Raw genomic sequence first — 57671 nt, 5'->3', positions numbered from 1 at the left:
TCCGCAAATATCATATTGATACAAACGAACACGTGAATAACTGCCAGTACGTCCAGATGGCGCTGGAGATACTGCCGGAGGATATGAAACTGCACCAGCTCCGTGTTGAGTATAAGAAGTCAGCCGTCCTTGGAGATGTCATTTACCCGAAAACGGCATATGAAGCGGACCGGACAGTCGTGGAACTTTGTGACGCAGACGGAAAGCTCTATGCAGTGATAGAATTCAAATAGTGAGAAAAAACCAGCAGCATAACCTGAAGGGGATAAAAAACCCGGAAAGGTTTTGCTGCTTTTTAGCTTATTAACCCGCACATTTGCCGGTTATGAAACGTTAATCATATTGTATGAATAGTTTGGAAATTGCCGTAGGGGTCAGACCCCTACGCAATTCCCGCACAATTCCTACAATTAGCAGAAAGGAGGATTTCCCGCGTGTATACAGGTCTGGAGGAGGATTACGACAAGGTTTACCGGTATTGTTATATGAAGCTTCGGCATCGTCAGACTGCAGAAGACATAACGCAGGAAACGTTTCTTCGCTTTCTGGAGGACTGCAATTATAAGGAAACAGGCAGGCGCCTGCCGTTTCTTTATACGATTGCAAGGAATAAGTGCATCGACTACTGCCGTTTGAGAAAAACGGCAGAGCTTACAGAAGATGCGGCATTATATGACTGCGGGAGCCAAAACACGGAGGTTAGGATTGACCTGCAGCGTGCGCTTGGGAAACTGGAGCAGGAGGAACAGGAGCTCATTTTCCTGCGTTATGTAAATGAAGTTTCTGTGAATGATATCAGCAAAATTATGAATATTTCCCGTTTTTCCGTGCGCAGGAAAACGCAGAATTGTCTGAAAAAATTAAAATCAATTATGGGAGAGTTTTATTAAACGGCTGTGAAAGGAGGAATCATTATGGACAGGAGATTCAGGGAAGAACTGAAACAAATATATCAGGCTCCGGACCCTGTGGGAAAGGATGCTTTCCTTCAGGAATTGGAGCAGAAGGCACAGAGAAGCCCGGAAATGTCAGGAATTTCGTTTCTTGGATTTCTGGGATATCAGGTTCCCTACATCAGTATCTGGAACTGGCTGCTTGGGGCATCTGTGTTCGCACTGACCCTTTTAAGTGTCCGGTATGCAGATGGGAAAGCCGTCTGGGCTGCGGCATCATTTGTACCGTTTCTGGCACTTGCGGCAGTATCCGAAAGCGGCCGTTCCATGCAGTACGGCATGGACGAACTGGAACTTTCGGCAAGATACTGCCTGAAAACAGTAGTTACTGCAAAGATCTTTATTATGGGGATCAGCAACCTTATTGTGCTGCTGGCGTGCATACTGGCAGTGGAGGCTGGTAACCGGACAGGAATCATTTTGAACGGGATCACGATCATGTTCCCTTATCTGGTAACCGCATTTTTAAATTTATGGATTGTCAGGAAAATACATGGAAAAGAAAGTATTTATGTCTGTCTCGGAGTCTCGGCCATTGTCAGCGGGGCAAATGTCATAAACGGGGTCATAGAACGGTTTGTGCTTTATGATTACCTGGGCACGGCAGGTATGCTGGTTCTGTTTCTGGCAGCAGTGCTGCTGACAGGAAGAGAATGCATCAAATTCATGAGACAATCGGAGGAGTATGTATGGAATTAGTAATCGACAGGCTTACAAAGCAATATTCAAATAAAATCGCCGTGGACCGGGTGTCCATGACCCTGTCGGCAGGCGTATATGGCCTGCTGGGGGCAAATGGGGCGGGAAAAACGACGCTGATGCGTATGATATGCGGGGTGTTAAAACCGACAGACGGGATGGTATCCTTTCAGGGAATGCCCGTATCCTGCGAGGAATACAGGTCGGCCCTGGGATATCTGCCGCAGGATTTCGGGTACTATCCCGACTTTACCGGACTGGATTTCCTCATGTATATGTCCCTTTTAAAAGGGCTGAACAGGCCGTCAGCCCGGAACAGGTGCAGAGAACTTCTGGTGCTGACGGGGCTGGAAGGAATGGAGAAGAAAAAAATCAAGACATATTCCGGCGGCATGAAACAGCGTCTCGGCATCGCCCAGGCACTGCTGAACCGTCCGAAGCTGCTCGTTTTAGACGAGCCGACCGCCGGCCTTGACCCGAAGGAACGGGTACGCTTCCGCAATCTGATTGCGGATCTGGGAAAAGAAAACATCGTCCTGCTTTCGACCCATATTGTATCAGACGTGGAAGAAATCGCCGACAGGATACTGATCATGAAAGAAGGACGGTTAATCTTTAACGGAACAGAGGACGCCATCGGGGAGAAACTGGAAGACTTTTATCTGGAACAATTTGAGGAGGATGGAGATGAGTCATTTTTGGGGACTGACAGGATATGAATATAAGAAACTGCTGAAGAAAAAGATGGTCTGGATTACACTGGCGATCCTGTGTGCAGGTGCCGTGTACGCTGTATTATACCCTTTCTTCAGTATGTCAGTATCCAGCGGAGGAACAACATACACATACGCTGAGATACAGGAAAATGACCGCAACACGGCGAAAGACTTTAACGGGAAAAAGATTGACGGCAGCATGATGAAGGAACTAGACAGAAGGGATCAGTCGGCAGACCGTGACGTGCCGGACGATATGAGGGGTTTCGCCATATCAATCGGGTCGAATGGAGCCATAAATTATCAGGAAGACAGAATTTTTGATTTCAAAGAGGATATTTACGGGATCAGAAACCAGGTACTTGAGAACCGCTGGGGGGCCGGACATTTATCCGAGGGGGAAATCAAAGAGCTGAGGAAGAAAAATGAGAACCTTAAAACGCCTTTCACCTATCATTATGCGGCGGGCTATAAGAATATCATCAATCTCGCGGATATCATCGCTATCATGCAGACACTGTTCATTGCCATATGTATACCGTTGATTTTTTCGGAAGAACACAACAGGAAAACGGCACAGATTTCACTGTGTACAAAATACGGGAAAGATGTATTGTTCGGGGCGAAGATATTTACTGGGGTTTCATTTTCAGTCATAACAACAATAGCCTTGTTTCTCTGTATACTAATACCGGCAGCGGCGTGTTATGGGACAGAAGGAATCCATACACAGGTACAGGTGTTTTACCCCTTCCTTTCATGGGATTTAAACATGGGGGAAATGCTGCTGGTCCTGCTTGGATTATGGATTGCGGCGGCGGTTCTGCAGAGTGCCTTTGTTATGTTTCTTGCTGAGAAATGCAGGAACAACACGGTGCCGATGGCGGTCATGGTGGGGATACTGATATTTACGTCATTCTTCAATATACCTGCACAGCATAAAATATTAGCCCAGATATGGGCATATGTTCCCGTAAACATGATGAGACTGCCGGATGCATTCGGGGACATGATGATATCCGCATTCGGAAAATATTACGGCGTATGGCAGTCCGCACCTTTATTTTACCTTATTCTCAGTGCGACTGCAGTTTTTGCAGGCGGCAGAATCTACCGCGGATTTCAGGTAAAAGAAAAATAGGGGCTACCTTCTGCGGATAATCTGGATCATAAAATACGCCATCGGACCAAACACCATAAGCAGTGATACGGCTGTAAACCAGACGGGCAGCGGCCTGGCGAAGGAACTGTTTATCGTAATGAATGAAAAAGTAAGCACTATAACGAATCTTAATGTGACAATCATATTTTTCAGGAGGGCGTAAATCCGGTACTTGTTTTCGGATGTGATCGTCACCCCGGTATTCCATACTTCGGGATGCTGTTCTAAAGCACCGATAAAAAGATACAGTAAGACAGACGCGACAGGGCAGAATAGAAGTTCATATTTGCCGCCCCAGCGGTCGATTTCGCCGGCACCGTTGAAGTGTGCCGGTATCCGGTCCGGGAACTGCCCCCATCTGATGATGAGATATACAAATGTTCCGATCAGTATAATCCGGGACAGAATAGTCAGGAGTCTGTGGTATCTGGTTGTGGGAACTTCGATGTTTTTTTTCATAAAGAATACCACCTTTCGAATAAAATGCTTAAAAATTGCAACAGATATAACTTCATTATATATTCAGGACCGGAATAGTCAATAAATCCGTGGAAAATAATTGCTAATTCCCCGGATTCACGTTATACTTACAGAGTATCGGACGAAGCGGTAACAAAAAGGAGATTTATGAATGAAGTTAGGTGAAAAGCAGATATTAACTGTTGTAAAAAAAGTAGATTTCGGAGTATATCTGGGGAGTGACGAAGAGCGTGTCCTGCTCCCGAAAAAACAGGTGCCGGAAGACATTGAGGCAGGTGACCCGATAGAGGTCTTTTTATACAGGGATTCAGACGACAGGATGATTGCGACAACACATGAGCCGAAGATTATGCTCGGACAGCTGGCGGTTCTGAATGTTGTGGATGTAGGAAAACTGGGGGCGTTTCTTGACTGGGGGCTGGAGAAGGATCTGTTCCTGCCGTTCAAGGAACAGACCGCGAAAGTGCAGAAAGGGGACAAGTGCCTTGTTTCTCTTTATATTGACAAGAGCAGCCGCCTTTGCGCGACGATGAAAGTATATCACATGCTTTCAACAGATTCCCCTTATAAAAAGGATGACAAAGTAAGTGGGATTATTTACGATACCAGCGATGAATTCGGCGTATTCGTAGCAGTTGACAGCCAGTACTCTGCGCTGATCCCAAAGAAGGAAGCGTACGGCAGCCTGAAGGTGGGAAGCATGGTTGAGGCGCGCGTGAGTGCGGTGAAGGAAGACGGAAAGCTGGACTTAAGTATCCGCGGCAAGATCCCGGAGCAGATGGACAAGGACGCACAGTATATCATGAACGTGATGAAAAGCTACGACGGAGAACTTCCGTTTACAGACAAAGCGGACCCGGAGCGGATCAAAGAAGAATTTGGCATGAGCAAGGCTGCATTCAAGCGTGCGGTAGGGCGTCTGCTGAAAGCCGGCAAGATTGAAATTCTGGAAAAAACCATCCGAATTCGTTAAAAATTCTTGCAATCCCCTTGAAATAAGATATAATAGGGGAGTAAGACGTAGTAGATTGAAAGGAGACTGAGTAAAATGAAAGTACAGAATATTACAGACATAGAGGCATTTTTCAAGGTAGTTGACGCTTGTAAAGGAAGAGTAGAATTAGTGACAGGTGAAGGAGACAGACTGAACCTGAAGTCAAAGCTTTCTCAGTATGTTTCTATGGCAAACATCTTCTCTAACGGCGAGATCCCGGAGCTGGAGATCATCGCATATGAAAAAGAAGATACAGACAAACTGATTGGTTTCATGATCAACGGCGGACAATAAGATCAGGTTGCACATAGGTAAAAGAAGCATATAAGGGCAGTCTCTGAGGGGACCGCCCTTTTTATCATTATAGATAGTTACTGTTCACACCCTTCGGGCGTGCACGGTAAGACTCCCGCCGCGGCAGACGGCGGCAGCAGAGGTGAACAATGGAATTTGCGCATTTACATGTCCATACAGAATATAGCCTTCTGGATGGTTCAAACAAGATAAAAGAATATGTGGCGAGAGTAAAAGAACTGGGGATGAACAGCGCCGCGATCACCGACCACGGTGTTATGTACGGTGTAATTGATTTTTACCGTGAAGCAAAGAGCCAGGGGATCAAGCCAATACTCGGCTGTGAGGTGTACGTTGCGCCGAACTCCCGGTTTGACAGGGAGATTACCGGGGGCGAGGACCGCTACTACCATCTGGTCCTGCTCGCGGAGAATAATACAGGGTATGCCAACCTGATGAAGATTGTTTCAAAAGGTTTTGTGGAGGGGTACTATTACAAACCCCGTGTCGACAAGGCGCTTCTTAAGGAGTACAGTGAGGGGATCATTGCTTTGAGTGCCTGCCTTGCAGGAGAGGTGCAGAGGTATCTCACGAAGGGACTTTATGAAGAGGCGAAGAATTCCGCGCTGGAGTATCAGGAGATCTTCGGAAAAGGAAATTATTTTCTGGAGCTTCAGGACCACGGAATCCCGGACCAGGCTCTGGTCAACCAGCAGCTTCTCAAGATGTCCCAGGAGCTGGGCATCGACCTGGTGGCGACGAATGACGTGCATTATACCTATGCGGAGGATGAAAAGCCGCACGACATCCTGCTCTGCATCCAGACTGGGAAAAAACTGGAAGATGAGAACCGGATGCGCTACGAGGGCGGGCAGTACTATGTGAAGTCCCCTGAGGAGATGGCACGTTTGTTCCCGTATGCGCTTCAGGCGCTGGATAATACGCAGCGTATCGCGGACCGCTGCGAGGTGGATATTGAGTTCGGCGTGACAAAGCTGCCGAAGTATGATGTGCCGGACGGCCTGACATCATGGGAATACCTGAACAAGCTCTGTTTTGAAGGTCTGGACAAGCATTACGGCAATCCGTCGGATGAACTGAAAGAACGCCTGAAATACGAGCTTGATGTCATCAAGAACATGGGATATGTGGATTATTTCCTGATCGTATGGGATTTCATTAAGTATGCGAAGGACAACGGGATTGCGGTAGGACCGGGGCGTGGGTCAGCCGCCGGAAGTATTGTTTCCTACTGTCTGGAAATCACGAACATCGACCCGATCCGCTACCAGCTGCTGTTTGAGCGATTCCTGAACCCGGAACGTGTATCCATGCCCGATATTGACGTGGATTTCTGTTATGAAAGACGACAGGAAGTCATAGACTATGTGGTACGCAAATACGGTAAGGACCGGGTGGTACAGATTGTTACATTCGGTACGCTGGCTGCCCGGGGCGTCATCCGGGATGTAGGGCGTGTCATGGACCTGCCGTATGCGTTTGTAGACACAATTGCGAAAATGATCCCGACAGAACTGAACATCACGATTGATAAAGCACTGAAAATGAACCCGGAGCTGCGTAAGACTTATGAGACGGATGAACAGGTGAAGTACCTGATCGATATGTCCAGACGTCTGGAGGGACTGCCCAGGCACAGCTCCATGCACGCGGCCGGAGTCGTGATCAGCCAGAAATCGGTCGATGAATATGTGCCGCTGTCCCGGGCGCAGGACGGTTCCATTACGACACAGTTTACGATGACGACCCTGGAAGAACTGGGACTATTGAAGATGGACTTCCTTGGGCTGCGTACGCTGACAGTAATCCAGAATGCCGTACTGATGGCGAAGGACAAATGCCCGGATCTGGATATGGATAAGATTGATTATAACGATAAGGATGTGCTGGATTACATCGGGACGGGGAAGACAGAAGGAATTTTCCAGATAGAAAGTGCCGGGATGAAGAGCTTCATGAAGGAACTGAAGCCCCACAGCCTTGAGGATATCATAGCCGGTATCTCACTGTACCGTCCGGGGCCGATGGATTTCATCCCGCAGTATATCCGCGGGAAGAATGACGCAGGTTCGATCACGTATGACTGCCCGCAGCTGGAGCCGATTCTGGCACCAACCTACGGCTGTATCGTGTATCAGGAACAGGTTATGCAGATCGTGCGTGATCTGGCGGGATATACGCTGGGACGGAGTGACCTGCTGCGACGTGCCATGTCCAAGAAAAAGGGCGATGTCATGCAGAAGGAGCGGCAGATATTTGTGCACGGAGATCCTGAAAATGGTGTTCCGGGCTGTATCGCGAACGGCATTGACGAAAAAACGGCGAACAAAATCTACGATGAAATGATCGATTTTGCAAAGTATGCATTTAACAAGTCCCATGCGGCGGCATATGCGGTAGTTGCCTACCAGACTGCGTTTTTGAAATATTACTATCCGGTTGAATTTATGGCCGCACTTATGACATCCGTGATTGAAAACCCTCCGAAAGTGGCAGAATATATCTATGCCTGCCGCCAGATGGACATTAAGATCCTGCCGCCGGATATTAACCGTGGTGTGGCGAATTTTTCAGTGGACGAGGGTAATATCCGTTATGGCCTTGCAGCCATTAAGGGTGTCGGGAAGCCGGTCATAGAAGCGATTGTCGCAGACAGGGATGAGTTCGGAGCGTTTAAGAATCTGGAAGATTTTATCAGCAGGCTTTCTGTAAAAGAAGTCCTGAACAAGCGTATTATTGAGAACTTTACTAAATCTGGGGCGCTGGACAGTCTGGGCGGCACAAGAAAACAGTTTATGAGTATTTATATTCAGATTGTGGACCATGTCAACCAGGAAAAGAAATACGCTATGACAGGGCAGATGACACTTTTCGACCTGGTAGATGATGAGCAGAAGAGTGAGTTTGAAATCAAGCTTCCGGATGTGGGAGAGTATTCTAAGGAAAACCTCCTGGCCTTTGAGAAGGAAGTACTCGGAATCTATATCAGCGGACACCCGCTGGAAGAGTACGAGGAGAAGTGGAGGAAGTCTATCTCTGCGACAACGGCGGATTTCCAGCCCGATGAGGAGACCGGAAAGACGAAGGTTCATGACGGGGCGCGGGAGATCATCGGCGGTATGATTACGGATAAGACTGTGAAGCATACGAGGACGAACCAGATGATGGCCTTCCTGACGATCGAGGACCTACTCGGTACCGTGGAAGTTGTAGTATTTCCGAGAGATTTCGAGAAAAACCGTGTTCTGCTGGAGGTAGATAATAAGGTATTTGTGAAGGGAAGAGTTTCCGAAGAGGATGAAAAACCAAGTAAGCTGATCTGTGAGAAGATTATCCCGTTTGAGCAGACAAAGAGGGAACTCTGGATACAATTTCCGAACAAGGCGCAATTTCAGGAGGGTGAGCAGATCATGTATGGATATCTGGCTGACTCTGAAGGCGACGATGAGGTGGTAGTGTACTGTCAGGAAGAGCGGGCAGTAAAACGGCTTCCGAGGAACCGGAATATCAGTATCAATTCCCAGATATTAGGCAGATTAATGAACCATTACGGTGAAAAGCGGGTAAAAGTGGTAGAAAAACCTATTGAAAACCATATATAAATAGGTTAGAATAATACCCGAAGTGTTAAAATTTAAGCAAACTGTAATGTGCAACTGTATTGCACATCGATCCACGACAGACAAAAGCAGAGTGCTTGAGTGTGAACTTTATGATTAGGTAGGTATTTTTTAAGAAAGGTGGATATGAACATGGCAGAAACAAAAGCAAAAAAGGAACTTATCCTGGACGAGATTGAAGATCAGATTCGCACAATCGGAGTTCTGACCAGTGGTGGAGATGCCCCTGGAATGAATGCGGCTATCCGTGCCGTTACGAGAACGGCTCTTTCCAAGGGATTGAAGGTTCGTGGAATCAGAAGAGGATATCATGGTCTTCTGAAAGAGGAAATTATAGATTTATCCGCCCGTGATGTATCTGATACAATTCAGCGCGGAGGTACCATCCTTCAGACAGCACGCTGCCAGGCAATGCGTACAGAAGAAGGACAGCAGAAAGCCGCTGCTATCTGTAAGAAATATGGAATCGACGGACTTGTCGTAATAGGTGGAGACGGTTCTTTCGCCGGTGCCCAGAAGCTGTCACATCTGGGAGTCAATACAATCGGCCTTCCGGGAACGATTGACCTGGATATTGCCTGTACAGACTATACAATCGGGTTTGACACGGCTGTGAATACTGCAATGGAAGCGATTGATAAAGTACGTGATACGTCTACATCTCATGAAAGATGCAGTATCATCGAGGTTATGGGACGTGACGCAGGTTATCTGGCACTGTGGTGCGGTATTGCAAACGGTGCGGAAAGAATCCTGATGCCGGAAGAAAAGGATTATGATGAGGATGCCCTGATTGCTGATATCATGGCGAACAAGAAGCGCGGCAAGAAGAACTATATCATCATCAATGCCGAGGGTGTCGGCGACTCTATCAACATGGCAAAGAGAATCGAGGAAGCAACAGGAATTGAGACAAGGGCAACGATTCTGGGACACATGCAGCGCGGAGGAAGCCCGACCTGCAAGGACAGAGTATATGCATCCACAATGGGGGCAATGGCAGTAGAGCTTCTCTGTGCAGGAAAGACAAACCGTGTTGTAGGATACAAGAACGGTAAGTTTGTAGATTATGATATGGAGGAAGCTCTGTCCATGAAGAAACAGATTCCTGCACATCAGTATGATATCGCAAAAATATTAGCAATCTAGGAGACGAGCGCATTGAGTATGGAATGTAAAAAGACGGCGCCCATCGGTGTATTCGATTCAGGCGTCGGCGGGCTTACAGTAGTACGTGAGATGACGAGGCAGCTGCCCAATGAGAATATCGTGTATTTCGGGGATACTGCCCGCGTTCCATACGGCAGTAAGTCCCAGAAGACGATCATCCGTTTCTCAGAACAGATCATCCGTTTTCTGAAGAAAAAGCAGGTGAAAGCCATCGTTATCGCCTGCAATACCGCCAGTGCGCTTGCGCTGGAGGCCGTCCGGGACGAATTCGACGTGCCGATTATGGGCGTTGTCATTCCGGGAGCACGTGCGGCAGTCGAGGCAACCCACAACCAGAAGGTAGGGGTTGTCGGCACAGACGCCACGGTCCAGAGCGGAATGTATACAAAGATCATCCACGGGATGAACCCTGACGTTACCGTAATAGAAAAAGCGTGCCCCCTATTCGTGCCTCTGGTGGAAGAGGGGTTCAAGGAGCACCATGTAACGCAGGAAATCATTGAACACTATCTGGAATCCATGAAGAATACAGATATCGATGCGATGATCTTAGGATGTACACATTACCCGCTTCTGCGCTCCAAGATCCGCGCCTATATGGGGGATAAGATCCAGATTGTGAATCCTGCCTATGAAACTGCGATGGATTTAAAGAAGCTTCTGGAAGAGCGGGACATGGTAAACGACGGCACAAAGGAACCGTACAGCCGGTACGAGTTTTATGTAAGCGATACGGCGGAAAAGTTCCGCAATTTTGCAAACACGGTGATGCCGTTTGATATATCAGAAACAAATGTAGTGAACATAGAGGAATATTGATGATCTATTTGTACTCATGAACAGATCAGGATATTAGGTGAAGCATATGACAAAGGATGTATTGGTCAGCATATCAGGGATGCACATGGATGTTATTTCAGGGATGACAGATGCGGAAAACGAACCGATAGAAGTCGTAACCCCTGCCAGCTACTATTTAAGAAACGGCAAGCACTACGTCATCTACGAAGAAGTGATGGAGGGTATGCCTGGTACAATCAAAAACAAAATAAAGATAAGTGGGACTGACAGTGTTGAGATCATGAAAACTGGTATATCCAATGCCCATATGATATTCGAGAGAAACAAGAAGAATCTCACTTACTATCAAACCCCTTACGGGCAGATGCTTGTGGGAGTGAATACCAGGAATATGGAAGTCAATGTCACAGACGATAACATCGGTGTCAGCGTTGACTATGAGCTGGATATCAATCATGAACCACTGGCAGACTGCAGTATAAAAATGGAGATATATTCAAAGGGGTCTGACCCCTTTGAGGTCCATTGAATAAAAACAGCCGCAGCTTCTGATTTTTGTCAGATTACCGCGGCTATTGTTTTCCTTTTTTGTCTTATTATTTGTCTTTTTTGAATCGTGCAAAGAATCCCTTCTTTTTCGGCGGAGCTTCAAGCGGACCACGGAGTCCTCTGACAGCAGTTATGTAGATTCCGCTGACTGTTGCTTTTACTTCCTTCTTTACCGGGATCAATGGAAATACCTCAGCATCACACATCAGGGTCATGATCTTTGGGCCGACTTTTGCTTTTACGACCGGTACCTTGGTACGTCTTAAATACTTCGGGGTATTCTCGATCACTACACTTGGGAATCCGGCTTCTTTCAGCTTCATCTTACCTTTATCAATGATGAGCATATTGACATTCTGTGCTGCTGCTTCCATCTGTTCTTTCTGTGCTGCCTGTTTTTTCTCTGCTCTTTTGCCGAAGAAATATAGTACGACTAATGCAATGATCAGAACAACCAGTACAACGAGCATTATCTTTAATCCTAAACTCACGACGAACCCTCCTAAAAATACTCTTTTTCCGCAATTATGCAAATAATATTGTACCATTGTTTGTAGGGAAGTGCAAGCAGTTTGATATCTTTCGGGCTTACAGAATCCCTACTTTCTTTAACAGATATTCCGCATTGGTAGTTTTAGAAACTCCGTTTTTTATTTTATAATCAAAGCAGATTTCCCCGTCTGTATAATGTTCGTTAAAACTGTAATTCACGATACGCCGGAAGGATGCCGAGAGTTTGCAGACCTCCAGATCATGCGTGGTAATCATGCCTGAGGTTCCAAGAGTACAGAGTGTCTTGATGACTTCCTCGGCGCCTCTGAGCCTGTCTGCAGAATTCGTCCCCCGGAAAATCTCGTCGATCAGGAATAACTGGCATGTGCCCGCCTTTGCTGCATCGATAATCTTTTTTATGCGTTTTAGTTCTGCATAAAAAGTTGAGATTCCTTCCGTCAGTTCATCGGCAATACGCATGGAGGTGATGACGTTCATGGGGGTAAAGGTCATCTGCTGTGCACACACGCAGCTTCCCGCATTTGCCAAAATCATGTTAATGCCTGCTGTCCTCATGAAAGTAGTTTTCCCGGACATGTTGGAACCGGAGATAATGAAGATGTGGTTATCGAGGTTCAGGTCATTGCACACCCTCTGCGTATTATTGAGCAGCGGGTGCCCCATGCCGCGGGCTTCGATGATATTTGGGCGTGCAGATATTACGGGGATACAGGAAGTACTTAAGCAGCGCGGCAGATTGGAAAAGCTGATCAGGCTTTCCAGTTCCCCTAACGCGGCAAACCATGATTCGGTGGAAGCGCCGTGTTCCTGTTTCCAGCGGTCAAGGTCAAAAGCATTTTTATAATCCCATAGGAAAAGAATATTCAGTATGGTCCTGACGATCCCGTTCTGACACTGGCTGATATTGCCGGATATTCTGGAGAGACTGTGGATGGCCTCCTGCGCGGAGAACACAACGGCCTGAATCTGTTTAAGTTTTTCGGAATGAAAATTGTATCCGGCAATCTCCTGAATCATATCATCATAACGTGCAATCTTATATGGAAGCTTCAGCATAATTCCGAGATACCGGTTGATTTTCGAGAAACCAACAGACCATATAAGCAGCTGAAAGATCATCATTACGCCTGCAGCAGCCGAAATAAGAGTGTCTCTGGTCAGCAGGGAGAGGAGAACGGCTGTAATGGTCAGTATGCGTGACAAAGAGACCAGCCATTTTACGGGCCTGCCTTCTATAAAATGTTTCTGGCCCTGTAGTTCGGAAATGAGTTCCGGAAAGGATGCATCGATGCCGATTTTAGAAGACAGGTATTCGATCTGGCTGGTCCATGCATAGTCGCTGCCAAGCTCCGAAACAGCCTCCTGCCGTTCCCGGATTTCCTCGTTTGAAAATCCGGGGTAGAGCAGGTCACTGGCGAGCCGCTGCCTTCCATAATAAGTGTTCGTACTATTCAGGTATTGGAAAAGAGAATTTCTTCCGACAATGTCCAGATCGGATGAATAGTCATGGTTATAATCGATAAATTCTTTGCCCGTATCCTCGAAGGAACACCAGCCGCCCGTAATCCGGCTGATATTCTTTTTCGCAATGCGAATAAGCCCGGCTTCATGCCCGGCACGCTCAAGTTCCCTGATATGATACAGGTGGGATAAAATAAAAACTATGATTTCAGCACATAACAAAAGAATCAGTTTAAGGGGGAAATGATTTGTCCATACCTGATAAACCGTGATACCGCACATCACGATCCAGATTACCTTGAAAATGCCGATGATATTTGCCGTTCTATTATATTCTGCCAGGGCGGCTTCTCTTCTCTTGATCTCGGTTTCTAAAAACTGCTGCATAAATGACTGCCTCCTGTAATTTTTGTAGTCCAAATTTATAATATGATACCCTTTTTGGGAGATATAATCAAGTTTAACCCTTAAGCTGATAATTTGGGGTTACTTTTCGCCTGAGAAAATAGTATAATCATATAAGTTACATACAGATAAAGAAGGAGTTTTAATTTTATGGCAGAAACATTATGGAATGGATTGGTTATATCTTATCATTTCGTCATGGACAATCTATTCATTATCAATATTTTTCTTTCTCTGATCATTATTTTCTTTCAGCGCCGGAATCCACAGACCGTGTGGACCTGGCTCCTTCTGCTCTACTTTATCCCGATTCTCGGATTCTTCCTCTATCTGGTGATTGGTCAGGATTTTCACAAGAGCAGGATGTTTAAGGCAAAGGAGATAGAAGGGGAGTTAAAATATGCCGTCAGGCGGCAGGAGGAGACAATATACCGGAAGAAGCTGAGGCTGGCGAATCCGGAGATGGCGAGATTTAAGGACCTGATCCTTTATAATCTGGAGGCGGGAGAAGCCGTTTTAACGGATAACAATGATGTGCGCATCTATACGGATGGCAAAGAAAAGTTCCGTGCGCTGATTGACGAGATGAAGCAGGCAAAACGCTACATCCATATGCAGTATTACATTATCCGCAACGACGAGCTGTGGAGGGAAATTGAACCTGTGCTGATCCAGAAAGCAAAAGAGGGTGTTGAGGTCAGGGTGCTGTTCGACAGTATGGGATGCCGCACCATGCATAATAAGGACTGGGAACGCCTTGAAAAAGGCGGTGTACAGGTTGCGGAGTTCTTTCCTGCGCTTTTAGGGCAGCTGCAGCTTCGCGTAAATTACCGCAACCACAGGAAAATTGTTGTCATTGACGGACGTGTTGGTTTTGTGGGCGGCTTTAATGTGGGAAGGGAATATCTGGGACTGGATAAAAAGTTTGGTTACTGGAGAGACACACACCTATGCATAGAGGGGGCGGCGGTTACATCTCTGGCCGTGCGTTTTGTTCTGGACTGGAATTATGCGGCAAAAGAGAACCTGTTTGTGCAGGACCATTTGTTTGAGATTCCCGATTATGTGAGAAACGGGCATGACCCGGTCCAGATCATTTCAAGCGGCCCTGACTCGCAGACGAAGACGATACACGATAATTACCTGCGCCTGATTCATAGTGCAAAGGACCATGTATATCTGCAGACCCCGTACCTGATTCCGGATGATTCGATACTGGATGCGCTGAAGATTGCAAGTCGTTCAGGAATCGACGTGAGGATCATGGTTCCCTGCAAGCCGGACCATCCATTCGTTTACTGGGCAACATATTCCTATCTCGGCGATATGGTAGCGGCTGGGGCGAAGTGTTATGTATACAATAACGGTTTTTTACATGCGAAGACATTGAGTGTAGACGGAATGGTGGCATGTGTGGGAACCGCAAACATGGATATCCGCAGCTTTGGACTGAATTTCGAAGTGAACGCGGTGGTTTACAGCGAAAGAACCGTGCAGCGCCTTGAGAGGGCTTTTGAAAATGATATGACAAAATGTACCCATGTTACACGCAAGGTATATGACCAGAGAGGACTTGTCATCCGGGTGAAGGAACAGTTCTCAAGACTGCTGTCTCCTCTACTGTAGAAATGGTTTATTTTGGACGTTTATTTTGGCCAAACGTGAAAAGTCTATGAAATCCCTTTCCATAAGGAGTGAAATGTGATATAATGCTCGCACTTAGCATGGTTCTTACACGCTTAGTAAGACATATATCTAAATACTTAGCGAGGTATTTCACGAGTTTAGTATTTATGGTACAACGGTAAAGTATGCAGAAATGGAAACTGCATGAATAAAGTGAAGATAATATGAGGTGAAAGAATGAAGAAAAGAATTTTGGCACTGACATTGAGCGTTCTGATGGCAGCGTCTCTCGCAGGATGCAGCAAGCAGCTCTCAAATGAATATATAACGGTGAAGCAGTATGACGGTCTTGAGGTTGCAAAAGTAGAGACTGCCGAGGTGACGGATGAGAATGTTGAAAGCGTGATCCAGACGAATCTGGGAAAATCCGCAGCAGACGGCGGAATCACGGACAGGGCGGCTGAGAACGGGGACAGGGTCAATATTGATTATGTCGGAAGCGTGGATGGAACAGAGTTTGAAGGCGGCAGTGATAAGGGATCAGTACTCGAACTCGGATCTGGCAGCTTTATCGGCGCGAATGGAGACTATAAAGGATTTGAAGAACAAATCGTCGGACACAAATCAGGGGATGAGTTTGATATCACTGTAAAGTTCCCGGCAGATTACCAGAATGCAGATATGGCTGACAAAGTAGCTGTATTTAAGGTTACCTTAAACGGAATCGTTCCGGAACTGACAGATGACTGGGTAAAGAAAAACAGTGAAACATCCAAGACTGTAGAAGAATATAAAAAAGAGATCAGAAAACAGCTGGAAGATAATAACAAAGAGAGCATGGAGAACACCCTGCAGAACAATGCACTGGAAGCGATTGCGGACCAGGTAGAAGTGAAGAAATACCCGGACGGGGCCCTCGATGAGCAGATCAATTCCATCAAAGAATATTATACGAATATGGCAGCAGCCTATGGTATGGAATTTAAAGACTTCGTTGAGCAGGCCATGCAGATGACCGAGGAAGATTTTGACAAGCAGGCAAAAGAAGCTGCGGAGACAGCATTAAAGAGAAAACTGGCCTGTGAATTGATTGCCGAGAAGAAGAACCTGGAGCCGTCTGACAAGGAATATGAGGAACAGATTGCCGAATATGCGGAAAACGGACAGTATGAAAGTGTAGAGGATTTTAAAGAACAGGTCGGAGAAGACACTGTGAAAAATGCAATCCGCCAGCAGAAGGTTGGAAAATATCTGGCAGACAACTGTGTTCAGGTGGAACAGAGCGACAGCAGCACCGAGACAGCGAAGTAAAGGTTAAGAAAATTTAAGTCAAAGACAAGGGGCCCGTTACGGAAGAAAAGACGTGAACGGGTCCTTTTTATGCTATTACAGCATGATTCGACATAATTCTGCAAATAGCGACATAGTAATTTACAAATAAAGTCCTTGCTTTTAGGGAATAAATCCCAGTATTATGGATAAAATAACCATATACACAAAGTAAAGGAGGAAAACAGGACATGCAGAAAGTTCAGATTTGTTTTCGCCAGCCAGAAGATATTACTGAGTTTGTGGATATTATGAATCAGTGTGAATACGATGTCGATCTTAAAAGCGGGAAAAATATAGTAGATGCAAAATCCATTTTAGGTGTAATAGCAATCAGCAAAGCCGACCATGTCGAGCTTGTTATCCACAGTGATGATTGTGGAGAACTGCTGGATAAGATTCAGGCGTATGTACGGAAAAGGAACGCTGCCTGAGAAAGACAGCGGGCCTGACGGTGAAAAATTCAGGGCGGACGAAAAGTAAAGGAAGAAAGCCGGTATTCTGGGAAGACCAGAAGCCGGCTTTCTTAGCATATTTACAAAGGGATCTGCTAAACTTACGCAGTTATCAGCATTTCGTGAAATACATGGAAATCCCCTGCCCGCCCCCGATGCACATGCTGATCATGGCATCTTTTTTATCGGTACGCATTAATTCATACAGCACCTTTACGGTCAGGACTGCTCCGGTGGCCCCGATTGGATGTCCGATAGAGATTCCGCCCCCGTATATATTGACTTTCTCCATATCAAGCCCCAGATCTCTGCTTACGGCGTATGCCTGACTTGCGAAGGCTTCGTTGATCTCAAACATGTCGATATCCTTCAGGCTGATGTGAAGCTTCTCTGCCAGCTGCTCACTTGAGAATTTCGGAGAATATCCCATCAGTTCGGCATCGAATCCGGCAACGGTATAGCCCTCGATCTTCAACTTCGGCACGACTCCCAGCTCCTCTGCTTTTTCCTTCGACATAACGACAACCGCGGCTGCACCGTCATTCAGGCTGGAAGAATTGCCGGCGGTTACGGTCCCGTCCTTTACAAAGCAAGGCCGCAGCTTTGCCAGCTTCTCGATAGTCTGACTGTCTCTTGGTCCTTCGTCCGTATCAAACACGGTTACATTCCCTTTCCGGTCTTTCAGTTCTACGGGCAGGATTTCATCCTTGAATTTGCCCTCTTTTATGGCGGCACATGCCCGTTGGTGGCTCTGGAGTGAGAAAGCATCCTGTTCTTCACGTGAAACGTGATACTCTGTGGCTACGTTTTCTGCGGTAACACCGTTGTGGTTACCGTCCATCGGCCATGTGAGGATGTCAATGACCCCGTCCTCGAAGGTTTTGTGTCCCATGCGGGCTCCCCAGCGGGCGTCTTTTACATAGTACGGCAGCTGGGATATGCTCTCTGCCCCGCCTGCAACAACGACATCGGCGAACCCGGTCTGGATTTCCATGACAGCGTCGGCGATAGCCTGCAGGCTGGAACCGCATTGTCTGTTGACTGAATAGGCAGTCGTTTCTTTCGGCATGCCTGCTTTCAGGCTGATGGCCCTTGCAACGAAGCCGTTTTCGGCTATCTGTCCGACCTGCCCGATAATTACTTCGTCGACATCGGATGGCTGGATGCCTGCACGGTTTACGGCCTCTTTTACAACCATTGCGCCCATATCGATAGCGGACAAATCCTTCAGGCTCCCTCCGAAACTTGCGACAGGAAGACGGACCCCGCTGACAATAACAACATCTTTAAACTGATTCATGGCAAAATCTCCTTTCTATGAGTGTCAGACGATCATACCGCCGCCGACATTGATGACTTCAGAAGTGATATATGCGGCATCATCAGATGCCAGAAAAGCGACCATATTTCCTACATCGGACGGTTTTCCCGCATAACCCATCGGGATCCTGCCCATCATGCTGTCCCATGCGGCTCCATCGTTGACTTCCTTTAATTTTACGGTCATATCTGTCTCGATAAAGCCGGGGCAGATAACATTGCAGGTAATTCCTTTTCTTGCATTTTCTCTTGCAGCAGTCTTTGTCAGGCCGACAACACCGGCTTTTGCTGCCGCGTAGTTAGCCTGGCCGATGTTGCCAAGCCAGCTGCCGGAGGAAATATTGATGATTCTTCCGGAACCTTTGCCACGCATGTATTTCACGGCCTCCTGAGTTCCGTAAAAGGTTCCGGTCAGGTCGACGGCGATAACCGTATCCCAGTTTTCGGCGGGCATTTTATGGAGCATTCCGTCACGGTTGATGCCCGCATTATTGACCATGATATCCAAAGTGCCATAAGTATCGATAGCAAACTGGACCAGGGCCCTGACTTCTTCCTGCTTTGCGACGTTTACGGGGAATGCGCAGGCCGTGCCTCCTGTGCTGCGGATCTCAGACACGGCATCATCGGCAGGTGCCATGTCGGCAACTACGACCTTTGCCCCTTCCTCCGCAAGTTTTACGGCAATCCCTTTTCCGAGACCGCGTCCTGCTCCTGTTACGATAGCAACTTTGTCTTTTAAGCGCATAGATAAATCCTCCTTTATGATTGATTGGTATGAATGAAATCCCTGAGTCCAAAAGGCCCGTTTTCACGGAAGATGGCAGGATTCATTTCCTTTAGGTCAGGGCTTATAATTGGTTTAAATTCCATGAGGTCAAGAATCTGCGTCTGCAGGTCTATGCCGGGAGCTGTCTCGGTCAGGACAAGTCCTTCCGGGCGCAGCTCAAAAACAGCCCTTTCTGTTATGTAATGCATTTTCTGGTGCTTGCCGCGTGCAATATTTCCGTTATATGAAATCTGCTGAATCTTGTTTACAAATTTGATGAGGGAGCCTTCCCTGTCAATATGGAGCCTGTCCCCCTTAAAAGAGCACTCCAGTCCTTTCCCGGTGAATGAGGAACAGAAGACGACATGCTTTGCATTCGTTGTGATGTCGATGAAGCCGCCGGCCCCGGTCGGGTTCGGCCCAAGTTTTGTGGCATTTACATTGCCGTTACTGTCCACTTCCCCGGCGCCCATGTAAGTCACGTCCACGCCGGCCCCGTTGTAGTAATCGAACTGGTCGTCATGTCTGAGGAGGGCAAAATTATTTTTGGCAATGCCAAAATCAATCCCTCCCATCGGGATTCCACCGTAGATACCGGATTCTACGGTGATTGTAACGTCATCATCAATCTGTTCTTCCGCGATAATCGGACCGACCACGTCGTTTGGTATTCCGGTCCCTACATTGAGGACATCGTTTTCGCGAAGCTCCATCAGTGCCCTCCGCCCGATTACTTTGCGGACCGTCAGCGGGAGTGCATCGGAGTTATCGGCCGGGACTTTGATATCACCGCAGTATGCCGGGTCAAAGGCAAAACTGTGTGTCTGCCGGTGGTCTTCCTCCGGGTTTGGGCACATGACGACGGCGTCGATAAAAATACCCGGGACCGTCACTCGTTTACAGTGGAGCGTTCCCGATTTTACTTTATACTTGGCCTGCGCGATTACCGTGCCGCCGAACTTCTTGCACGCCATCACGGCGGAGAAGACTTCCAGATTCATAGCTTCTTCATCTGTCGTTAAATTGCCGGCTTCGTCTACATATGTCCCCCGGATGATGCAATAGTCAAGCGGGATTGGTTTGTAACGCATATACTCTTCGCCGCCGATGGTAACGACATCTGTGATATCAGGGGCGGACCTCGTAATTTCGTTCATTTTCCCACCATCGATGCGCGGATCAATGAAGGTTCCCAGACCAACCTTTGTGATCTTGCCCGGTTCTCCTCCCGCCATGCTGCGGTACAACTGTGCGAACTGGCCCTGAGGGATGCAGTAGGCGAGGATTTTATTGCCGGCGATCAGTTCCATCATCTTCGGCTGCAGTCCCCAGTGCCCGCCAATGATGCGGTGCAGCATTTTTTCGTGGGCAAAATGCTGTATCCCACGGTCGCGGTCGCTCTGCCCGCAGGAATGGACGAGTGTAAGGTGGTTCGGGCTTCCTGTTTCGAGAAAGCGTTTTTCCACGGCTTTTAGGATTGTCTCGGATGCAGAGACGAGCGTCATGCCTATGGTGGCGATGGTACTGCCGTCCCGGATCATGGCAGCGGCTTCATCTCCGGTTACAAATACAGGTTTCCTCATAGTTTTAACCTCCTGGTTTAGATAAAAATAAAGTTTTAATAGTTCTTTTGTCTACCTTCCCGTTCGGGGTGACGGGGATTTCATCCAGAATAAGGACTCTGGCCGGAATCTTATACTTTGCAATTCTGCCGCCTAACTCTTTTTGAATGGATTCCTCCGTGAGAATCATACCGGGCAGTGATTTTACGACCGCTGCGGCAACTTCGCCGTAGATCTCATCCGGGATGCCGACAACTGCGGTGTCTTCGACTCCTTCTATTTTGTAGATTTCGTTTTCCACATCAAAACTCCAGATCTTTTCCCCGCCGCGGTTGATCATATCCTTTTTCCGGTCGACAACGAAGAGGTATCCTTCTTTGTTGAAATATCCGAGGTCTCCTGTCCCGAGCCAGCCATCCTTCAGGGAAGGGGTGTCCGTCTTATAGTAGGAATCCAGAACGACGGTTCCGGATATCCAGATCTCACCCACAGCGCCGGGCGGGAGTTCTGCTCCGGCATCGTTTAAGATTCGGAAGCAGGTGCCGGGAATCGGAAGACCTGAGGAACCGATAAAGCAGCTAGCCCCGGCGTCCCCGGGAAAAATGGATGCCGGGGAGGTTGTCTCTGTCAGCCCGTAAACGGTGTGGAACGTACTGTGCGGAAGCCATTCATGGATCTGGCGCAGTTTTTCTTTCGGCATATTACTGCTTCCGCAGGCGAATGTCTTTAAACTCGGCAGATGCGGGAAATGTCCGGATTCTGCAAGCAGCATGGAAAATACTGTCGGTGAGGCATGCAGAAAAGTGACATTATGCTCTTTCACGCAGGTTAGTACCCTGCCGGCATTGAAATACTTATGGAGGTACAGTGTTCCGCCGGCATATACAAAGAGGCCTAGCAGAGCGACCAGCCCTGTGATGTGGTAAATCGGGATAGGGATGATGGAAACATCCTTTTCTGTAATGTGTAAGACTTTCTTATAGGAGACAACCGCATGCATGATGTTATAATTTTTGATTACCACACCTTTGCTCTGGGATGTTGTCCCGGAAGTAAACATCAAAAGGGCGGTATCTTCCCTTGTATCTGCCGGCATTTCGGGAACAGCCTCTTTTGATGTGAATTCCGAAAAACCATACCCGGCCTCCTGGTTACCGGACTTCAGGACGAAGATACTGTTGTTTTCACAGCGGGAAAACCAGCTATAGAAATCCTCATCGCAGATGATATGGCTTACATCGGACTTTGATACCAGTGAATTCACTTCCTGCTCTTTATATTTCGTCGGCAGGGGGATAGTCACAGCCCCTATTCTGATCAAAGAAAGAAATGCGACGCAGAACTCAAGGCTGTTGTACAGCATCAGGGCGACCCGGTCTTTATAACCGACATGGCATTCGCTGACCAGATAAGAGGAAAAGCCGTCTACATACTTTTTTAAGCAGGAATAACTGCATGTGCGCCCGTAATGATCTATAATGGCTGTCTTATCCGGATATAACCCGGCGGTATCTGACAGAGCTTCGTATAGATTGTGTGGTATATCAGGGAAGGTTTCGATTTCCCGGCCACTTTTAAGTTTCTGTTGCGTTAACTGAAAGGAAATTAAATCTTTCCAGAGTTCAGTCCCACGGTACATAAATGAACCTCCTTTTAAAGAAAACGGTTGCGTTACAATCTAATCTTATTTCAGAATGTTTTCAAAGTCAATAGAGTAAAAATACACAAAAATATATGGCAAAAATATAATAAGTGCACAAAATAATCTGAATATTTCCAGCATTACAAAACAAAATACTTGTATATCTCGAATGTTCAGATAAATGCGAAGGAAAACAAAGAAACTAAATTAAAAATATGTGAATAGTGCACAAAAATGAAAGACTAAAATGAATTAATTTAACAAAACGAATACTGAAACACAAAAAAATGAAGAGAATCGGTTGATTTTAGAAAAAGTTGATGATATAGTAGAGCCAACACGAGAGAAAACGGTTTCTAAAAATGGATGGTGGTGTTGCAGGAAAATAATGAAAACGATATCTAACAGAAAAGGAGGATGCATTATGAAAAAGTGGATAGTAAAGGCTATCCAGGCAGGGAGTATCGTACTGGACCGTTCCGCGATGACTCACTACAAGGGAAAAGGGGAGCAGATTACAGTTCCTATCTGGTGTGCAGGTGCAACTGACGGAGAACATAAAGTATTGGTTGACACAGGGATACGCGATCTGGAAGAGTACCGCAAGGCGGAGCCGGGGGTTATCCAGACCCCGGAACAGGACACAGTCGCGGCTGTAAGGCGGATTATGGGATGGGAACCGGAGGAGGTTGATATCGTCATCAACACGCACCTCCATTGTGACCACTGCGGAAGCAACGCAAAGTTCCGCAAGTCGAAATTTTACATACAGAAAAAGGAATGGGAGGCAGCATTCGCACCTCTTGTTCCGGAAGTGCCGTTTTATGACAGCTTATGCTACGACAAAAATGCAGTCAACTATTTTCAGTGGGAGTTTTTAGACGGAGATGCGGAGATACTTCCGGGACTTCGGGTGATTACAACGCCGGGGCACACGAGGGGCCACCAGTCAGTACTGTTTCATACAGAAGCGGGCGTTGTGTGTGTATCCGGTGATATCTGTAACGTTGCAGAGAATGTAAATGGGAATCTGGAGCCCAATATTGTTGTAATGGTACCGGAGACGTATGAGAGTTTCCAGAGAATCCGGCAGTCATCACACTATATCCTGCCGGGCCATGAACCGGCGGTTAAGGACGGGGCGGAAACATTTATTCAGGTACTTTAAAACAAAAGAGAAGGAGATCATTTTATGAAGAAGAAAGTATTGGCAGTTTTGCTTGCAGGATTAATGGTATTCGGACTTGCTGCATGCAGCAGCCCGGAAAAGAAAACGGATGAACCAAAAGACGATGCGCAGAAGACAGAAGAACCAGCTGCAAAGTCAGACAAGGACAGCGGCTTCGTAGTAGGATTTTCAAACGGATACTGGGGCAATACGTGGCGTGCGCAGATGGTAGAAGACTTCGAGAACCGTGCCAAAGAGTATAAGGCAGATGGTGTTCTCTCAGATTATATGGTTTCTAATACAAACAGTGATGCAACGGAACAGTTAAACCAGATCAACGCAATGATCGATGCAGGTGTAGATGCGATTATGATCGATGCCGTTTCTCCTACAACGATTAAATCAGCAGTGGAAAAAGCGCAGAAGAAGGGTATCCTGGTAGTAATTGCAAACGATCCGGCCGCTTATGAAGGAACGATCTGTGTCTGCGGAAATAACTACAGCTGGCAGAAAATCCAGGCAGTCTGGATGGCAGAGCAGTTAAACGGAAAGGGCGATATTGTTGAAATCTCAGGTGTTTCAGGCAATGCTGCCGATACTTTACGTGTACAGGCAAACAAGGATGTACTTGCAGATTACCCGGATATCAAGATTCTCGGCTCCGCTCCCGGCAACTGGTCAGAGACAGATGCACAGTCTGTCATGACGACATTTTTATCAAGCTATGACAACATCGACGCCGTACTGGCACAGGATGTTATGGGGGAAGGTATAATCAAGGCATACGAAAATGCAGGAAAAGAACCTAAGATTATGACAGGTGACTATACAAAATCATTCTTTACAAAATGGAGCACTATGCCGGACCTTACAACAATCGGAGTTTCTTATGCACCGGGCAGTGCCGTAACAGCACTGGACGTTACGGTACGCCTGCTTCAGGGGAAGACTGTGAAGGAAGACCTTCTTGTAGCAAATCCGATGGACGAAAACATGGTCAATTCGATCATGCTTGACCCGCCGTATGTTGTTACAAAAGACGGAGACCAGAATGCGGCATGGATGGAAGGACTGAACGGAACAAAGGCAATCACTCTGGAAGAAGCAGTGGACCTGCTTAAGGATTCCGCCGATACAGCAGCACTGGACGGATGGCTTACCCAGGAAGAGGTTGACCAGTTCTTTGAATAATAAGTAAATATAGAAATGCTTATAAATGGACTGGCGGACAATGAGGTAAAGTCCGCCGGTCTTTTGTTCATTAAACATAAGGAGGAAATTCGATGGGACTTGCTTTTCGGGATATATCGAAACATTATGGGGCAGTAGTGGCAATAAAACAGGCACAGATGGAGATAGAAGAGGGGGAGGTCAGGGCAATATTGGGAGGAAACGGGTCCGGGAAATCGACTCTGGCGAAGGTGATAGGCGGCCTGATCGGACGTGACAGCGGAGAAATCCTGTTTCAGGGGAAACCTATTGACTTTAAGTCCCCGAAAGATGCGAAAAAGCATCATGTCATTATGACAAGCCAGGAACTGAGCCTTTTTGGAAATCTGACTGTAGAAGAAAATATCTGCATCTGTGATGTCCCGGTGAAGGGGAAATTTACAGACAGAATGAAACTGAAAGAAGAGGCTGTAACAATCCTGAAACGGATGCATCTGGAATCTCTGCTGGGGAAGAAAGTGGAGGAGCTGGCGGCTAACCAGCAGTATATGGTGGAACTGGCAAAGGCTCTGGTACAGAAACCAAAGATTCTGATTATCGATGAGATTACATCCGCGTTGTACCGGGAAGATGTGGAAATCGTAGATGATATTATCCGGGAACTTAAGAAAACAGGGTGTATTGTCCTGTTTATTTCTCATCGAATGGTGGAATTGTATGCCATGTGTGACAGTGTAACGATCATGAGGAACGGGGAGACTCTGGGGACTTACCCGATGCAGGAAAAGACTGAAGACGAGCTCCTTTCTCTGATGGTCGGAAGAAAGATCGAATCCTATCATGGTGAAGGAAAGCATCATCAGGGGACGAAGAGGGATGTATTTATACGGGCGAAGCATATTCCGATCCCGTCCTATGGAACGGTAGAAAGCCTTGAGATTGGAAAGGGAGAAATCATCGGTATCGCGGGTCTGCAGGGGCATGGCCAGACAGAACTGATCAGGGCACTGTATGGTGTTTCAGGGGAAATTCAACTGGAGATCGACGGCAAGGCCCACAAGCTGCATAATGCGAAGCAGGCCGTGGCACAGGGCTTTGCCTTCATTTCCGGTGACAGAGAAAGAGACGGGACATTCCAGGAACGGAATCTGTCTGAAAACATAGCGGCGGTCCAGGAACTGGTTAAACACAAAAAGATCGGTAATGCAAGAGAAATACTGGACAGTTTTCATGTCCGCTATGATAATCCGGGTGAGCTGATTACCTCACTCTCCGGAGGCAACCAGCAAAAAGTGGTGGTAGGCCGCTGGCTCTGTACAAAACCTCGGCTTTTGCTGGCTGACGACCCGACAAAAGGGATCGACGTCAAGGCAAGGGGGGACCTTCATGAGGTATTTGCAGAACTTGCAAAGGAAGGAAATGCCGTAATCATGATATCCAGCGATGACGATGAACTGGTCAGCATCACGTCTATGGCAGAAACATCCAGAGTCATTGTCATGTATGAAGGAAAAGTATCCGCAGTTCTGGAAGGGGATGCGATTAACAGAGAAAATATATCCGCTGCATCTATGCCTGTAAATACGATGCCGCAGGAAGGTGAAAAGAAGAGAGAGGCAGGTGCAGTAGAATGAATAAAGTAAAGAAAGTTGTAACATGGAGTGCGTTCCCCTCCCTGCTGCTTTTTATCGTATTTCTTGCCATTAATGGCGCGATCACGGGAGGGCTGAGCCTGTCCTTTTTCCAGTCATTTATTGCGACTAATGCGGCGGCCATCTGCGTGGCAATAGGAGTTACCGCGACCATACTTGTAGCAGGTACGGATATTTCACTTGGTTCGATCGTATCTCTTGTAAATGTAATTATTGTGACCTTGTGTGAAAAGGGTTACTCTGTTGTGGCCGCGGCTTTGATCGCCCTCGGCTGTGCGGTTCTCTGCGGTATGATCAACGGATTCATCATCGGGGTCATGCGCGTCAACCCGCTGCTGACGACTTTTGCGACTTCTACGGCTTTTGCAGGGATTGCTCTGTGGATACTGCCCTACCCCGGAGGCTCGATTGATTTCAGCTTCGCGGACTGGTACAGCAGTAATCTGTTTGGGTTTATCCCCACACCGATCGTCCTGATCCTGATTCTGGTACTCATTTGGGTCCTTGTGATGAAACTGCCGGCGGGATTACATCTGTTTGCGCTTGGAAAAGACGTAAAGAAAGCGTATGCGTCCGGCGTGAATGTAGTTGCGCTGAGGTTTTTCGTGCATACGTTTGCAGGGCTGGCCGCGGGTATTGCAGGAATCTGCATCAGCGCAAATACCTGTGCAGGCAGTCCGTCCATCGGGGCGAGCATGAGCATGAATTCCATCGCGGCTGCTGTTATCGGCGGTGTTTCACTGAACGGCGGGACCGGCAACATCTGGGGCGGCATTTTCGGGGCGGCGTTCTTAAGTATCCTGATTTCCATCGTGGTTTCCGCAAACTTAAGCTCCTTTGTCCAGAGTTTTATCCAGGGGCTGATACTTCTGATTGGTGTTGTGTTCTCTATTATTGCGGCGGATAAGGAACTGAAAGCAAAGATAACCGGCGTATTTAAAGGAGGTGCAAAGTAATGGAAAAGATAAAAAAGCTGAACAATCCATATCTTCCCGCGATTGTCGGGAGTATCCTGCTCATGATACTCGGTCAGGTACTGAGTTCCGGTTTTCTGTCCATGAATAATATTTCAAGTATCCTGATGACGACTTCTATCCTGACAATGGCATCTATCGGGCAGGCAGCAGTCATCATTTCAGGAGACAGCGGGCTGGATATGTCGATTGGTGCAATTATGTCGATGACGGCACTGTTCGGTCCGATGGTGGCTGTAGGAAGCGGTGCACTTTCCTTTGCACTGATGGTTCCGGCTACGATCCTGATGGGGGCGGTCGTGGGACTTTTAAATGGCATTGGTGTGCAGGTATTAAAAGTGGTGCCCCTTGTCATGACGCTGATCATGTCGAGCGTTGTAAACGGATTTTCAATCTTAGTTACGAAGGGTCAGCCGTCTGTCACGGTCAGCCCGGAGCTCCAGAGTATCTCGAGAACGCTTGTCGGCCCGTTGAGAATCCTGCCTACTGTAATTATTATCCTGCTGGTTGTGTTGGAAGTTCTTTTCCTGCGCAGGAGCAGATACGGGAGAAGCCTGTTTCTCGCAGGGAATAACCGGAATGCCGCAAATCTGTGCGGGATCAACAGCCGTCTGGTCATTATACTGGCTTATGTTTTTGCGGGGGCGACCGCAGGGCTGGCGGGGTTAATGCTCGTCGGATACGCGGGCACTGCCCAGATGAACATGGCGAGCAGTTACACAATGCTCTCTGTCGCAGCAGTCGTAATAGGCGGGACAAAACTGACAGGAGGAAAGGGAACATTTATCGGCGGCGCGCTTGGATCACTGGTGCTGATCCTGATTACAAATATCCTTCAGGCGCTCAACATGGCAGCAGGGTTAAGGTCTCTGATACAGGGGATTATCCTGATTGCAATTCTGATGGTTAACAGCAGGGCGCCGAAACTTCGTCAATAAAGTTGGAAAATGGAGCCATAAAGTAAGAAAATGGTTGATTTTGCGGGGATATTAGCATAAAATCTGTATATCAGAGGAAATATAAGGAAACCAACTTTATGAAGAATGGAAAATATAGCATTTCAGACGTTGCGGAAATGCTGGGTGTGTCAAAGTCGACTGTTTCCCGCGCAATCAACGGCAACAGTGGGGTGGGGGACGAGCTGCGGAAGAAAGTTCTGGATCTGGTGGACGAGATTGGTTACAAACCGAATACAATCGCCCAAAGCCTTAGCAGGGGCCGTGTCAATATTGTGGCTTTGATATTGGGAGATATAAGGAATCCTTTCTATGCGGATCTGGCTTTTAACATTCAGAGGATATTGAACAGTCATGGCTATATGGTCATGGTTTTTAACAGCGAATATGACGTCCAGCGTGAAATCGAATTTCTGAAATTAACAATACAATTTAATTTTGCCGGGCTGATATTGATTACGGCCCAGACCGAGATCGTGGAGGACATGCTTCATTCGATGGATGTCCCTATGGTGCTTGTCAACCGTATTCTGCCCTCATATACAGGCGACTCTGTCCTGACGGATAATTTCCAGGCAGGGTATATGGCAGTGATGCATCTTCTGGAACTCGGACATAAGCATATCGGATTTGTCCGGGGGCCGGGAGTCTCTTCTGCATCCTCACAGCGTTTCGAAGGATACAGGCAGGCACTGCGTAACTTCAGCCTTCCTTTCAATGAAGAATATGTCTATGAAAGCGACCTGAAGATGGAAACCGGCATTACGCTGGCCCGGAATTTCGTGAAAGACTTAAAGGTACGTCCGAGCGCGATGGTTGTTGTCAACGATATGACGGCGATCGGATTCATCGACGGGTGCAGGGAAAATGGGCTCAGTATTCCGGAGGACCTTTCTATAGTAAGTTTTGATGATATCGAGTTTTCGGCCATGAAAGGGATTGAACTGACGACGATCAGCCAGCATGTGGATAAGATGAGCGAACACGCCGCAAGGCTGATGCTGAAGCAGCTGGAGGAAAAGGACGCAAAACCGGAGCGGGTCATTCTGGAACCGACGCTGGTCATAAGGAAGACAACCGGTCCATGCAAAGAATAAATCATTGTCTGCCGCAGTGTGCTGTCAAATGCATGCTGCGGCAGTTTTTTTGTTCATCACATTTCTTGCACTTTCGTTCAGAATAGTGTACATTTGTAATATGTGAATCGGATAGATTCCGGTATGTTTTGGAAGGAGAAGTCAAATGAAAAAATCAGATGAAAGGTATAGTGCGTATGTACAGATTCTGAAAGAAGAACTGGTTCCTGCAATGGGGTGTACGGAGCCGATCGCGCTTGCATATGCTGCCGCAAAGGCGAGAGAAGTGCTGGGGTGCCTGCCGGAGAGGGTACATATCGGGGCAAGCGGGAGTATTATTAAGAACGTGAAGAGTGTCATCGTGCCGAATACGGACCATTTAAAAGGGATTCCGGCGGCAGCGGTTGCAGGCATCATTGCAGGGCGCCCGGAGAAGGAACTGGAAGTTATCTCAGAGGTTTCCCGGGAAGAGATCGAAGAGATGCAGGAGTTTCTGGCGGAGAAGGAGATTAAAGTAGAGCATATTGACCACGGTATTACGTTTGATATTATCGTGACGGTTTCTGCAGGCGAGTCCTATGCACAGGTACGGATTGCGAATTACCATACGAATATTGTACATATTGATAAGGACGGTGAGATCCTGCTGGATATCCCGGTGCGCGGGGAGTCGGAGGAAGGGCTGACGGACCGCAGCCTTTTGACCGTGGAAGGAATCTGGGATTTCGTCCAGACCGTGGATGTGGAGGATATCAGGGAAGTTCTCCAGCGCCAGATCGATTACAATACCGCAATTGCTGAGGAGGGTCTGCGCGGGAATTACGGGGCGAATATTGGAAACGTGATTCTGGAGGCGTATGGGGACGACGTTAGAAACCGTGCGAAAGCGATGGCGGCTGCCGGTTCGGATGCGAGAATGAACGGCTGTGAGCTTCCGGTTATCATTAATTCCGGAAGCGGCAATCAGGGGATGACCTGTTCCCTTCCGGTTCTGGAATATGCAAAGGAATTAAAAGCAGACCGGGAAAAAATGTTCCGTGCACTGGCATTATCGAATCTGGTGGCGATCCATCAGAAGACGGGCATCGGACGCTTGTCCGCGTACTGCGGTGCGGTAAGCGCCGGAGCGGCAGCGGGCGCCGGGATTGCGTATCTGTGCGGCGGAGGATATGAGGAGATCGCCCATACAGTCGTGAATGCGCTTGCAATCGTTTCCGGTATGGTCTGCGACGGTGCAAAGGCATCCTGTGCTGCTAAGATTGCAGCGTCAGTCGATGCGGGAATCCTTGGATATAACATGTATATCCGCGGGCAGCAGTTCTACGGAGGCGACGGGATCATCACAAAGGGCGTGGAGAAGACGATCCAGAATGTCGGCCGGCTCGGCAAGGAAGGAATGCGCGAGACAAACGAAGAGATTATTAAGATCATGGTAGAGTAGTCAGGCAGAGTCGCCATGATGAAATGAATGAGAATGGAGGAACTGGATATGAAACTGGAAAATGAATATCTTTGTGTAGAGATTTCGGAGGAAGGCGCCGAACTCACAAGAATTTATGACAAACAAAAGGAGACGGACGTGCTGTGGGAGGGTAATCCCGTTTACTGGAAACGGCATTCACCTGTCTTATTTCCAAATGTAGGAAAGACTTACCATAATACCGTACGTATCCAGGGAACCCAGTATCCGACTTCTCAGCACGGGTTTGCAAGAGATAATACTTTCACATGTACGGTCTGTAAGAAAGACAGGGCCGAATTTCTCCTGCATTCGAATGAGGAGACGATGGAAGTGTACCCGTTTGACTTTGAACTTTATATTTCCTATACTCTGACGGAAAAGACAGTCGAAGTAAAATGGAAGGTAAGAAATCCTTCCGATGAGACGATCTATTTCACCATTGGCGGACACCCGGCATTTCGTTTTGCAGAACAGGAGGGGAAGAAGGACGGTTACTGTCTGCATTTTCCGGGAAAGGAAAGCCTGCAGTATATTCTGATCGATCCTAATTCAGGCACGGCGAATGTGGACGAGACATTCCAGATGGAGCTTCAGGATGCCAAATATCCGTTGTCTGAAAAACTGTTTGAGAATGATGCACTGATCTTCGATGACGGGCAGATAGAGGAAGTATGGATCTGCAGAAAGGACGGAACGCCTTATGTAGGCATGAAGTGTGAGGGATTCCCGAATTTTGGAATCTGGTCTGTCAAAGATGCTCCTTTCGTATGTCTGGAACCTTGGGCCGGAAGATGCGACAACCGTGGATTTGAGGGGGACATATCCGAAAAACCCGGAATTAACAAGTTAGAAGGAATGGGGACATTTACGAAAACGTATCAGATTGTAGTTGCATAGATGATATCCGGCGATTAGCTGAAACAGCAGAACTGCCGGAGGGAAAGAAGCTGACACTGTGTGTGGAGGCTTCTTTTTTCATGGGAATTGCACTTGCTTCTATCCCCCACCGGGGGTTGTGTCATAAAAATCACAATGATATACTGAAAAAAATGCGATACAGGGGGAAAATATGGGAAGAAAAGTGATCAGTATATTGTGTGCCGCCGGCCTTCTGGCGGGACTTTTGACGGGGTGTTCCGGAAAAAGCAGTGAAGAAAAACAGGCTGCGGATAAAGATAATAAAGATTCTGTCATTGTGACTATGCCGACGACTTCGGAGCCGGAATCCGGCTTTGACCCTGCGTATGGGTGGGGAGCCGGGGAGCATGTGCATGAGCCTTTGATCCAGAGCACTCTGACCACGACTACGAAAGATCTGAAGATAGAGAAAGATCTTGCAGTGGATTATTCTGTAAGCGAGGACGGCCTGACATGGACTGTCACCATACGGGATGATGTGAAGTTTACTGACGGAGAAAAGCTGACGGCAGAGGATGTTGCTTTTACATATAATAACTGTAAGGAGAAGAGTTCTGTGAACGACTTCACGATGCTGGACAAGGCTGTGGCTGTGGATGATACTACGGTAGAATTTAAAATGACAAAACCGTATTCCATCTGGCCTTATACAATGGCAATCGTGGGAATTGTGCCGGAACACGCCTATGATGAGAATTACGGACAGAATCCGGTTGGTTCCGGACGCTACATTATGAAGCAGTGGGACAAAGGGCAGCAGGTTATCTTTGAGGCAAACCCGGATTATTATGGGGAGGCCCCCGAGATGAAAAAGGTGACAGTCCTGTTCATGGAGGAGGATGCGGCACTTGCGGCAGCGATGGCGGGACAGGTGGATGTGGCCCACACGGCTGCTTCCTACAGTGACCAGTCAGTAGACGGCTATCATCTGCTTGCCGTGCAGACTGTGGATAACAGAGGTTTTAATCTTCCTGTTGCAGAACCACAGGAGAAAGACGGGATTGCTTATGGAAATGCATTTACGGCGGATGTAAATGTAAGGCGGGCAATTAATATTGGAATTGACCGCGATGAGATGATTGAAAATGTTCTGAATGGATACGGAACGAAAGCTTACAGTGTGTGCGACAAGATGCCGTGGTACAATGGTGACAGCGAAGTAACATATGATTCTGACAAAGCAAAAAGGCTTCTGGATGAAGCCGGCTGGAAGGAAGGGCATGACGGTATCCGGGAAAAGGACGGTATAAAGGCGGCCTTTACACTGATGTTTAGTAACGGGGACTCTGTCCGTCAGGCGCTGGCGGAAGACGTATCCAATCAGCTGAAGGAAATCGGGATCGAAGTTACGACCGAAGGTGTGGGATGGGACACGGCCTATGACCGTGCGCAGTCAGAACCTCTTGTATGGGGATGGGGCGCGCATACGCCGATGGAGCTTTACAATATTTACCACACACTCTCAGGTACAGGGATCGGTCAGGCGGAGTATTCCCCTTATGCAAACGAGACAGTTGACCGTTATATGGACGAGGCACTTGCGTCAGGGTCACTTGAGGAATCCTATGAGCTCTGGCAGAAGGCACAGTGGGACGGGACAACGGGGATTACACAGGACGGAGATATCCCGTGGATCTGGCTGTGCAATATCGACCACCTGTATTTCGTAAAGGACGGCCTTAAGGTGGCTGACCAGAAAATACATCCCCACGGGCACGGCTGGTCTATCGTGAATAATGTGGATCAGTGGTCATGGGAATAAGGGCGGACTATATAAGGCGCATTATCCGTAGGTGCAAAGATAAAACAGAAGGGACGCAGGCAGAAAAGCCGCGTCCTGTTTCTGGTTCATTAGGGGGAAAGAATGGAGAAACGACTGGGAATACAAATCAGAAATAAGGTCATTCGTATGGTCCTTCTGGTTCTTACGACGAGCATGCTTACTTTTATATTGATGAAAGCGTCTCCCATTGACCCTCTGCAGGCAAATGTGGGACAGGCGGCGCTGGGAAGCATGAGCCACGAACAGGTAGAAAAGCTGGAAGAATACTGGGGTGTAGGGGAATCACCTGTGAAACAATATGTTTCATGGGCAGCGGATTTCATCAGAGGAGACATGGGAACTTCCTTGCTGTACCGCCAGCCAGTGGCAGATGTGATTGCAGTAAAACTGGCGAATTCGCTGTTTCTTATGGTTACTGCTTGGATTCTGTCCGGGATTCTGGGCTTTTTCCTCGGAGTCATATCGGGGATGAACCGTGGAAGATGGATCGACAGGCTTGTGAAGGGATACTGCCTTCTCATATCCAGCACCCCCACATTCTGGCTGGCACTGCTGCTTTTGATGGTGTTTGGTGTCTGGCTGAAAATCCTGCCAGTCGGTTTAAGTGTTCCGATCGGGGTGGAAGCCGCGGGAGTCACATTTTTCGACCGGGTGTACCATGCAGTCCTTCCCGCACTGACACTCAGTATCACCGGAGTTTCTAACATTGCCCTGCACACAAGAGAAAAAATGATCGGGATCATGGAAAGTGAATATGTACTCTTTGCACGGGCGAGAGGGGAAAAGGGCCTGGTTTTGTTTTGGCATCATGGATTGCGCAATGCACTGCTCCCCGCAATTACACTTCATTTTGCAGCGGTCAGTGAAATCTTCGGGGGCTCGGTGCTGGTGGAACAGGTATTCTCCTATCCGGGACTGGGGCAGGCGGCGGTATCTGCGGGGCTCGGCAGTGATATGCCGCTTCTGATGGCGATCACGATCATCAGTGCACTGTTTGTATTCGGCGGAAATATGATTGCGGACATTCTTTACGGCATCGTTGACCCGAGGATCAGAAAAGGAGGGGCAGCATGATGAGACATCTAAACGGGAGACAGAGAGTCCTGCTCGGCCTGACAGTCAGCGCGGTCATCCTTCTGGCAGTCTGCATCGGCGGGGCATTCTGCGGCGATGCGGCGAGAGTGACGGATTTTTCCAGAAAGAATCTGGAACCGTGCCTTAGATATCCTTTCGGAACAGACTGGCTCGGAAGAGATATGCTTGTGCGGACATTAAAGGGGATTTCCTTAAGCGTTTTGCTGGGGATGGCAGCGGCGGCAGTGAGCGCTTTTATCGCTCTGGCTCTGGGAATTGCGGCTGCAACGCTGGGGAAAACGGTGGATGCTGTAATCTCCTTTGTCATTGACCTGTTGATGGGGATTCCCCATATTTTACTTTTGATCCTGATTTCCGTGGCGCTGGGAAAAGGCTTCCGCGGTGTGGCATGGGGCGTGGCACTGACCCACTGGCCGTCTCTTGCGCGTCTGATCAGGGCGGAAGTGATGCAGTTAAAGGAAAGTCCTTACATCCAGATTGCAGGAAAACTGGGAAAGAGCCGGTGGTATATTGCAGGAAAGCATATGCTCCCGCACCTGATGCCCCAGTTCCTGACCGGTCTGGTGCTACTTTTTCCACATGCTATCCTGCATGAGTCGAGCGTCACTTTTCTGGGATTCGGGCTCTCCTCAGAACAGCCTGCAATTGGCATCATTTTATCAGAATCTATGAAATATCTTGTAACCGGGAAATGGTGGCTTGCTTTATTTCCCGGGACTGCGCTTGTTCTTGTCGTTGTACTGTTCTATGTGGCAGGGGAAAACCTGCGGAAACTGACAGACCCGGGCAGTGTACATAAATAAGTTACTGTGCACCCCCTCCGGGCGTGCACGGTAACTTAAATTAAAGAAGAAAGGTGCAATCTTGTACCTAACGGAAGGAGGAAGGTTCATGGAGGAGCCGGTCCTGAAAATTGAACACCTGAACATCTCTTTTTTACAGTATACAAACGGTATGCGCCAGTCGCAGCTCGATGTAATCCGTGATCTGGATGTGGAAGTCAATGCAGGTGAGATGGTGGCCGTGGTCGGTTCGAGCGGTTCGGGAAAAAGTCTGCTGGCCCATGCGGTACTCGGCATTCTTCCTTACAACGCAGCCAGAGGTGGAAGGATGACTTACAGGGGCAGTGAACTGACGCAGGAGCGCATTGAAAAACTGCGCGGCAGTGAGATTGTGATGGTACCACAGAGCCTGTCCTATCTGGACCCGCTTGCTAAAATAGGAAAGCAGATCCGAAAAGGAAGAAACGATCAGAAGACGGTTGAAAAATTGAAGAACATTTTCCGCAGATATGATTTGAAAGAAGAAGTGGAGGACCTTTACCCGTTTGAACTATCAGGAGGCATGAACCGGAGAATCCTGATTTCGACGGCATTGATCGAGGAGCCGAAGCTTGTGATTGCAGATGAGCCGACGCCGGGACTGGATCTGAAAGTGGCAAAACGGGCGATGGGGCACTTCCGGGAACTTGCCGATTTGGGGGCGGGGGTTCTGGTGATTACCCACGATCTGGAGCTGGCACTGGAAACTGCGGACCGGGTGGTCGTATTTTATGCGGGCTGTACCGTGGAAGAAGCCGCGAGTAAAGATTTTATCAAGGAAGAGACCCTGCGGCATCCGTATACAAAGGCACTCTGGCGGGCGCTGCCGCAGTATGGCTTCCAGTTTATAGAAGGCGTGCAGCCGTATGTCAAGGAAATGCCGGAAGGATGTCCCTTCTCACCAAGGTGCAGTATGTGTACACAGGAGTGCCGGAGCGATATCCCGTACCGTCGTTTACGCGGCGGCCGGGTCAGATGCTTGCATGCGACATAGGAGTATGAGATGAAGTTAGAGCTAAAAAATGTATCTTATCAATATAAAAAAGATGGCAGAAAAATACTGGATAATTTCAGTATGACTGTGGAGGATTCGCAGAGAGTCGGGCTGATCGCCCCCAGCGGGTATGGAAAAACGACATTGTGCAAACTGCTTTCTGGGTATTTAACGCCCGATCAGGGAGAAATCCTGCTGGATGGCAGACCTGTTTCCTCCTATAAAGGATACTGCCCGGTACAGATGGTCTGGCAGCAGCCTGAGCTGGCGGTCAACCCGCGGCTTCGGATGAAGGAAGTAATCCGGGAGGGCGACGAGGTAGAGGAAAGAATCTTAGTGGAACTGGGGATAGAAAAGGACTGGATGAACCGCTTTCCGGCAGAGCTTTCCGGCGGGGAACTACAGCGGTTCTGTCTGGCGCGCGCGCTGGGGAGAAGGACAAAATTCCTGCTGGCAGATGAGATCAGCACGATGCTGGACCTGATCACCCAGAGCCAGATCTGGAATTTCCTGCTCAGGGAGGTGACAGAGAGAAAGATCGGCCTGATAGCGGTTAGCCATAACCAGCCGCTGTTAGAGAAAGTGTGCAGCAGTGAGATCAGGCTGGATGGCTGAGAACCGGCCCTGCGAATCGTAATGGCACAGGAACCGGAGATTAAAAAAAGTCGTAGTAATAGCCCCGAAAATTTGCTAAGATATAGTTAGTTGATTAGAGGAGGGCGCGGCGCATGGCAGTGATTGGAATTGATCTGGGGACAACGAACAGTCTGGCGGCTGTCTGGAGGAACGGGTGCAGTGAACTGATTCCAAATGCATTCGGGGAGGTGTTAACACCGAGTGTGGTGAGTGTCGATGAAGCAGGGACTGTGTTTGTCGGGAAGACTGCGAAGGAACGGCTGATCTCCCATCCTGAGTGCACGGCCTGTGTATTTAAGCGGTTTATGGGGACGGAGAAGGTTTACAAGCTGGGGCAAAAGAGCTATACCCCGGAAGAGCTTTCTTCTTTTGTGCTCAGAAAGTTAAGGGAAGACGCGGAGAATTATCTTAAGGAAACAGTAACGGAGGCGGTAGTAAGTGTGCCGGCTTATTTTAATAATGCCCAGAGGGATGCAACAAAGCGTGCAGGAGAACTGGCAGGTCTTGTCGTGAAGCGGATTATTAATGAACCGTCTGCCGCGGCGCTGGCCTGTCAGCATTTGTATCCAGAGGAAGAGACGGTTGAGCTTGTCTTTGATTTTGGCGGGGGGACTCTGGACGTATCTGTGGTAGACTGTTTTGACAATATTATAAATGTCGTTTCTGTCAGCGGGGATAACCATCTGGGGGGCTGTGATTTTGACCGGGCTATGGCTGAGTATTTCTGCAGAGAGCAGGGAATGGAGTTAAAAAAACTTTCTCTTTCAGAGCAGGCCGCAGTCCTGAAGAGTGCAGAAGCCTGTAAGATCGCGCTGTCAGATGCGGAACAGGCAGAGATGACTGTTCATTACGGCGGTGAGACACGTACATTATTTTTTGATACGGAGAAAATGATTCAGGCATCGGCGGGAATCTTCAAAAGGCTGATTGAACCCTTAAAACAGGCGGTTCTTGGGGCGGAATTGAAATGGGAAGATATAAACAGGATCATCCTTGTAGGCGGTTCCTGCAACATGCCGGCGGTAAGATTGTATCTGCAGCATTTCTTAAAGAAGGAGGCTGTTTTCTTAGGATCGCCGGACACCATTGTTGCACTGGGCACCGGTACATATGCAGGAATTAAGGAACGGAAAGCAGAGATCAGGGATATGCTTCTGACGGATGTGTGCCCGTTTACTCTGGGAGTGGAGATTAAGGACGGGGTGATGTCCCCGATTATTGAGCGGAACAGCGCACTGCCTGTCAGCAGGTCACGGCAGTATGTGACAATATCGGATTTCCAGAAATTCCTGAGATTTGCGATCTATCAGGGAGAGGCGCCTGTCGCGGAAGATAACATCCTGCTAGGTGAAATCGAGGTCCCGGTGCCTCCTGCACCTGCGGAGAAAGAAGCCGCAGAGGTCCGTTTTACATATGATATCAACGGAATTCTGGAGGTAGATGCGAGAGTCCTCAGTACAAATCAAACGAGGCACCTTGTCATTATAGATAAGAAGAACAGGATGAGTCAGGCACAGATTCAGGAGACCTTGGAAGAAATGCGGAAATTAAAGATTCATCCGAGGGAACGGGAGGAGAATGCCTATCTGCTTTCAAGATGTGAGTCATTGTATGCGCAGGCCGGTCCGAGACTGCGGGAATTCCTGCTGGACCAGATGCAGTATTTCCAGTTTCTTTTGGAAACGCAGAATGACCTGAAGATTAAGAAGGGCAGGGAATACTTTACCCGGGCACTGGATGCGGCAGAGGACAGCATGGCAATATTCCGTACGGAGGATGAGTTCCGGTCATTTTCAGACAGTTGGTACGAGGAGGCAAAACAGGAAGAAGTGGACGGCGAACTGGATGAGGACCTGGAGGCATGGCTGGGGAAAGGACATTTGACGAGTTAAGATGAGTGGACGATCAGGAATCTGGTCACGGCTGGAGATCGAACCAACCAGTGATATCAGAAAGATAAAAAGAGCTTACGCAAAGCAGGCAGCCAAATACCATCCGGAAGACTTCCCGGAGGAATTCCAACAGATCCGTCAGGCATATGAGGCAGCATTACAGATGGCGAAATCTGAAAGCAGCGCGCAAGATGAGTTTGTGATGGCTGATTTTACCGGGGATGCGGTGAAAGAGGAAGCGCCAGAGACAGACAATATTGTTCAGGTAGAAGATTCCGGCTATATATGGCAGGAGGCCGAAAGAATCGGTACATTGGCGGAAAAGTATGCGAAGGAAGAAAAGCGAGAGAATATCCGCAGCGCTTTATACGATGCTTTTCTCGTCGAGATTGCTCTGGATAAACTGGACTCATTTCTTAAAATGAGTGGACTGCAGTCCCACAAAGCATGGTGCAGTTATCTTCAAGAACCGGTATTTTTAGAAGCGGTCCATAATCCGTATTTCTTATCCAGGCTGACAGACAGAATCGGGACACTGAATTTCCAAAAGAAGACCAGAATGCGGATCATAGAAGTTCTGGAAAAGGAAGTACCGGATGAACTTGCGGTACAGAAAAGATTACAACTGGTCCTTAACGGGCAAAAGCTGTTGAGTGAAAAAGACAGGCGTAAACAAAGGGACAAGAGGACCGGGCTGATTATATTTGTCTGCATAGCGATTCTCGCGACTGCATACGGTTTCAGGGAGGATACAAAGCAGAACCGCATAAATGAGGTTCGTGCGCCTGAGAAGATAGAAGAGTATATTGAAGAAAAATATCAGATATCATGCACCGTAAGTGAATCCCATGCATCAGCGTTCAGAGGAAATGTTTTACAGCCCGTGGAGGATAAGGACACAGAATATTTTCTTGCAGAAACGGATGGAGAGCGTGGTGTGCCGGAGAGCTTTCACCTGTCGTGGGCTGTTTCAAGTATGGAATATGACGACATTCTGGATGATCTGGAGTATGAGACTGTAAGTATGTGTGCAAAAGAATGTGGTTTGATACTGAAGCTTTCTTCTTTTGGAAATACGAATGTCATCCAGCTTAAGGATGTCCCATTGGAGGAATTTAGCCCTCTGTTTCTGGAGTTTCTTCAGGCACTGAAAGACAGCCGGTTTGTGCAGAGCGGCAATACGGTGGAGATAGAAGTGCAGGCAGGTATTGTTGATTATGGGAAGGCTGATTTTACTGTAAGTAAGGAAAGCAGTATCAGTGAGGACGAGGTCCGTGCGAAATTGGAAGAATATGCGGACCAAAGCGTTATTTATAATTCGGTCAGGCAGTAGGTCGGTGCCGCAGAAAAATTGGGATGGAGAATATACGGCATGAAAGTGATAAAGAAAATATGCGGGGGGATATTGATTCTGGCAGGAGGCGCTGCAGCGCTGGCCGGGCTTTTAAGTGTGATTACGGAAGCCGTTGAGATCGCCAGTGTGGGGCTGAGCTGGGTTGAATTGATCGTGATGCTTATATTTCTCCTTTTTACAACCGCCGGAGGCGGTATGGTGTTTGCAGGAATCCGGCTGATTAAGGGCAGACGGCTGGTTAGAGTCAGGCATAAGAAGGTAAAAAAGGAAAAGGAAACAATAAATACTGTCGAAGTCAGACAGGAACCACCTGCGCGGAGATACACACTGCTCGTGGAGGATATTTTTTCGGTCCACGGTGAGGGCTGTATCATTACAGGAATTGTAAAGGGCGATACTATGTCTGTGGGTGATAAAGTATGGATTCTCGGGGCAGACGGGTCACAGAAAGCGGTCAGGACAGGGAAACTGAAAGTATTTTTGGGCGAAGAGGTCAAAAGGGCGTTTAGTGCAGAGGCAGGGACAAGGATCGGCTTCTGGACAAAGGATGCGTCTGAAGAAGATGTACTGCCGGGCAGCGTGATCAGCAGCGTGGCGCCGAATGTAACGGCCGGGAACGGACCGGTGGAAAATCCGAGGCTAAAGGGACTTTTGGCTGGGCGGTTTGATACGGATGTTTTGGATATAGCAGAGATGATTCGCAGGGAACTGGCAGGGAATGCCATGTTTTTAGTCATGGCAGAGTTAGAACTTACTGATGCTGAACGTGCCAGGGGAATAGTCCAACAGAACAGTGTCATGGAATTCCCATACTTAAACACCCCTGATGGTGAGGGATACCAGCCGGTTTTCACGGACTGGAATGAGCTAAAGGCATGGGAAAGAGAAGAGGGGAATGTGCCGTCCGCTGTTTTGATGGGGGCAGAAGAGGTACTCTCCCTGATAAAGAAGAATCATGTTCTTCATGGGCTTGTAGTGAACCCCTTCACAGATAACCTGATTATGGACAGAGACGAGTTGGAGATGCTGTAGACAGAAAATGTTACGGCATCTGGGGACAGAATGTGTTTTGTCCCCCGGAATTATATAAAAATAGAAAGAATGGGACAGATGGAAAAGAAAAACAACAAGGCAGAGCAGATCAAAGATGTACACGTCCATACACATGATGGAACAGAACACAGCCATACTCATGACGGCACTGAGGCAGAACATGTGCACAGCCATGCACATGGAACAGGGCACCACCATGTCCACAGCGCGTCTGAAAAAAAGGCTGTGATTAACAGGATTTCAAAGGCAATCGGACATATGGAAGCGGTAAAGAGGATGGTCGAGAAGGATGAGGACTGCAGCGAGGTGCTCATACAACTGGCTGCGGTGCGGTCCGCAATCAATAATACCGGAAAGGTTGTCCTGAAGAACCATATCAGTCACTGCATAGTGGAGGCTGTCGAAGAAAATGACGAAGAGGCAATCAGGATGCTGAATCAGGCGATCGATAAGTTTATGAAATAGTATAAGGAGTGTATTCAGATGAAAAAAAGAATCCAGATTTCATCCATGCTTATCGCTCTGGCGGCGATGCTTCTTGCATCCTGTGCCCCGGCCGGGAAGCAGGAGGCGAAAGGGGACTATGTGATCGGTGTGGTCACGAAGTCAAGAAACAGTGAATACTGGATGTCTGTGTGTGCCGGGATGGAAGAGGCTGCGGATGCGCTCGGGGCAAAAGTAGTCATTCTTTCACCTGATACGGAAACGGACAAGGACATCCAGAAAAAAATGATCCGTGATTTGATAAAAATGGATGTGGATGCACTCGCTGTTTCCCCCATAGATTCTTATGACAACAGGGACTATGTGCAGACAGCTTCTGAGAAGGGAATTCCTGTTTTTTCCTATGATACGCCGATAGAGGATATGGCGGTCCCGTATATAGGGATAGATAATAAAATGGTCGGATACGAACTGGCAAAGGTTCTTGCGGAAAAAATGGGGCACCAGGGGAATGTGGCAGTGATTGCAGGGAGCCAGGAACAGGCATCCCATAAACAGCGTGTTCTGGGATTCACGGATTATATGGAGACAGAGCCTGATATCCGGATTGAGGTAGTCAGGAGCGGGTACAGTAATCTCCGGGTATCGGAACAGGAGATGGAGGAGATTCTCGCGGAATATCCGGATTTGGACGGGATCATGACGACAAGTGCGGTGACTGCGCTGGGAATCACTGAGGCGACGAAAGGGACAGGAATTGTGATCGCGACAGTGGATGCCCAGGAGGATGCGCTGCGTGCCGTTGAGGATGGCAGGATCGCCGTGCTCGGGGCACAGTCAGGCAGTGATATCGGATACGAGGCGGTTTCCTATATCATGAGAGAAAAGGACGGAAAAGAACAGGACATGCAGGATATTCTGGATGTTAAGATACTGACGCGTAAAAATGTAAAAGAGTACTGACCGGAACCGGAGCAGTACTCTTTTTTTGAAAAATCTAAAAAAAAGAACCAAAATATAAAAAAATATCCATTTCTAAATCTGCCGGTTCAAAAAACTGTACCATAAATACAAAAAATATTTCCCCCTTCTAAAAAACAGCTTTAAAATAAACTAAAAAACTAAAATTTCGATTACTAGGATTTTCCTGTCAAAAAGGTAGAATAAAATCATCAAAGAGATGTGAGAGATCAATTTAAGAAAGGCAGGGAAATATAGTAATGGAAAATGGAACGGAACAAAAACTACCCGACGGAAAACTGTCAATGGGGATTAAGCTTTCTTATGCGAGCGGTGATGTGGCGTGCAACGTGGTATTCGGAATGGTCGGCACACTGCTGACCCTGTTTTATACGGACTATGTAGGAATCAACCCGGCTACGGTCGGAATGGTCATGCTCTTGTCAAGATTATTTGATGGTGTGTCTGACCTGATCATGGGTGTGATCGTGGAGCGGACAAATTCCAAATGGGGCAAGTCCAGACCGTGGATTCTCTGGATGAGTGTACCGTTTGCATTGTCGGCAGTTCTGCTTTTTACGGTGCCGAACACAACAGGTGTTTTACAGTTTGTTTATCTTTTTGTAACATATAACTTCTGTACAACCGTCTGCTATACCGCAATCAACCTTCCTTATGGAAGTCTTTCAGCGATGATGACCCGTGTATCATCCGAAAGAGATATGTTAAGTGTTGTGAGAATGGGACTTTCCCCGATCGGGAAAATCATAGCAGCAACCTGTACATTACCGATCGTAAAACTTTTCGGGGATGACCAGGCTGCATGGATCAAAACGATGTCCATATGGGCGGTACTTGCGTTGATCCTGCTGCTTGTCTGCTTCTTCAGATGTGAGGAAACCGTAAAAATCGAGGCAAAACAGAAAGCGCCGAAGGTTCCGCTTGGGAAATCCTTCTCTGCATTATTTAAAAACCAGTACTTCTGGGCAGTCCTTGTTTTGTGGATGGTACAGAGCGTATCATTCGGTATCTCAGGAACAATCCTGCCATATTACTGTAAATACATATTCGGCAATGACACATGGATGTACAGCGCATTGTTCCTGACAGAGACACTTACTCTGGTAGCCGGTATCTTTGCCTGCACACCGCTGATCAAAAAGTTCGGAAAACGAAATATTGCATTGGCAGGTTCCTTAATTGCCCTAGCAGGCCAGCTTATATTCTTCTTCAATCCATACAGTTTTGCATGGATGGTAATGAGCTGCCTGACACGTGCTATCGGGCTGGCGCCACTGAATGCCGTTGTGTTCGGAATGGTTGGCGATGTTGTTGAATTTGGACAGTGGAAGACACATATCAGACAGGAAAGCCTTGTATTTGCAGGCGGCTCTATTGGAACAAAGGTTGGGGCAGGACTCGCATCGGCAACGATGACCGGACTGTTATCCGCGGCAGGTTATATCAGCACATCCGCAGGAAGTGCGGCCCAGCCGGATTCCGCGCTGAATATGATCGTCAATATTTACAAATTCGGACCTGTATTGATTGCGCTGGTTGCATTTATTACACTTGCTCTCTACAAGCTGGATAAAGCATACCCGTCAATCATGAAAGAGTTAATTGAACGTGAATCAAGAGGGGAGCTGTAAAGATGAAAGATCATACATTGATTACGATTAGCCGCCAGTATGGAAGCGGCGGCAGGGAAGTGGCTGAACTGCTTGCAAAGAGAATGCAGGTCCGCTGTTATGACAGACAGATTCTGTATCTGGCGGCCGAGAAGATGGACGCAGGGGAAATGGATATAAGCGCCATACTGGATATGTCTTATAAAATGCCAGAGAGAACATTTATGGACAGTGTCACTTCGCTCGGATATGAGACGATACCTCCATACAATAAAATGTACCGCGAACAGGCTAAAGTCATCCGAAACATTGCTGAAAAAGAAAGCGCGGTATTTCTCGGGAGATGTGCCGATGTAGTGCTGAAAGATTTCCCGGAATGCTATAACTTCTTCATCTATGCAGACGAGGAATACCGGAAAAACAGAGCAAAAGAGCTGTACGGAAACAAGACTTTTAAGGAGCTGGAAAAAGAGAACCGCACCCGTGAACGTTATTACAATTACTATACAGGCCAGAAGTGGGGGGACCCGCAGAACTATCATCTAATGATCAATACGAGCCAGATCGGTCCTGAGAAGGCTGTGGATCTTATTATAAATTATGTGGAAAACTGCCGGAAATAAACCGGAAGGTGTTGAAAACACCCCCGGAGAATATCCGGGATCATGAAAGAGAAGAAATAAGAACTTTATAATTATATTTAAAAGAAAGAGGTAAAAAATCATGGAAAAAATAAAAGTAGGAATTGCAGGTTTAGGAAGACTGGGAAAAGTACATGCCAACAATATTGCATTTAAGATTCCAAATGCGGAACTGACAGCAGCATGTTCTATCGTTCCGGCGGAGCTTGAATATGCAAAAAGCGAGCTTGGTGTAACAGATGTATATACAGATTACCGGGAAATGCTGGAGAAAGCTGACATTGACGCGGTTGCAATCGTAACAACCAGCGGGGAGCACTGCTGGCAGATCGCTGCAGCGCTTGATGCAGGAAAACACGTATTTTCCGACAAGCCGCTTGGTGTAACCGTAGAAGAATGTAAACTGGCAGAGGCAGCAGTAGAGCGCCATCCGGAACTTTCTTTCTTCCTTGGCTTCATGCGCCGTTTTGACCCTTCCTATGCTTACGCAAAGAAGAAAATTGAAGAAGGTGCAATCGGCACACCTTATATGGTAAAAGCAACCGGAATCGATCCGGAGGCACTGGTAGAGGGGGCAATTAAGTTTGCGGCTACAAGCGGCGGAATCTTTATTGATATGGCGATCCACGATATTGACCTGATGAGATGGTTCTTAGGCTCTGACCCGGTTGAAGTTTACGCTGCAGGTGCGACATTCAAGCATCCTGAATTTAAAGAGGCAGGGGATGACGAGACCGGCGTTGCAATGTACCGCTGTGAAAACGGTGCGCTTGGATTCGTACATGTAGGCCGCACCGCGGCACATGGTTACCATGTAGAAACAGAAATTATTGGTACAGAAGGCTCTTTAAGAATCAGTCCGGTTCCGGAGAAGAACCTCTGCATGATCTATGACAAGAACGGGGCAGTTGTAGAATGCGTCAGCGGATTCCCGGAAAGATTTGCCGAGTCCTACCAGCTGGAGATGCAGGAGTTTATCGACTGCGTAGGGGAAGGAAGAAAACCGGAAGTAACCGTATATGATGGAACAAAATCCACACAGATCGGATTTGCAACAACAGAAGCCTGGAAAAACGGCGGAATTGTAAAGATTAACTATTAGAAAGTATCAAAAAGAATCAGTGGAGGTGTACCGCGTTACCGGCGGTACATCTTTTTATTTTACTTTATCGTATTTATGATATAATTAGTGTTAACGAAATGAAAACAGTGTACCTCTCTTGGGACGTACCTGAATTTATAATCCTGAAAAAGGAGATCTTATGCGGAAAAGTATTAAAACCAAAGTATTACTTGCAATTCTCGCTGTCACGATGGTAACGGCCATCCTCCTGACTCTTGTGTTCTATTTCCGGTCGGCGAAAATGATCGAGGAAAATTACGCCGAGACCCTTTATGGGCGGGTGGAGCAGACTGTAGCCTCAATGGATCATTCCATGCAGGAGGTATACTATGTAAGCGTTAAGGCGGCCAGAAATGAAGATCTGACTGCTGCCATACGCCGGTATAGGAAGGACAGGAATGCGGACACACTGGAGGAGATTGCGGAAATTCTAAGAAACTACCGTACCCAGTATAAGGATTTGAGTTCTCTGTATTATATTTTCCCGGAAGAAAATATGGCAGTCACATCGGAAGATTATCCGATTATAAAAAGGGATATTCCGTCCGCAGAAATTCAGAAAATAAAGGAAATTCAGGAAGAAGAGGCGGCTCCGCTCATGATGGAAGATCTGGTGCATGATTCCGGAAAACAGCTGACCGTCGTGCAGGATGTACCGGATGATGATGGCACGGTTCTGGGATATCTGCTTGCCAATACGGATGAGAGGAACCTTTACTATGCCTATCTGGAGCCGGTTTATGATAAAAAAGTTTCCGGTGCTGTCATTGTAGATAAATACAATATGATCGTGAGCAGCAAAGATTACGGGGAGGCAGGGACAACATATCAGCAGGCAGATCAGTTTCCGGTGCAGAATGGGATAGCGTCTGCAGGTTCGGACAAAGAAATCCGTATTTTTTATCGTGCCCCTTTTTCAAACTGTAGTTTTTATCTTGCGGTACAGAAGAGTGAAGTATTGAAGGACCTGCGCCAGATGCAGATTTTCCTTGCCGGGGTATGCATTCTCTTTCTGGCAGTCGCATGTGTACTCGCCTCCTACATTACAAGAGTTGTGTACAGGCCTATTAAAAAGGTGACAGACGCCGTGGAAAAAGTAGGCAGGGGGGACTTAAGCCTCCGGGTAGACGTGGAGACTGAGGATGAGATCGGTAAATTTTCGGAAGAATTCAACCATATGCTGGATTACATAGAAGACCTGATCGCCCAGGTGATCAAGGAAGAACAGTTGAAAAAGGATGCTGAACTGGAGGCACTTCAATACCAGATTACTCCGCATTTCATGTATAACACACTGAATTCCATCAAGTATGCAGCCCTCCTTAAGGGGGAAACAGAGCTCGGGGATCTGATCGGGGACTTTGTGGAGCTTTTGCAGGCGAGTATTAATAAAAAGGGGACATTCATTACTGTCGCCGATGAACTGCACATTTTAAATAACTATATCCATCTTCAGGAATTCCGCTATCAGGGAAGCTTTGACGTAACCTATGATGTAGAGCAGGAGGCATTCGGCTGTTACCTGCCGCGCCTGATCCTCCAGCCCCTTGTGGAAAATGCGATTCTGCACGGTATGGATACGAAAGAGAAAAAAGGTGACCTCCGCATTCAGGGCAGGATTCATGGGGAAACGCTGACCCTTTCTGTGATTGACAACGGAAGGGGAATGACACAGGAACAGATTGATACCCTGCTTAAGAGCAGGGCGAAGAAAACAAATGGGCTGAGCGCGATCGGGGTCCCGAATATCAAAGAACGTCTGGAATTATACTATGGGGAAAAAGGCGGTATCCGTTATGAAAGCGGGCCGGAAGGGACAACCGCTGCTATTTTTCTGCCGGTCAGCAGAGAAGGCGGCTGTTTATAGGAGAGCCTGTAAAAAGAATAGGACAGCAGTCATACGGGTGTTATATGTTGCATATTTTCCCGGTTAATTATATAATGGGAGAAATATGGCGTGTTTTGTATCATGGGGCATGACAGATGCTGCAGGGAGTACCGGGCACATAGAAAAAAGGTGAGAGTATGGGAGTTACAATCCGGCAGATTGCGGAGGCCGCAGGCGTATCGAGGGGAACTGTGGACCGTGCGCTTAACAACCGGGGGCGTATTAAACCGGAAGTGGCGGAAGAGATAAAGAGAATCGCGAAGGAAATGGGCTATCGGCCGAATCAGTTTGGCCGGGCTCTTTCTATGAGTAAACAGAATCTCAAGATTGGTGTGATCCTTCAGGGGGCGGAGACACCATTTATGCAGACCGTTCTACAGGGAATTGAACAGGCAAAGGCAGAGGTCGATAATCTGGGAGGGACCGTGCTGCTGACGAAGATCCCGCACATCAGCGCAAGAGGTGTTCTTGAGGCGATGGAGCAGATGCGTGAAGAAGGGGTGAGCGCCATCGCTCTTGCACCTGTGGAAGATGCAGACGTAAAGTCGAAGATCGATGAATATGTGGAGGAATACCAGATCCCCATTGTGACATTCAATTCCGATGTAAAGGATACGAAGCGGCTCTGTTTCGTGGGACAGAATGCGTTCCAGTGTGGACGTGCCGCGGCCGGGCTGATGGGAGAGCTGGTGTCGGGGGAAGGAAAGGTTGCCATGATTTCAGGATACAGTTCGAACCCGTCACTGAGCGACAGAGTCCGGGGATTTCAGTCGGAGATGGAAAAGAAGTATCCAAAAGTAGAGCTTCTGGGGCCGGAATACTGCTTTGAAGATAATACGATTGCCGGCCAGCTTACAGAAAAAGTCCTGACGGAGAATCCCGATTTAAAAGGAATCTTTATGAACTCCCACGGTGAAGAAGGCATGTGTAAGGTACTGGAGGATCTCGGAAAAGCCGGAGAAATCAAGGTTGTAGCCAATGATTTCATGGGCCGGAACTATGAATTCCTGAGGGACGGTGCCATCAGCCTGCTGATCGGGCAGGACGCCTATGTACAGGGCTACGAGCCTGTTATGATACTTTTCCGCCTGTTGTTTCATGGGGAGGAGCCTCAGGGAGAATTTAAGTATACAGAAATTATGATTCGTAACGCATATACGATACCCCAATAAAAGATGTGAACTGCACTCTGGCAGTTCACATCTTTTTTTGGTAAAAATCAATAAAATTTACTCCCTATTATTGTGTATTATTCCGTCTTGCGTTTCCGGGCACGCAATGGTATTATAAACACATAGAGGAGGCGTGTCCGGACACGCCAAGGCACATAAATCGAATAATCAGAAAAGAAAAAGGAGAAAAGATTATGTTAAAGGTCGGTATTATTGGAGCAGGAAGAATTGGAAGAGTACATATTACAAGCATCAGCACAAGAGTAAAGGATGCACAGATCAAGACGGTTGCAGACCCGTTTCTGAACGATGAGACAGCAGAGTGGGCAAAGAGCATGGGTGTTGAGCACACAACAAAAGATTACATGGAGATTATCAACGATCCTGAGATTGATGCAGTTCTGATCTGCTCATCTACAGATACACATTCACCGATTTCACTGGAAGCTATCAAAGCAGGAAAGCATGTTTTCTGTGAGAAACCAATCGACCATGATGTCGATAAGATCAAAGAAGTCATCGAAGCACTGGAAGGAACCAACCTGAAATACCAGGTAGGATTCAACCGCAGATTCGACCACAACTTCGAGGCAGTCCAGAGAGCAGTTGCAGCAGGAAAGGTTGGAAAACCAGAGATCATCAAGATCACATCCCGCGATCCTGAGCCGCCGAGCATCGACTATGTAAAAGTATCTGGTGGAATGTTCCTTGATATGACAATCCATGATTTTGACATGGTACGTTTCCTTGCAGGATGCGATGCAACAGAAGTATACGTACAGGGTGCGAACCTGGTTGATCCGGCAATCGGAGAAGCAGGAGATGTCGACACGGCAGTCATCACACTGCAGATGGAAAACGGTGCGATTGCAGTTATCGATAACTGCAGAAAAGCAGTTTACGGATACGATCAGAGAGCGGAAGTATTCGGTTCAGAAGGAATGGTTGCAGTAAGCAATGACAGCCAGTCCAGCGCAGTGATCAGCAATGCAGAAGGCGTAACAGGCGAGAAGCCGATGTTCTTCTTCCTCGAGAGATACATGGAAGCATACGGAAAAGAAATCTCAGATTTCATCGATGCAATTGTAAACGACAAAGAGACTCCGCTGAATGTAATAGATGGCCTGAAGCCGGTATTAATGGGACTCGCAGCTCAGAAGTCACTGGAAGAGCACAGACCAGTTAAGATTTCAGAAATTATGTAATCCAAAGTAATAAAATTAGTAATTGTTCATGGTCCTGAACAGTTACTAAAATCTAATAAATATATGATGGAATAAAGGAGAATATAAAATGTTTGATAAGAATAAAGTAAAATTAGGAATCGCACCAATCGCATGGACAAATGATGATCTTCCGGATCTGGGAAAAGAGAATACATTCGAGCAGTGTGTCAGCGAGATGGCACTGGCTGGCTTTACAGGTTCAGAAGTAGGAAATAAATATCCAAAAGACCCAGAGGTGCTCAGAAAAGCTCTGGAACTCCGTGGAATCGAAATCTGCAACCAGTGGTTTTCTTCATTCCTGATTACAAAGCCATTCGAAGAGGTAGAAAAAGACTTCCGCGCACAGCTTACCTTCCTTAAGGCTATGGGAGCAAAGGTAATCGGCGCTTCCGAGCAGAGCCACAGTGTACAGGGAATGCAGGATACTCCGATATTTGGACATAAATATGTAATGAATGACGAAGAGTGGGAAACTTTCTGCACAGGCATGAACAAACTTGGAAAGATCGCAAAAGAGGAATACGGCATTGCCCTTACGTTCCATCACCACATGGGAACCGTTGTTCAGAACCCGGATGAGGTAGAACGCATGATGGCTAATACAGATCCCGAATATGTAAGCCTGCTGTTTGATACAGGACATTTCACATACTGCGGGGCGGATCCTCTGGAGATGGTAACGAAATATGTAGACCGCATCAAACATGTACATCTGAAGGATATCCGTCCGGAAGTTGTAGAAAAGGTAAAGAACGAGAACTTAAGCTTCCTGGAAGGCGTACGCCTCGGCGCATTTACCGTTCCCGGAGACGGATGCATCGACTTCGATCCTATCTTCAAGGTGCTGGAGGATGCAGGATATGAAGGATATATGCTGGTAGAGGCAGAGCAGGACCCGGCTAAGGCAAATCCGCTTGAATATGCTATAAAAGCAAGAAAGTTTATTGCGGAGAAGACAGGGTTATAATAAATGAGGATATTGAAATGAAACTGGCAGCCGTGAAATCGGAGGAATCTGATTTAGCGGCTGCTTTTTATGTTCAATTGGATATGGAGATGGGTTACTTATAGCATGAAAATATGAAAGGTAAAGCGTATTAGTAAGTCATACTCTTTCTTCCCCCGGCATACATTGTAAAAACAATGATTGCAGGGGGATTTTTTTGAAAGATTATATTGAGGAGAGAGCCGTGGAAATCGCCAATTATATCATAGAAAACAGTGCTACGGTACGGCAGACGGCAAAAAGTTTCGGGATCAGCAAGAGTACCGTACATAAAGATGTAACAGAGCGGCTTCTTCAGATTAATCCTGCATTAGCGGGAGAGGCGCGCAAGATATTGGACATGAATAAGTCCGAACGGCATATACGCGGCGGACTTGCCACCAGAGAAAAGTATCTCCATCAGCATTAGGGAACTGCCGGTTTTGTGAGGTTGATGTTTATGCTATAATGATTATATGCATTAAAATCAACTTTCTGCAAAGAACAGTTTTTATGACAGGAGAGAGACTTGTGAAAAAATACAGAAGAATCTGCGCCGTCCTGATGGCAATTTTACTGACGGCAGGACTTGCCGCGGGGTGCACGAAGGAAGAAAGGCCTGTAGAAGTAAAGAGGGAAAAGGTGACGCTCTGGTATTACTGGAGCCAGAGCTATAGTAAAAAGGAGCTGGCATATCTGGTGGACAGCTTTAACCGGTCCCAGGACCGGATTGAAGTGACCACCCAGTATGTGCCGGATGAGGATTTTAAGAAACGGCTTGCACTCAGTATGGCGGACGGGAATATGCCGGACCTTGCGCTTGTAGATTCGTCCGATTTCAAATATTTTCACGCAATGGAGCCGTTTGTGGACCTGACGGATGAAATAGACGGGATTGAGGAATACCTGCCCGCAGTGAAGGAGGCATGCACGATAGACGGCCGGATGATGGGGCTGCCTTATGGAATGAACTGTACCGCCCTGTTTTATAACAAGGAGATTCTCAAGAACAGCGGGGAAGAGGTGCCAGAGACGTGGGATGAACTTTATGAGACTGCCGTCAGGCTTTCGACGGATACCCATTGCGGATTCGCCATGCCGGCTTTGCAGAGTGAGGAGAGTGTATACAGTTTCCTGCCCCTGCTGTGGTCTATGGGGGGATCGGTGGATCAGCTGGATTCGCCGCAAAGCAGGGAAGCGTTTCATTTTCTCAGAAAACTGACGCAGGCGGATGCGATGAGCAGACAGACGATCAACCTGACGTCGGGGGACCTGATCCGTCAGTTTGTGGAGGGCAATATTGCAATGATGGTCAACTCCACGACGATGATTGATTCTGTAAGGGCGATTAACCCGGCTCTGGAGTATGGCGTGACGGCTCTGCCGGCAGCAGGAGACGGCACAAGAATCTCGGTGCTGGGAGGAGAAGTGTTTGGAGTTACAAAAGGCGGACATCAGGAGGAAGCAATTGAATTTTTAAAATATATCAGTGATAAGGACAGAATGGAGGAATACATGGAACGGTCTTCCTATATGGCCCCTCGCGCCGATGTACTGGAAAACCAGTATAAGGAGGACTCCCTGAAGCGAAGTATGATAGAACTTACCAAATCTGCCAGAACGAGAGAATTTTCGGTGGAATGGCCTTACATTTCTATTGTCATTACAGATACAATGGAGGCAGAGATTATCGGTGAAAAGGACGAAGATGAAATCTTCCTTGATGCAGCAGAACGGATGAAGGACATCAGGGAGGGAGAACGATGAAGCGAGAAAGAACACTCAGGAAAAGACTGGCATTTGGGTTCCTGATGGCGGCGCTGATACCGGTGAGCATCTTTGCAGTCATATCACAGGTCCGTTTGAGGAGCAGTCTGGAAGACAATATGAACGGGCGTATTAGCAGCAATATTAATAATGCCGGACAGTGTCTGGATATGGTATTGGACAAGTATGCCACCATCCTGTATGATATGTGTACAGATGACACGATTATTGATACGGTGGAAGAGATCATACAGGACCAGGATGATCTGGATGTCAATACGAGTACTCTCAGACATGAACTCAGCCATATCTGCAACCGTAATGACGGAATAGAAGGGATTACCATTTTTCTGCGGAATGGGAATGTGATCTTCTATGACCGTCTGAATTCTTCGTCGACGAACAGTATCTGGGCGGATGAGATTGTATTTCCGGAAATCGAAAAAGGGGAAGTCTACCAGGGCGTAACGACGCCTGTTACGGCAAATGAAAAGAAGAACTATCTGTTTCAGATTGGAAGAAAACTGGTTGATTATAAAAATATCCATGAGCAGCTGGGTACTGTAGTCATAAGTATTAACGAGGAGCAGATCAGGGAGGCACTTGTGACGGGAATGGATAATGCAACGTATCTTCTGGACGGCGATACAGTCATCAGTTCTCCCAATTCATCTGATATCGGCAGAAAAATTTCCGCCATACAGGACACGGCGTCAAATAAATACACAGAAGCGTCAAATACAAAGAGCGGCTTTACCCTGTGCAATGAGCAGCCGTTAGAAGACTATCATATGGCGATATGGGAGCAGGTCCTTTTTCTATGCGTGATTGCCGTGGTTTCAGCGGTCACGATGCTGTTTCTGATTTACCGGTTTACTAAGCCGTATCTCTTTGCAGTGGATTCTCTGGTAGAGGCGATGAACGAGGCGGAAGAAGGGAACTTTGCTGTAAGCGTGGAGGTTCCTGACAACATGCCTGTAGAGATCAGGCGGATCAGCGGCGGATTTAATGAGATGGTGGTACATATAGACAGTCTGATCGGGCAGGTGAAGGAAGCTGTTGTAGAGCAGAAGAATGCCGAGCTGTCAGCACTGGAGGCGCAGATCGACCCACATTTCCTGTATAATACACTGGATACGATCAACTGGAAGGCGATTGAAAATGAACAGTATGATATCAGTGAAATGGTCGGGTCGCTGGCAGATATCCTGCGCTACACCGTAAAAAACGCCGGGGGGACGACGACGATCCGTCAGGAAATGGGGTGGCTGAGAGAGTATACAATGCTGCAGGCAGCGAAACTGGGGAAGAAGCTGCATATTGATGAGCAGGTACCGGAAGAAATCATGGGCTACCAGATACACAAGCTTATACTCCAGCCATTCGTGGAAAATGCAATCAAGCATGGTTTTCCAGAAAAAGAAGGGGAATGCTGTCTTCGAATTATAATCAGGGCTGCTGGGGAACAGCTCCACATTATTATAGAAGATAATGGACGGGGAATTGCACCTGAGATACTGAAAAAGCTGAATGATGATTCGGAAGAAATGGACGGGCATGTGGGAATCACGAATGTCCGGAAACGGCTGAAGCTATACTATGGAGAGGAAGCGGACATTTACTTCGAGAGCCTTCAGGGCAGCTATACGAAGGCACACCTATTCATACCCCACCAAACAGCACGGGGGAACGCTGTGCGTGAATGATGTCAGAGAAGGAGGTTCTATAAATGCGGATCGTGATAGTAGAAGATGAAGCGCCAATCCGGGAAGGGATTGCGAAAATACTTCATAAGATAAATCCCGATTATGAGCTGGCGGGGACAGCGGCGGACGGAAAGGAGGGGTATGAGCTAATCAACAGTACAGAGCCGGATCTGGTAATTATGGATATTGAGATGCCCAAAATGGACGGGCTTAAGATGCTTGGGAAACTGCGGGGCGAGGGGAACCAGTGTAAGGTACTGATTTTATCCGCATATTCTGATTTTAATTATGCGAAACAGGCCATTGAGCTGAACATCGAGAATTATCTGCTGAAACCAATAAAGATACCAGAACTGAAAAGGGCGCTCCAGCAGATCGAAAATGCACTTGAAAAGGAACAAAGCCGTGATATGGCATTTTCTGTGGAAGGGATATTTCTCGCATGTTTAAACGGACAGATCAAGCCGGATGCCCAGTTTCACAGCCTGACAAAAGAACGGTACGGGTTTACGGTAGAAGAACCGGCGGAGGTGTTTGTGCTCTGGCTTGGGAGCGGGTACGGGGAGCAGAAAAAGACGGCAAGAGAACTGTTGGAGGATGTTGGTGACCATACCGTAAAGTTTGCCTCCTGTGTGATAGAGTCAGACGCATGGCAGATGCTGATCATGATCCTTTACCGCCTGCCCCGGGAGGCCACACAATACCAGTATTTCCGGACATCGGTCGTACCCATGCTGTGCAGTAATCTGAAAAGTCCTGCTGTCTGCCTCTGGAGAAGTGTGGACAGCCTGCTGGAGCTTCCAAAAGTAATGGAGGAAATGCTTAGGGAACGGGAATGGAACCTTCTTCTGGAAAAAGGCAGCCTGATTCGGCAGGAGGATATCGAAGCCATAAAAACGGTTCCGTTAAAACACCCGACAGAACTGGAGGACAAGGCCTGTCAGGCGGCAAAACGCGGAGATAAAGAGAAGGTAATCGAATATTTTAAATTATTATTTGAGTATTACAAAAAGGCACTGCATACGCCGGATGAAATAAAGAAGTCTGTTATACGTTTCAGCTGGTCGGTATTCAATGCATACAAAGAAACGCAGGGGATAGAAGCCGATCTGAAGATCCAGAATATCCTGCAGGCCATTTCTGAAGCAGTCAGCTGGGACCAGATAGGCAGCAGCCTGAAAGAACTGTTTGAGATCATTGACCTGGAAATCCCGGAAGAGGAAGCGATGCCGGTCAGCGTACTCGTACAGAAAGCGCAGCAGCAGATCCGCAAATATTACGATCAGGGAATCACGCTTGAAGAAGTCGCGAACAAGCTGTTCGTGTCAGAGGAATACCTCAGTGCCCTGTTCAAAAAGGAGACCGGGACAACCTTCTCGGAGACAATCAGGAAGTACCGGATAGAGAAGGTAAAAGAGCTTCTGCTTGATACACACCTGAAGCTGAACCAGATTGCCGAACTTGCCGGTTATTCAGATCCGAAATACATGAGCAAAGTCTTCAAAGAAGAAATGGGAATGCTTCCAAACGAATTTCGCAAGTCAGTCCATTAAATATTTCTACCTTTTTCAAATATTTTTACCTTGTGATTGGAAAAAATTGTGATATGATGTCGATAACAAAAAAGCAGAGGCTAATCGAAGGTAAAATAGATATTCTGAAAAAGGAGAGAAAACAATGAGTGAAATGATGATTAAATTCAGCAACCCCGAAGAAGTATTAGAATTTGTAAACAAAGTGGCAAAATATCCGTATGATATGGACATGAAGAGAGGCAGATTCGTGGTTGACGCGAAGTCAATCCTCGGAATTATGAACCTTGGATTCAACAATCCGATCGAGCTGAAAATTTATGACGAGAACTGCTCAGAGCTTGAAGAAGAACTCTCTAAATATAAAGCTGCTTAAAAACGGGGTGTTCCACGTAAATGCTTTTTAACATTAGTACTAAAGCAGATATGGAATTTAACCTAATATTTACATTTATTACTGAAAAAATTGTTATTGCTTGTCTGTGAAAACTTCTCGGCGTATAATAAAATGCGTTGAGGAGTTTTTATCTTGTTTCATAGGAAGTACGTCCTATGAAACAAAAAGCCCTCCCGGCGGGATGCGCACTGCGGCGTAAGTGGTAGATGCCGCAATGCGACCGCCGCAGGCGCGAGTTTCGCAAGCGAAACTCTATTTTATTTAAAGGAATGAAGGAAGAAAGTTACTGAAAGAGGAAATAAGAAAACGTATGAAAGCAAAAGTAGACAGGAGTGCCTATTTATTCGATAATAAGGCACTGAGGGCATTGATTATCCCGCTGATCATCGAGCAGCTTCTGGCTGTCCTGGTCGGCATGGCAGATTCTATTATGATAGCGAGCGTAGGAGAGGCGGCAGTATCTGGTGTTTCACTGGTAGATAACATCATGGTACTGTTTATTAATGCATTTGCGGCTCTCGCCACAGGAGGCGCCGTTGTGTCCGGGCAGTACCTCGGACAGAGGAACGAAAAGTCCGCCTGCGAGGCATCCACACAGATTGTCTGGTTTATCACGATTATTGCAATCGGAATCATGGCAGTCATCTATTGCGG

The 57671-nt window shown here is 47.4% G+C and carries 52 protein-coding genes (2 of these 52 cut by a window edge); 45 read left to right on the top strand and 7 right to left on the bottom strand.

All coding sequences use genetic code 11. From position 1 onward, the window contains the following. From DWX43_RS15695 to DWX43_RS15675, 5 genes are all read left to right on the top strand, one after another. Positions 1-233, top strand: partial view of an acyl-ACP thioesterase domain-containing protein gene (locus tag DWX43_RS15695; RefSeq protein WP_109730002.1) — the 3' portion only. It extends 469 nt beyond the left edge of the window; the window shows 233 of its 702 coding nt (coding positions 470-702); its start codon lies off the left edge, out of view; the stop codon is at positions 231-233. Between the two features lie 201 nt (positions 234-434). Continuing rightward, positions 435-890: a sigma-70 family RNA polymerase sigma factor gene (locus DWX43_RS15690; protein WP_118620946.1), complete on the top strand. Its 456-nt coding sequence runs from the start codon at positions 435-437 to the stop codon at positions 888-890. A 24-nt stretch (positions 891-914) separates the two neighbouring features. Then, entirely contained in the window at positions 915-1652 is a 738-nt protein-coding gene (locus tag DWX43_RS15685) for a hypothetical protein (RefSeq protein ID WP_118620945.1), read from the top strand. Continuing rightward, the gene (locus DWX43_RS15680) at positions 1643-2371 is read left to right on the top strand and encodes an ABC transporter ATP-binding protein (protein WP_118620944.1); all 729 of its coding nucleotides are present in this window, start codon (positions 1643-1645) and stop codon (positions 2369-2371) included. Before DWX43_RS15685 ends, DWX43_RS15680 begins: the two co-directional genes overlap by 10 nt. After that, positions 2340-3509, top strand: coding sequence for an ABC transporter permease subunit (locus DWX43_RS15675; RefSeq protein WP_182440724.1), 1170 nt, complete (start codon positions 2340-2342; stop codon positions 3507-3509). The genes DWX43_RS15680 and DWX43_RS15675 overlap by 32 nt, the downstream gene beginning before the upstream one ends. Positions 3510-3512: 3 nt before the next feature. Here DWX43_RS15675 and DWX43_RS15670 read toward each other — a convergent pair whose 3' ends face one another. Further along, complete coding sequence (locus DWX43_RS15670; RefSeq protein ID WP_109730007.1) at positions 3513-3989, bottom strand: DUF1648 domain-containing protein; 477 nt, start codon at positions 3987-3989, stop codon at positions 3513-3515. Positions 3990-4161: 172 nt separating this feature from the next. Here DWX43_RS15670 and DWX43_RS15665 point away from each other — a divergent pair, with 172 nt between their 5' ends. From DWX43_RS15665 to DWX43_RS15640, 6 genes are all read left to right on the top strand, one after another. After that, positions 4162-4983, top strand: coding sequence for a S1-like domain-containing RNA-binding protein (locus DWX43_RS15665; protein ID WP_118620942.1), 822 nt, complete (start codon positions 4162-4164; stop codon positions 4981-4983). Positions 4984-5058: 75 nt separating this feature from the next. Next, positions 5059-5298: a polya polymerase gene (locus DWX43_RS15660; RefSeq protein ID WP_109730009.1), complete on the top strand. Its 240-nt coding sequence runs from the start codon at positions 5059-5061 to the stop codon at positions 5296-5298. 149 nt (positions 5299-5447) lie between these two features. Continuing rightward, positions 5448-8921 carry a DNA polymerase III subunit alpha gene (locus DWX43_RS15655; protein ID WP_118620941.1) on the top strand — a complete coding sequence of 1158 codons (3474 nt, stop codon included), beginning with the start codon at positions 5448-5450 and terminating at the stop codon, positions 8919-8921. Positions 8922-9113: 192 nt separating this feature from the next. Further along, complete coding sequence (gene pfkA, locus DWX43_RS15650; RefSeq protein ID WP_347559307.1) at positions 9114-10088, top strand: 6-phosphofructokinase; 975 nt, start codon at positions 9114-9116, stop codon at positions 10086-10088. Positions 10089-10106: 18 nt separating this feature from the next. Next, positions 10107-10928 carry a glutamate racemase gene (gene murI / locus DWX43_RS15645; RefSeq protein ID WP_181368584.1) on the top strand — a complete coding sequence of 274 codons (822 nt, stop codon included), beginning with the start codon at positions 10107-10109 and terminating at the stop codon, positions 10926-10928. A 46-nt stretch (positions 10929-10974) separates the two neighbouring features. Continuing rightward, complete coding sequence (locus DWX43_RS15640; RefSeq protein WP_109730013.1) at positions 10975-11439, top strand: DUF1934 domain-containing protein; 465 nt, start codon at positions 10975-10977, stop codon at positions 11437-11439. Between the two features lie 67 nt (positions 11440-11506). On the opposite strand, the gene DWX43_RS15635 is transcribed toward DWX43_RS15640, so the two are convergent. Beyond that, positions 11507-11950: a hypothetical protein gene (locus DWX43_RS15635; RefSeq protein ID WP_118620940.1), complete on the bottom strand. Its 444-nt coding sequence runs from the start codon at positions 11948-11950 to the stop codon at positions 11507-11509. Positions 11951-12047: 97 nt separating this feature from the next. Then, complete coding sequence (locus DWX43_RS15630) at positions 12048-13820, bottom strand: hypothetical protein (protein WP_118620939.1); 1773 nt, start codon at positions 13818-13820, stop codon at positions 12048-12050. 168 nt (positions 13821-13988) lie between these two features. Here DWX43_RS15630 and cls point away from each other — a divergent pair, with 168 nt between their 5' ends. From cls to DWX43_RS15615, 3 genes are all read left to right on the top strand, one after another. Continuing rightward, positions 13989-15464, top strand: coding sequence for a cardiolipin synthase (gene cls, locus DWX43_RS15625; protein WP_118620938.1), 1476 nt, complete (start codon positions 13989-13991; stop codon positions 15462-15464). Between the two features lie 237 nt (positions 15465-15701). Further along, positions 15702-16775, top strand: coding sequence for a trigger factor (gene tig, locus DWX43_RS15620; RefSeq protein ID WP_118620937.1), 1074 nt, complete (start codon positions 15702-15704; stop codon positions 16773-16775). Positions 16776-16984: 209 nt separating this feature from the next. Further along, complete coding sequence (locus DWX43_RS15615; protein WP_109730018.1) at positions 16985-17227, top strand: HPr family phosphocarrier protein; 243 nt, start codon at positions 16985-16987, stop codon at positions 17225-17227. Between the two features lie 133 nt (positions 17228-17360). On the opposite strand, the gene DWX43_RS15610 is transcribed toward DWX43_RS15615, so the two are convergent. From DWX43_RS15610 to DWX43_RS15595, 4 genes are read right to left on the bottom strand one after another with little or no spacing between them, the layout of a single operon-like run. Next, positions 17361-18548 (bottom strand): thiolase family protein, encoded by a 1188-nt coding sequence (locus tag DWX43_RS15610; protein ID WP_118620936.1) that lies wholly within the window; start codon positions 18546-18548, stop codon positions 17361-17363. A gap of 24 nt (positions 18549-18572) precedes the next feature. Further along, positions 18573-19316, bottom strand: a complete 744-nt coding sequence (fabG, locus tag DWX43_RS15605; protein WP_109730020.1) for a 3-oxoacyl-ACP reductase FabG — start codon at positions 19314-19316, stop codon at positions 18573-18575. 14 nt (positions 19317-19330) lie between these two features. Further along, positions 19331-20920 carry a CoA-transferase gene (locus DWX43_RS15600; RefSeq protein ID WP_118620935.1) on the bottom strand — a complete coding sequence of 530 codons (1590 nt, stop codon included), beginning with the start codon at positions 20918-20920 and terminating at the stop codon, positions 19331-19333. Between the two features lie 4 nt (positions 20921-20924). Then, positions 20925-22538 carry a class I adenylate-forming enzyme family protein gene (locus DWX43_RS15595; RefSeq protein WP_118620934.1) on the bottom strand — a complete coding sequence of 538 codons (1614 nt, stop codon included), beginning with the start codon at positions 22536-22538 and terminating at the stop codon, positions 20925-20927. 427 nt (positions 22539-22965) lie between these two features. Here DWX43_RS15595 and DWX43_RS15590 point away from each other — a divergent pair, with 427 nt between their 5' ends. The 31 genes from DWX43_RS15590 to DWX43_RS15440 form a co-directional block, all read left to right on the top strand. After that, positions 22966-23709 carry an N-acyl homoserine lactonase family protein gene (locus DWX43_RS15590; RefSeq protein WP_243099330.1) on the top strand — a complete coding sequence of 248 codons (744 nt, stop codon included), beginning with the start codon at positions 22966-22968 and terminating at the stop codon, positions 23707-23709. Positions 23710-23733: 24 nt separating this feature from the next. Further along, on the top strand, positions 23734-24900 hold the full coding sequence (locus DWX43_RS15585) for a substrate-binding domain-containing protein (protein WP_242995951.1): 1167 nt from the start codon (positions 23734-23736) through the stop codon (positions 24898-24900). Between the two features lie 92 nt (positions 24901-24992). Then, a complete protein-coding gene (locus tag DWX43_RS15580) occupies positions 24993-26513 on the top strand; it encodes a sugar ABC transporter ATP-binding protein (RefSeq protein ID WP_118620933.1) in 1521 nt (506 codons plus the stop codon). Continuing rightward, entirely contained in the window at positions 26510-27487 is a 978-nt protein-coding gene (locus tag DWX43_RS15575) for an ABC transporter permease (RefSeq protein ID WP_109730024.1), read from the top strand. The genes DWX43_RS15580 and DWX43_RS15575 overlap by 4 nt, the downstream gene beginning before the upstream one ends. Then, positions 27487-28443, top strand: coding sequence for an ABC transporter permease (locus DWX43_RS15570; RefSeq protein WP_118620932.1), 957 nt, complete (start codon positions 27487-27489; stop codon positions 28441-28443). The genes DWX43_RS15575 and DWX43_RS15570 overlap by 1 nt, the downstream gene beginning before the upstream one ends. Before the next feature lie 98 nt (positions 28444-28541). Then, on the top strand, positions 28542-29558 hold the full coding sequence (locus DWX43_RS15565) for a LacI family DNA-binding transcriptional regulator (protein ID WP_109730026.1): 1017 nt from the start codon (positions 28542-28544) through the stop codon (positions 29556-29558). 145 nt (positions 29559-29703) lie between these two features. Further along, a complete protein-coding gene (locus tag DWX43_RS15560) occupies positions 29704-30978 on the top strand; it encodes an L-serine ammonia-lyase, iron-sulfur-dependent, subunit alpha (RefSeq protein ID WP_109730027.1) in 1275 nt (424 codons plus the stop codon). A gap of 48 nt (positions 30979-31026) precedes the next feature. Then, the gene (locus DWX43_RS15555; protein ID WP_118620931.1) at positions 31027-31896 is read left to right on the top strand and encodes an aldose 1-epimerase family protein; all 870 of its coding nucleotides are present in this window, start codon (positions 31027-31029) and stop codon (positions 31894-31896) included. Positions 31897-32068: 172 nt separating this feature from the next. Beyond that, entirely contained in the window at positions 32069-33679 is a 1611-nt protein-coding gene (locus DWX43_RS15550) for an ABC transporter substrate-binding protein (RefSeq protein ID WP_118620930.1), read from the top strand. Between the two features lie 102 nt (positions 33680-33781). After that, on the top strand, positions 33782-34774 hold the full coding sequence (locus DWX43_RS15545) for an ABC transporter permease (RefSeq protein WP_109730030.1): 993 nt from the start codon (positions 33782-33784) through the stop codon (positions 34772-34774). Next, entirely contained in the window at positions 34774-35598 is an 825-nt protein-coding gene (locus DWX43_RS15540) for an ABC transporter permease (protein ID WP_118620983.1), read from the top strand. Before DWX43_RS15545 ends, DWX43_RS15540 begins: the two co-directional genes overlap by 1 nt. An 88-nt stretch (positions 35599-35686) precedes the next feature. Next, positions 35687-36610, top strand: coding sequence for an ABC transporter ATP-binding protein (locus DWX43_RS15535; RefSeq protein ID WP_118620929.1), 924 nt, complete (start codon positions 35687-35689; stop codon positions 36608-36610). Between the two features lie 9 nt (positions 36611-36619). Next, positions 36620-37225 carry an ATP-binding cassette domain-containing protein gene (locus tag DWX43_RS15530; RefSeq protein WP_118620928.1) on the top strand — a complete coding sequence of 202 codons (606 nt, stop codon included), beginning with the start codon at positions 36620-36622 and terminating at the stop codon, positions 37223-37225. 113 nt (positions 37226-37338) lie between these two features. Further along, positions 37339-39138, top strand: coding sequence for a molecular chaperone HscC (locus DWX43_RS15525; RefSeq protein WP_118620927.1), 1800 nt, complete (start codon positions 37339-37341; stop codon positions 39136-39138). 1 nt (position 39139) lies between these two features. Next, positions 39140-40471, top strand: coding sequence for a J domain-containing protein (locus DWX43_RS15520; protein ID WP_118620926.1), 1332 nt, complete (start codon positions 39140-39142; stop codon positions 40469-40471). 39 nt (positions 40472-40510) lie between these two features. Next, positions 40511-41524, top strand: a complete 1014-nt coding sequence (locus tag DWX43_RS15515) for an SseB family protein (protein WP_118620925.1) — start codon at positions 40511-40513, stop codon at positions 41522-41524. Between the two features lie 183 nt (positions 41525-41707). Beyond that, the gene (locus DWX43_RS15510; RefSeq protein WP_347559306.1) at positions 41708-42010 is read left to right on the top strand and encodes a metal-sensing transcriptional repressor; all 303 of its coding nucleotides are present in this window, start codon (positions 41708-41710) and stop codon (positions 42008-42010) included. 18 nt (positions 42011-42028) lie between these two features. Continuing rightward, positions 42029-42952 (top strand): substrate-binding domain-containing protein, encoded by a 924-nt coding sequence (locus DWX43_RS15505; RefSeq protein ID WP_243099329.1) that lies wholly within the window; start codon positions 42029-42031, stop codon positions 42950-42952. Positions 42953-43209: 257 nt separating this feature from the next. Then, positions 43210-44601 carry a glycoside-pentoside-hexuronide (GPH):cation symporter gene (locus DWX43_RS15500; RefSeq protein WP_109730037.1) on the top strand — a complete coding sequence of 464 codons (1392 nt, stop codon included), beginning with the start codon at positions 43210-43212 and terminating at the stop codon, positions 44599-44601. Between the two features lie 2 nt (positions 44602-44603). Beyond that, positions 44604-45203: a cytidylate kinase-like family protein gene (locus DWX43_RS15495; protein ID WP_118620924.1), complete on the top strand. Its 600-nt coding sequence runs from the start codon at positions 44604-44606 to the stop codon at positions 45201-45203. A 100-nt stretch (positions 45204-45303) separates the two neighbouring features. Then, positions 45304-46323 (top strand): Gfo/Idh/MocA family oxidoreductase, encoded by a 1020-nt coding sequence (locus DWX43_RS15490; RefSeq protein WP_109730039.1) that lies wholly within the window; start codon positions 45304-45306, stop codon positions 46321-46323. 160 nt (positions 46324-46483) lie between these two features. Continuing rightward, the gene (locus DWX43_RS15485) at positions 46484-48211 is read left to right on the top strand and encodes a sensor histidine kinase (protein ID WP_118620923.1); all 1728 of its coding nucleotides are present in this window, start codon (positions 46484-46486) and stop codon (positions 48209-48211) included. A 158-nt stretch (positions 48212-48369) separates the two neighbouring features. Further along, a complete protein-coding gene (locus tag DWX43_RS15480; protein WP_109730041.1) occupies positions 48370-49404 on the top strand; it encodes a LacI family DNA-binding transcriptional regulator in 1035 nt (344 codons plus the stop codon). A gap of 194 nt (positions 49405-49598) precedes the next feature. After that, positions 49599-50609 (top strand): inositol 2-dehydrogenase, encoded by a 1011-nt coding sequence (gene iolG / locus DWX43_RS15475; RefSeq protein WP_118620922.1) that lies wholly within the window; start codon positions 49599-49601, stop codon positions 50607-50609. Between the two features lie 88 nt (positions 50610-50697). Then, positions 50698-51597, top strand: a complete 900-nt coding sequence (gene iolE / locus DWX43_RS15470; RefSeq protein WP_118620921.1) for a myo-inosose-2 dehydratase — start codon at positions 50698-50700, stop codon at positions 51595-51597. Positions 51598-51793: 196 nt separating this feature from the next. Then, complete coding sequence (spoIIID, locus tag DWX43_RS15465; protein WP_109730054.1) at positions 51794-52045, top strand: sporulation transcriptional regulator SpoIIID; 252 nt, start codon at positions 51794-51796, stop codon at positions 52043-52045. 101 nt (positions 52046-52146) lie between these two features. Then, entirely contained in the window at positions 52147-53382 is a 1236-nt protein-coding gene (locus tag DWX43_RS15460; RefSeq protein WP_109730055.1) for an extracellular solute-binding protein, read from the top strand. Next, complete coding sequence (locus DWX43_RS15455) at positions 53379-55088, top strand: sensor histidine kinase (protein WP_118620920.1); 1710 nt, start codon at positions 53379-53381, stop codon at positions 55086-55088. Before DWX43_RS15460 ends, DWX43_RS15455 begins: the two co-directional genes overlap by 4 nt. A 23-nt stretch (positions 55089-55111) precedes the next feature. Further along, the gene (locus DWX43_RS15450; RefSeq protein ID WP_118620919.1) at positions 55112-56641 is read left to right on the top strand and encodes a response regulator; all 1530 of its coding nucleotides are present in this window, start codon (positions 55112-55114) and stop codon (positions 56639-56641) included. 124 nt (positions 56642-56765) lie between these two features. After that, a complete protein-coding gene (locus DWX43_RS15445; protein WP_109730058.1) occupies positions 56766-56996 on the top strand; it encodes an HPr family phosphocarrier protein in 231 nt (76 codons plus the stop codon). A 331-nt stretch (positions 56997-57327) separates the two neighbouring features. Beyond that, positions 57328-57671 carry the 5' portion of an MATE family efflux transporter gene (locus DWX43_RS15440; protein WP_118620918.1) on the top strand. The gene runs 1012 nt beyond the window's last position, so the window shows 344 of its 1356 coding nt (coding positions 1-344); it begins with the start codon at positions 57328-57330; its stop codon lies off the right edge, out of view.

The organism is Clostridium sp. AF19-22AC, assembly GCF_003479085.1.
GTDB classification, from domain to species: Bacteria; Bacillota; Clostridia; order Lachnospirales; family Lachnospiraceae; genus Faecalicatena_A; species Faecalicatena_A orotica.
The sequence above is the reverse complement of the archived record's forward strand: the minus strand, read 5'-3'. Positions and strand labels throughout refer to the sequence as shown.

Coding starts and splice junctions, on each gene's coding strand:
- DWX43_RS15520 (WP_118620926.1), top strand. CDS start 39,140: ATGAGTGGACGATCAGGAATCTGGTCACGGCTGGAGATCGAACCAACC.
- DWX43_RS15595 (WP_118620934.1), bottom strand. CDS start 22,538: ATGTACCGTGGGACTGAACTCTGGAAAGATTTAATTTCCTTTCAGTTA.
- DWX43_RS15575 (WP_109730024.1), top strand. CDS start 26,510: ATGAATAAAGTAAAGAAAGTTGTAACATGGAGTGCGTTCCCCTCCCTG.
- DWX43_RS15665 (WP_118620942.1), top strand. CDS start 4,162: ATGAAGTTAGGTGAAAAGCAGATATTAACTGTTGTAAAAAAAGTAGAT.
- DWX43_RS15490 (WP_109730039.1), top strand. CDS start 45,304: ATGGAAAAAATAAAAGTAGGAATTGCAGGTTTAGGAAGACTGGGAAAA.
- DWX43_RS15505 (WP_243099329.1), top strand. CDS start 42,029: ATGAAAAAAAGAATCCAGATTTCATCCATGCTTATCGCTCTGGCGGCG.
- DWX43_RS15550 (WP_118620930.1), top strand. CDS start 32,069: ATGGGAAGAAAAGTGATCAGTATATTGTGTGCCGCCGGCCTTCTGGCG.
- DWX43_RS15670 (WP_109730007.1), bottom strand. CDS start 3,989: ATGAAAAAAAACATCGAAGTTCCCACAACCAGATACCACAGACTCCTG.
- DWX43_RS15540 (WP_118620983.1), top strand. CDS start 34,774: ATGAGACATCTAAACGGGAGACAGAGAGTCCTGCTCGGCCTGACAGTC.
- DWX43_RS15500 (WP_109730037.1), top strand. CDS start 43,210: ATGGAAAATGGAACGGAACAAAAACTACCCGACGGAAAACTGTCAATG.
- DWX43_RS15445 (WP_109730058.1), top strand. CDS start 56,766: ATGAGTGAAATGATGATTAAATTCAGCAACCCCGAAGAAGTATTAGAA.
- DWX43_RS15570 (WP_118620932.1), top strand. CDS start 27,487: ATGGAAAAGATAAAAAAGCTGAACAATCCATATCTTCCCGCGATTGTC.
- DWX43_RS15615 (WP_109730018.1), top strand. CDS start 16,985: ATGCAGAAAGTTCAGATTTGTTTTCGCCAGCCAGAAGATATTACTGAG.
- DWX43_RS15585 (WP_242995951.1), top strand. CDS start 23,734: ATGAAGAAGAAAGTATTGGCAGTTTTGCTTGCAGGATTAATGGTATTC.
- DWX43_RS15600 (WP_118620935.1), bottom strand. CDS start 20,920: ATGAGGAAACCTGTATTTGTAACCGGAGATGAAGCCGCTGCCATGATC.
- DWX43_RS15485 (WP_118620923.1), top strand. CDS start 46,484: ATGCGGAAAAGTATTAAAACCAAAGTATTACTTGCAATTCTCGCTGTC.
- DWX43_RS15545 (WP_109730030.1), top strand. CDS start 33,782: ATGGAGAAACGACTGGGAATACAAATCAGAAATAAGGTCATTCGTATG.
- DWX43_RS15495 (WP_118620924.1), top strand. CDS start 44,604: ATGAAAGATCATACATTGATTACGATTAGCCGCCAGTATGGAAGCGGC.
- DWX43_RS15530 (WP_118620928.1), top strand. CDS start 36,620: ATGAAGTTAGAGCTAAAAAATGTATCTTATCAATATAAAAAAGATGGC.
- DWX43_RS15560 (WP_109730027.1), top strand. CDS start 29,704: ATGAAAAAATCAGATGAAAGGTATAGTGCGTATGTACAGATTCTGAAA.
- cls (WP_118620938.1), top strand. CDS start 13,989: ATGGCAGAAACATTATGGAATGGATTGGTTATATCTTATCATTTCGTC.
- iolG (WP_118620922.1), top strand. CDS start 49,599: ATGTTAAAGGTCGGTATTATTGGAGCAGGAAGAATTGGAAGAGTACAT.
- DWX43_RS15630 (WP_118620939.1), bottom strand. CDS start 13,820: ATGCAGCAGTTTTTAGAAACCGAGATCAAGAGAAGAGAAGCCGCCCTG.
- DWX43_RS15525 (WP_118620927.1), top strand. CDS start 37,339: ATGGCAGTGATTGGAATTGATCTGGGGACAACGAACAGTCTGGCGGCT.
- DWX43_RS15675 (WP_182440724.1), top strand. CDS start 2,340: ATGAGTCATTTTTGGGGACTGACAGGATATGAATATAAGAAACTGCTG.
- fabG (WP_109730020.1), bottom strand. CDS start 19,316: ATGCGCTTAAAAGACAAAGTTGCTATCGTAACAGGAGCAGGACGCGGT.
- DWX43_RS15660 (WP_109730009.1), top strand. CDS start 5,059: ATGAAAGTACAGAATATTACAGACATAGAGGCATTTTTCAAGGTAGTT.
- DWX43_RS15655 (WP_118620941.1), top strand. CDS start 5,448: ATGGAATTTGCGCATTTACATGTCCATACAGAATATAGCCTTCTGGAT.
- DWX43_RS15480 (WP_109730041.1), top strand. CDS start 48,370: ATGGGAGTTACAATCCGGCAGATTGCGGAGGCCGCAGGCGTATCGAGG.
- DWX43_RS15515 (WP_118620925.1), top strand. CDS start 40,511: ATGAAAGTGATAAAGAAAATATGCGGGGGGATATTGATTCTGGCAGGA.
- murI (WP_181368584.1), top strand. CDS start 10,107: ATGGAATGTAAAAAGACGGCGCCCATCGGTGTATTCGATTCAGGCGTC.
- DWX43_RS15680 (WP_118620944.1), top strand. CDS start 1,643: ATGGAATTAGTAATCGACAGGCTTACAAAGCAATATTCAAATAAAATC.
- DWX43_RS15580 (WP_118620933.1), top strand. CDS start 24,993: ATGGGACTTGCTTTTCGGGATATATCGAAACATTATGGGGCAGTAGTG.
- DWX43_RS15610 (WP_118620936.1), bottom strand. CDS start 18,548: ATGAATCAGTTTAAAGATGTTGTTATTGTCAGCGGGGTCCGTCTTCCT.
- tig (WP_118620937.1), top strand. CDS start 15,702: ATGAAGAAAAGAATTTTGGCACTGACATTGAGCGTTCTGATGGCAGCG.
- DWX43_RS15685 (WP_118620945.1), top strand. CDS start 915: ATGGACAGGAGATTCAGGGAAGAACTGAAACAAATATATCAGGCTCCG.
- DWX43_RS15455 (WP_118620920.1), top strand. CDS start 53,379: ATGAAGCGAGAAAGAACACTCAGGAAAAGACTGGCATTTGGGTTCCTG.
- DWX43_RS15640 (WP_109730013.1), top strand. CDS start 10,975: ATGACAAAGGATGTATTGGTCAGCATATCAGGGATGCACATGGATGTT.
- iolE (WP_118620921.1), top strand. CDS start 50,698: ATGTTTGATAAGAATAAAGTAAAATTAGGAATCGCACCAATCGCATGG.
- DWX43_RS15565 (WP_109730026.1), top strand. CDS start 28,542: ATGAAGAATGGAAAATATAGCATTTCAGACGTTGCGGAAATGCTGGGT.
- DWX43_RS15450 (WP_118620919.1), top strand. CDS start 55,112: ATGCGGATCGTGATAGTAGAAGATGAAGCGCCAATCCGGGAAGGGATT.
- DWX43_RS15555 (WP_118620931.1), top strand. CDS start 31,027: ATGAAACTGGAAAATGAATATCTTTGTGTAGAGATTTCGGAGGAAGGC.
- DWX43_RS15535 (WP_118620929.1), top strand. CDS start 35,687: ATGGAGGAGCCGGTCCTGAAAATTGAACACCTGAACATCTCTTTTTTA.
- DWX43_RS15590 (WP_243099330.1), top strand. CDS start 22,966: ATGAAAAAGTGGATAGTAAAGGCTATCCAGGCAGGGAGTATCGTACTG.